This is a genomic window from Duncaniella muricolitica (genome assembly GCF_910574735.1).
GTDB classification, from domain to species: Bacteria; Bacteroidota; Bacteroidia; order Bacteroidales; family Muribaculaceae; genus Duncaniella; species Duncaniella muricolitica.
The window spans coordinates 1-42,089 of the sequence record NZ_CAJTCF010000033.1; the positions used below are offsets into that span (position 1 = coordinate 1).

A 42,089-nucleotide genomic window follows, 5' to 3' on the forward strand; every position below is an offset into this window, starting at 1 on the left:
CCGATTTTCGCTGTTTTTTTAGTGTATGCCCGGTTTTCAACTTCCTGAGAATCGAATATACGAACTAATCTCGAAAAATTCCAGATTATTCTAAAATATTCAATTCTCAGAGGCTTTAATCAGAGGAGTTCTGCAACACCCTCTGCGCAATCATTCATTCATTCCGTATGCATCTCGAGCCTTCCAGGCTCGGATGCATACGGCTACCAATCTCCCGATGTCCCTGTCGGGACATCCTGCCGACATCGGCTACATTGTTTTTAAATTATAACTCCCCCTGATTTTTTAAACCCACAAGAGTCCGTTTTAACTGTTTTAACCACAAGAAAACCTACTTCTGAAACAGCTTGTTCATAGCAAGGCGGAAGTCGGCGAGCATAGCAGAGGCGGGGGTAAGGATAGGGCGGAAAGGAGGAAGCGACTCGGGCGCGAACACGTTGAGCTTACGGTGGTGACACTTCAGATCAAGCCTGTCGGAGAGCACCAGCGGCTCACCGTCAAGATGAGCCGCGCCCTCGCGAGTACGCTCGATAGTAAGCGACGATGTGCGGAAAGTGTGAATCAGCATATTGTGCTCAATCATACCTATGAGCATGTCAAATCCCACAAGGGCAGTCGAAAGCGTATTGCCGGCATGGATTATGGTCACGTCGAGCAGACCGTCGTCGATGGTCGCGCTCGGAGCTATATAGGCATTGTTGCCATACTGCGAAGCATTGCACACAGCCACCAGAAACGCCTTTTCAGTGATGGTGCGGCCATTGGCTGTGATGGTGTAAAGCTCCGGTTCATAATGTGCATAAGTCTGAAACGTACTCTGGAGATAAGTCAGCATGCCGCGACGCTTCTTCTCGGCGAAAGCCGCACTCACAGCCGCATCAAATCCCACGCCGAATGTGCAGAAAAACTTCATGCCGTTGACCGTGGCATAGTCTATCGGATGAGGCTGATGGTCGTGTATCACCTTCACCCCCTCGCGCACGTCGATAGGTATGCCGAGATGCCTGGCCAGACCGTTGCCCGACCCACACGGTATGATGCCGAGAGCAGTCCGCGAGCCACACAGCGCGGCAGCCGTCTCATTGACCGTACCGTCACCTCCGGCAGCCAGCACGGCGTCATAGCCCATGTCGACCGCTTCGGCCGCCAGGCGCGTGGCGTCGCCGTGACATTGCGTATAGGTGGTCTCAAGTTCCCAGCCCAGAGGCGAGAGAGCGTCGGCCACATAGCGGTCAAGGCCCTGCTTGCTGCCTGTACCTGAAATCGGATTTATGATGAGACGTGCTTTCATTGTGTCGTAATAAGAAGCGGCGGAGTTACCACATCACCGCACGGCAAGATTATCAGATAGTGACCCTGCGTGTCAGGGAGCCGACTTTGAGTATATACACCCCGCGGGTGGTCATGCGCAACCGGTGGGTGCCGCCCGACAGCGATTCCTGACTGATAAGCTGGCCGAGTATCGTAAACACCTTGACAGTCACCGGACGCGAACTGCCTATATACACGTAGCCCTCCTTGACAGCCATCTCCACCGAAGCGTCGTCGTCCGACTTCTGGTCGGAGATGACCTCCATCTCTACGGGCGTGTCGACACTCTCCCAGCGCGGTGCCGCGCTCGAAGCCGTCATAGCCCACAGGACTACAGCAAGTATGGCAAACAACTGTCTCATTTCTGTCAGCCGGGTTGAAGGATCATAAGGTTACGAGATTATAAGGTTATATGGGCGAACGCCATTTTTATCAGTAATCACGATGATGACTTCCACTCCGAAACTTAACCCATAACTCTAAACTCTTTTAAACTCAAAAATATCGCTAAATTCACAGGGCATAACCGTAAGACTCGCTCACCGTTATGCCCTGCAAATTTAGCGATATTTTTTGCTATTTCAAAACCTTATCACCATCTCGGCACATATTTTATCGCCTTCACTCAGCCATCAACCGGCCTGTGACCGACTCTCCATCCTTATAGATAACAGTATAGATATAGTGGCCGTGACCGAAACGCGCGCCTGAAAGCTGATAGCAGCTTTCGCCGGCGGGAATCTTCCTGCGAAGCACCTGGCGACCGTTTATGTCGGTCACCGAGAAGAATGTAGCACCGTCGGCCGGTTTTGACAACTCGACATTAAACATCTGACCGGATGGAAGAGGATTGGGATAGGCCCTGGACAAAGTGGCCACCTTCATCGACTCTATGCCCGACTGCCCTGTACCAGTAAACGTATAGAGCTGAAACGTCTCATTCTCATCTTCATCTGATGGGATATACAGATAAGGTGTCCCCATAAAAAATCCATCAAGGAAGATATTCGCATCAGCTCCCATTTGCATTTCGGGAAGTTCACCCAAGATGTTGCCGTCTTCATCCACGACTTTCAGCCTGTCAGTCCTATCTGAATATGAGCCTTTGGAATAGCAGAGCAACACACACCACTTATCGTTTTTCGCAAAGAAATTTCGCGACACCACCACACTCTGCAAGTCAGCCGACTCAATCCATAGTTTGTAGAGCGAAATATCATCTGATCCGTCATCCTTATGTTCCGTCAGAACGTCATGAAGAGTGAACTGTTTTTCAACAGTAAATTTCTCTCCGAAAATAACCACCTCGACATCCTTGCCCGACTCATATGCGATAGCCGGCTGCATCACTGCTACATCCTCCTCATCCACCGTCATCGCCATATTCGGACAAGGGACGGGATAACTGACCGGAAGGACCGAGGTAGCGGTCAACTCGGCCCGGGCGACATTTACAGCCATGCAGGAGAGAACGGAAAATAATAAAACCAGTTTTTTCATAATTATTCACTATGTCGCATCCATTCCCGAATTGACCTGATAAAATATTAATAAAAAAAGCGTGGAATGATGTCCGAGTTTATCTTACAAGAGGCATCGCCAAACGCCTTACAACGGATAAACAGTCCACTCCCACGCCATATCGAATATCGAAGCCCCTTGTCGGGGAGTGGATATACGACAAGCATGAGCGTTCGTTGACTGCTTTTATCTTCGTTGTATTGAAATTGGCGATTTCCTTGTAAAAGACAAAGCACGAAACGCTTATAACAAAATGTCTGCGCATCTCTATACGCACCACAAAAGTAACCTATTTTGTCAACTTATCCAAATAACCTCATCCCAAAATCCCGACGCACACAGAAGTGTAAGAAAAGAGACATAAGAAACATAAGTTTCTAATCCTTATGTTTCTTATGTCCCTATATATCTTTTTAGCGACTGCTCAGGCCATTTCTAAAACTTTATCACCATCTCGGCGCAGATTTTATCGCCTTCGCCCGGGGCCACCACCGCACCGCTATGGTAGAAATACTTCTCGTAATCAAGCCTTATGTCACAGTGAAGAGCCTTGTAGGCATATGTCAGCGTAGCTCCCGCAGTCACACGGTTGCGGGCCCCATCGGTGGTCGTCAGCACTCCGGCGTCATTGCGCGAGGCGTTGCTGTGAGGAGTCATGCCGTCCCAGCGGGCCTGAAACGACGCGCGGTTAAACACTCCGGCCTTGACCGGCAGGGCATAGTCGGCCCATATCACCCACCCCTGCGCGGCACGATGGGCCGAATGGGTGTAATGTTTGTGCATATACTCTCCCTCCAGTGTCCAGCGGCCCGGAGTCCACGTCACCGACGCGCCCCACAGATTGGTGCGCACCGAGTCGGGCTCTATCGACTGGATGCCTGTGGCCAGCTTTACGTTGCCGACCGTATAGGCGGCTTTGGCCGCATAGCTCAGTTCCTTGACCCACATGTCATGGTCGGCTATCGAGGTGGGATTGAAGGCTCCGCCCTCCAGCTCCAGCTTCTGAGAGGCTGCGAGCGGAAGTGTGTATGACAGCTTGGCTCCGACAGCGCGCACGTTACACATCTGCTTGCCTATAAACGAGCGGTTGGAGAATATATAATTGGACGGCGCGCGGAAACAGTCGGTGCCGAACGGCATGCGGAACTGTCCGGCCTGAAACGCCAGCCCCCTGACAATGCCGATGCGTCCCCACGCGTCGAGTATCTTCATCTTGCCGCGGTCACACAGGTCGGTCTGCGCGAAATAGTCGATGGTCGGGGCTATCTTTCCGGCCAGCGACACACGGGCGTTTCTCACCTGAAAGCGCGACCCGTCGCCGTCAAGATCCATCTCATAACGGGTGCGCAGCGCGCCGTGAATCTCCGGCACATAACTGAAATCCTTATCCTTTCCCTCCTCATTGAGCGCGGCCCGACAGTAGGCCGGCATCATAGCTGCTAAAATCAGCAGCCCCGAGAGCACTCGCTTCGGGGCCATGACTGTGTATATACCTTTCATGATTGAAAATTGATGATTAGTCTCTTGTCTCGGCGGCTTACCATAAAACCGTAACGCACGACCGCTCCCGCACTCACACCGCAAGCACGATATTATTCTCGGCAGCCATGCGGCGCATATTGATTATGGCATAGCGCATGCGGCCGAGAGCCGTATTGATGCTCACGCGCGTGGCGTCGGCAATCTCCTTGAACGACATGTTTCTATAGTAACGCATCACCAGCACCTCGCGCTGCGGGTCGGGCAGAGCCATCACCAGGCGGCGCAGGTCTTCGTCAATCTGCACGCTCACCATCTCGTCCTCGACGGTGCCGTCGCAGAGGTCGCGGCGGTTGAGCAGGTCACACCCTTCGTCGTCGGTCGAAAAAGTGTTTTCCACCTTCTCCTGACGGAAATAGTCGATGATAAGGTTGTGGGCTATGCGGGTGAGCCAGCCTGAAAACTTGCCGTGCTCGGCATAGCGTCCCTGCCTGATGGTCATGATGGCCTTGACAAACGTCTCCTGGAAGATGTCGTCGGCAAGGTCCTTATTCTTTACGATATGAAGGATGTAGGTGTAGACCCTGTTTTTGTGACGTTCGAGCAGTATGTCAAACGCCTCGTTACTATCATTGGCATAAGCGGCGACCAATTCACGGTCGGAAAGCTTAGTCAGATCCTGCATTGTAGTTCTCGATTTTATGGTTAGAGTAGCAGTACAATCTATAGGCCGCGGTTTTTAAAAATAAAATAATGTTAAAAGTGTGTCTTTTTTGGAGACCGCATACAATAAAACGCAGTCTTATCCATGCAAAAGTACCAAAAAATCCAATCTCTCACAACAATCTTAGCATAATTTAACCACCAAATACGTTTTATATAATAATATAATTGAATAATTATTCGTTACTTTGCATTACTGTTGATAAACGCGTGCAACATGATCCTCATCACAGCCGGCCCATGGCGAATTTTTCTCCATGATCGAATATCTGAGTGCCAATCATCTTCTATAACCCAATTATGAAACCCTTACAAGTAATCGCAACTGCCATGCTCACATGCTCACTGGCGGGATGCCACTCCTCCGGGAAAATCAACTATCCGGCCGCTCCGCAGGACGGCACAGTCGACACTATCTTCGGGATGGAAGTTCGTGACATTTACCGTCCGCTCGAAAACGACACCGCCCCCGCGACTCTCGCCTGGGTCGAGGCTGAAAACAAGGTCACCGAGCAGTATCTCTCGCAGATACCTTTCCGCAAGGCCATAGCCGAGCGGCTCACCCACCTCAACAACTATGTGAAGCGCGGACTCCCGACCCGACAGAACGACGGTAAGTATTACTACTCGGAGAATGACGGTCTCAAAAACCAGTATGTAATCTACCGCACCGACAATCTTGCCTCGGGCGAACGTGAGGTGTTTCTCGACCCCAACACCCTCAGCGACGACGGCACCGTGGCCCTCGGAGGCATGACTCAGTCAAAGGATGGCAAATATACAGCCTATACCATCAACCGCAGCGGCAGTGACTGGGTGGAGATATACGTGATGGACACTGCAACCAAAGAACTGCTCCCCGACCACATAGAGTGGGCCAAGTTCACAAGTGCCGAATGGGACGGCGACGGCTTCTATTACAGCGCGTATCCGCGCCCCGAGGCCGGCAAGGAGTTCTCCAACGCCAACGAGAACCATCAGGTCTACTATCACAAGCTCGGCACCCCGCAGAGCGATGACACTCTCGTATTCTCCGACCCCGCCAATCCGCTCCACTTCCACAGCGCGGGCGTGGCCGACACCGACCCGGCGATGTTTGTCTACATTTCGGGCCAGGGCGTGGGCAACGCTGTCAAGATGCGCCGCGGAGGCTCGTGGGTCACTGTGTCGCCCGACCAGGAGTATGACTGCGACATCATCGACGTAATCAACGGCAAGATATATATCCTCACCACCTTCGGCGCGGCCAACAAGCGTGTCATGGTGGCCGACGTGGCCAACCCCTCGCGCGAGAACTGGCGCGAACTCATCCCCGAGTCTGACCGCGTACTCAAGTATGTGCGCCTCTCGGGCAAGGACATGTATGTGGCCTATCAGAAGGACGCCTCCGACCATGTGGCCGTCTACTCGCTCGACGGCAAGGAGCAGTCCGACATCAAGCTGCCCGGCGTAGGCTCGCTCGCCCTCTCGGCATCGCGCACACATCCTGAAGACGTGTATTACAGCCTCAGCTCCTTTGCATCGCCCGCGACCATATATGCCTATGACAACAAGACCGGCGAGAGCACCCAGGTGTTCCGCCCCGAGCTCGAGGGTGTCAACCTCGACGAGTATGTCACCGAGCAGGTGTTCTATCCCTCGGCCGACGGCACAAAGATACCGATGTTCCTGACCTACAAGAAAGGCACCGAGCGCGACGGCAAGAATCCCGTCTATCTCTACGGCTACGGAGGCTTCAACAGCGCGCTGCCCCCCTCGTTCTCGCCCAACCGCCTCTTCATGCTCGAGAACGGCGTGATATATGCCCAGACCAACCTGCGCGGCGGCTCGGAGTATGGCGAGCCCTGGCACGAGGCCGGCACCAAGATGAAGAAGCAAAACGTGTTTGACGACTTTATCGGCGCGGCCGAGTATCTCATCCGCGAGGGTTGGACCTCACCCGACTGGATCACCATCGAGGGTGCCAGCAACGGAGGTCTGCTCGTCGGCGCGACCGTCAACCAGCGTCCCGATCTCTTCAAGGTAGCCTTCCCGCGTGTGGGTGTGATGGACATGATGCGCTATCACCTCTTCACCATCGGATGGAACTGGGCCTCGGACTACGGCACATCGGCCGACTCGCCCGAAATGGCTAAATATCTGCTCGACTACTCGCCCCTCCACAACGTGCGCAATGACGGCACCCCCTATCCCGCCATCATGGTCACCACCGCCGACCATGACGACCGTGTGGTGCCCGCCCACTCGTTCAAGTATGCCGCAGCCCTCCAGGCCGCCGACACGGGCGACGCCCCCAAGCTCATACGCATCGACTCCAAGGCCGGACACGGTGCGGGCAAGCCCACAGCCAAGGTCATCGAGGAGTATGCCGACATTTATTCGTTCATGTTCCACAACCTCGGCCTGACGCCCAAGGAATAACGCTCTTTATTTGAATGTCGGATGAGGCTGCGTCTTGACCGGCGGCGCAGTCCTCATCCGGCTTCAGAATATAATATTGATGAAATTTCACACCTCTCATTTCCCTTCACGCTTACTCTTACTTCTGCCCCTGACTCTGCTTGTGCAGAGCTGCTTTTTCACAGGGGTGGAGTCCACTCCGCGCATCACAGGCAAGGATGTCAGGCGCGAAGTCGCGCCCGTCACCCCCGAGGACACCTATCTCGCCGACGTGACCGACTCTCCGCTGTCGGCATGGGAGCGGGGCAAGGAGTTTATGGTCACCGACCCGCGCATCTCGCGCATATTCGGGGCCACAGCTCCCTCTCAGCCGCTCACAGGCAAAATCATCCGCTATGACTCGGCCTCCGAGACCACCGGCATCACCGGCAGTCCAGTCACCGACATCACCTTCATCTCTCCCGGGGACGACCGACTCGTCTATCGCATTAACCGTCCTCTCCAACGCCTCATGTCCGAGACCTCGACCGAAATCCCGTTCACAATCCAGATGTCGGTCATCGCCGGGGCCGCTGACAGGCTCATCGGCAAAAAATTCTACATACTCACCTCATCATGGCGCGACGACACCGACAATCCCGTCGGCGGCGGCCGCAAATTTATCCCCGTGACTGTCGACTCCGTAGCCGCGGGCAACTCTCTGTTTCCTGTCAAAGTAGCCTTTACCGACCCCGAAGGACGCTCGGCAAGAATCTTCATCCACCCCGGAGCCAAGGGTGACGCCCCGCGCACATTCTCGCGGGTATTCTCATTCACCGACCCAAGGATACAATATCCCCACATCACGCCCGAACACTGGCAGCTCATTATCGACGGCCGCGTCACCGAAGGCATGACCCTCGAGGAGTGCCGTCTGTCACTCGGCACTCCTAAGGAAATCGAGCGAGGTGCCACCAACAGCTTCTACCGCGAGGCATGGCTGTATGAAAACGGCGTCTACCTCCTCTTTGAAGACGGGCTTCTCAAACGTTTCCGTCACTGACCGAAGCCACCTCTCGCTCCGGCCCTCAACTTTACCCCTCTCACGCTTGTTAACTATATACACTCCCATCACAGCTATTTATTTATGAAACATATATCTGTCAAAATCATAAACGACTCACCCTACGCCCTCCCCGCCTACGAGACCCACTCGGCCGCAGGCATGGATGTGCGCGCCAACATCTCCGAACCCCTCACCCTCGGCCCGCTCGAGCGTCGCCTCATACCCACAGGGCTGCGCATACAGCTCCCCCAAGGCTACGAATGTCAGATACGCCCCCGCTCCGGACTGGCTCTGAAACACGGCATATCGCTCGTCAACACCCCCGGCACTGTCGACGCCGACTATCGCGGAGAGATAGGCATCATAGTCATCAACCTATCCAACGACCCCTACACCATCACCCCCGGTGAACGCATCGCCCAGATGGTGATAAAAGAATATGTACGTGTCGACTGGGAGCCCGTGACACGCATCGACGAGACCGAGCGCGGCGACGGAGGCTTCGGCCACACGGGCACTGAATAAGCGTTAAAGTCCCCGCCCAATTAGCCCCATTGGCCCCATTAGGCCCATCACCCCCATCAGCCCGGTCAAGCCTGCAATCTTCTAATTATCCACTATCGTGAAGCGTTTACCACTGATATTACTCCCCCTGCTACTGCTCGCCGCAGCCTTCAGTGCCACAGGACGGGCACGCAAGCCCGCCACGCAATCGGGCGACAGCGACAAAGCCGACTATATGTATCTCGAAGCCCTGCGCGCCAAGTCGCAGGGCAACTATGACGCAGCCTACGCCCTGCTCTCAAGAGCCGCCGAGCTCAACCCCTCCGACAAAGAGACAGGCCTCGAGCTCTCCAATTTCATACTGCTGCTCGCCTCCGACCCCTCCGACACCACAAGTCTGGCCGAAGGCATAGCCCGACTGCGCGACTATTGGGACGCCAACCCCTCCGACTATTACACAGGAGTCAAATATGGCCTCCTGGCACAGCAAATGCTCGACCGCGGTGAAGCCATCAGAGTCTGGGACACTCTTCACGACATCTATCCCGACAAGGTCGAGATAGCCTTTCAGCTCGCCGACGCCCTCTCCCGCGGGGGCGACAACGCCGACCGCTCACGAGCCATAGCCATCTATGACTCCATCGAGGCGGTCGAAGGCCCGAGCCTCGCCCTGTCGAGCAACAAGATACAGCTCTATTTCAACGAAAACGACACCGCGGCCGTGCTCTCCGAGGCCGACCGTCTGCGACAGGCCTCGCCCGGCAACGCCGAGTTTCAGGTCTTCTCGGGCAAAGTCTACTCCATGTTCGGACGGGGCGACGAGGCTCTCCGCTTCTTCGACCGCGCCTGCGAGCTCGACCCATCCAGCGGCCTCGCCTACTACTCCAAGGCCGAATACTACAACTCCATCAACGACTCCGTCGGCTATGACCGCGAAGTCTTCAACGCCCTGCGTCAGAACAGCCTCGACGTCGACACCAAGCTCTCCATACTGCGGGGATACATACAGGAGATGTACACCGACTCGCTCCAGCAGCCCCGCATACGGCAGCTCTTCGACACACTCATCGTGCAGCACCCCCTCGAGCACGACATCCACGACTACTATGCCCGCTACCTCATAGTGGTGCGCGACTATGAAGCCGCAGCCGAGCAGGAGGAACAGACCCTCGGCCTCAACCCCGCCGACCCCGAAGGCTGGGAGATGCTCTCGTCGCTCTACCTCCAGACCGAAGACCTCGACAAAGCCGAGGACGCCATCACACGCTCGCTCCACTACTATCCCGACAACCCCCGCCAGCACCTCGTGCTCGGCTCCATCTACGGCATGCGCGGCGACAACGACAGTTGCATGGCCCAGCTCGACAAGGCCCTTAAGCTCACTCCGGCCGAGGATGTAGAACTCATCTCGCGCATCTACACCTCCATGGGCGACAACATGTATCAGCAGCAGCTCCCCGACAGCTCCTACGTCTACTACTCTAAAGCCATTACCTACGACCCCACCAATACCCTCGCCCTCAACAACTGCGCCTACCACATGGCATGCGAAGGCAAAGACCTCGACGAAGCCCTGCGCATGATCGAGACCGTCATGAAGAGCGAGACCGACAACCCCACCTCGCTCGACACCTATGCATGGGTCCTGTTCAAACGCAAGGACTACGCCAAAGCCCGCGAGGCCATCGACCGCACCCTTGAGCTGACAGGCGAGGACGACATGTCGGCCGACGTCCTCGAGCATGCCGGCGACATATACTTCATGGACGGAGAGCCCGACAAAGCCCTCGACTTCTGGAAAGAAGCCCTGAAACTAACCCCCGACAACGAACTGCTCCAACGCAAGGTCAGGAACAAATCCTATTACTTCAAGTGACACGACTTCACCCCCACCGCTCATGACAAGACTAATCACAAGGCTCCTCCTCATCACCATCCTCACAGCCCTCGCGGCATCATGCAGTTCCTCGCGTAAAAACACCCCCGCCACAGGCACCTACACCCCCGGCGAGACCTCATCATCGCCCGCCTCGCAGCAGCTCGCATGGACCGACCTCAGCCTGCCCGTCACCGTCAGCATCACCCGCCCCGCATCCCTGCGCGTAAGCGGCACAATGACCATGGTCAACGGCAAAGACATACACATCTCCATGCGCATGCTCGGATTTGAAGTCGGAGCTGCCTACATAACCTCCGACTCAGTCTACGCCTACGCCAAGCTCCAGCGCGTATACGTGGCCGAAAGCATCAGCCGTCTGCTCGGAGGCATCGACGCCGACATCAGCGACATCCAGTCGCTGCTCATAGGCGCGCCCCTCACACTGCCGTCGCCCGGAGCTGGCACCTCGGTCGACATCAACACCTCCGCCACCACAGGCCAGCCCCTCGACATCACCCTGACCACAGCCTCCGGACGCAAAGCCGTCATAACCTACACCCCACAGCAGGGCGCACCGCTCGCCTCACAGGTCGACATCTCCGCCACCACCTCAGGCCGACAGATCGCAGCATCGCTAAGCTACGACTGGGGCCGGGCCAAGGCCGACACCGGCGCGTCAAAAACCTTCTCGATCCCCTCCGGCTACCGACGCATCGACGCCGCCGCCCTGCTTAAATCTCTGAAATTATAGCGCGGACTCTCTCGCTATAATATACAAACCTACATCCACTTAAACCTCACGACCTTCCATCATCACTATGACGCTCCTTCGCCGCATATCCTACATTCTCTCCGCCATAATACTGACTGTGGCAATGAGCCTTGATGCCGAAGCCGCATCACAGAAACGCAAGACCACCCAACGACGTCGCCAGACCACCACAACCACCCGCTCGGCCGACAAAATAAAAAAAGAACAATCCACCACTCAGCGCAAAATCTCCGAGACATCCAAGCGCATAACCACCACCGACAAAGAGCTCAAACGACAGCTCAACTCGCTCAACTCTCTCAACGCTGACATCCGCCAGCAGGATGCCACCGTGCACCGGCTCCGCACCCACATCGACTCGCTCGGCACAGCCATAACATCCACCTCCGACTCCATCGCCATCCTCGAGAGCAACCTCAACGACCTACGCACAGCCTATGCCAAAGCTCTCCGCAGCCTCCAGCCCTCCGCAGGTGAAATGGACGCCATAGCATTCGTATTCTCCGCAGGCAGCTTCAGCGAAGCCTACAGCCGCGTGCGCTACCTCAACCGTTTCAGCGAATGGCGCAGACGCAAAGCAGCCGACATCGACCAAGCCATCGACCGCATATCCCAACGACGCCAACACCTCACCGGCCTGCGCCATCAGCAGGACAAAGCCTGCCGACAGGCCGAAGAAGCACGTCGCTCACTCTCTCTAAAACAAAACGAATCCGAAAAGCTCGTCACCAACCTGCGCCGACAAGGCACACAGCTCAAAGCCGAACTCGCCCGTCAGAAAAAACAGGCCCAAGCCCTCGACCGCGAGCTCGACCGCATCATCGCAGCCGAGCAGCAGCGCATAGCCCGCGAAGAAGCCGCCCGCAAAGCCAAAGAAGCCAAAAACACCAAAACCACCACCCGAACGACATCATCCGACACCCCCTCTGCACGCGCCATAGCATCATCCCGCGCCGAGACCCGCTCAGCAGCCACCACCTCAGCCACACAGCTCTCAGGCTCCTTCTCGGCCAACAAAGGACAGCTCCTCTTCCCAGTAAGCGGACGTTACAAAATCGTACGTCAGTTCGGCCGCCAGCCCCATCCCACACAGCGACACGTCGTCACCGACAACTCAGGCATCGACATCGAAGTCCCCACCGGCACCTCCGCCCGCGCCGTCTTTGATGGCACAGTCTCAGCCATCTTCCGGCAAGACGGTTTCAACACCATCGTCATGCTCCGCCACGGCAAATACCTCACCGTCTACGCCGGCCTCTCAGCCTGCAATGTCCGTCAGGGCCAGCACATCAAAGCCGGTCACCTCCTCGGCTCCATCCACTCCGACCCCGCCGACGACAACCGCACCATACTCCACTTCGAAGTCCGCGACGAACGACAAAAGCTCAATCCCATCCTCTGGGTAAAATAACCCCCGCCCCTCATCCCAAAGCCCGCCCTGCCTTTGTCCCCGCTCCCGAGCTTCAGCTCGCCACCCACGCAAGCGCGAAAGCCCCGCCCCTCATCCCAAAGCCCACCCTGCCCTTTGTCCCCGCTCGCGAGCTTCAGCTCGCCACCCGCGCAAGCGCGAAAGCATTCTCCCGCCATCACAAAAAAGCAAAAAAATCTCCGCCGCCCAATATTTTCCTCGAAAAAAATTTGCAAAACCCAAAAAACATCACTACCTTTGCAACGCAAAAGCCAAACGGCCCGACGCAAACAACCGGGGTATTAGCTCATCTGGCTAGAGCGCGACACTGGCAGTGTCGAGGTGAGCGGTTCGAGTCCGCTATACTCCACCACCCAAGCGAATCGAAAATTTCGATTCGCTTTTTTGTCATATCAGCCCCGCCTCATCTGATATACCTCTTCGCCGTCTCCTCGGCCAGCCATTTGATTTCCTCTCTCAGCCATTGCGGGTAGAGGATTTCCGCGTCAGGCCCAAGACCGAGGACTGCGTGGCGGAATTCATATTCCGGACGGAGAGTCAGTTCATAGTCCGAGTAAGCTCCGGTGCGTGACATCAGCCGTTGCGACTTATGAAGAGGGAGCGACTCAATATAGTCGCGCTGGCGGCCATAGACACGGAGCATTATCTTCTCGCAATCATACTCGTCATCGACATTGACCCCGACCACCTCATCGAAATACGCGTTGACGTCCAAATCACTGTCCGGCTCAAACACCTTATCGGTCAGACTCACCGACTCCATACGGTCAAGGGCAAACACCGTGAGCCCCCCGCGCCCCTCCCGACACGCAATCAGATACCACCTCCGTCCCGACTGCTTCAGCCCGTAAGGCATAACCTCGCGCTCCGATGACTCCACATGGTCAAATCGCCTGTAACCAATCGTCATCACACGCCCCTTGGCCATAGCCTCGATGATCGTTGACAGGAACTCCGTGCCGCCGGGAGTGTCCTCAAACATTATCCGCCCGGCAATATCCTCATTGCTCGTCAACAGATTATCGATCGAGAGACCGTTGAACAGCCACGACGTAAACGACGGACGATTGAGCGCGTCATCATTATCAATGTAATACCTGTTGCCGTCATATCGGTTACACAGTATGTCTATGCCGAATAAGTCAGCGATAGCCTGACGGTGGCGGTGAAAAGTACGTTCGGGAAACTCCTCCTCATGCTCAAGCCTCAACACCCGCTCCTCCATCCACTCACGGTTGATTTCCTCATAGGTCATGTGTCCGGCACGACGTATCGTGTCGATGAGCCAGACGTAGCGTCTGATAAGTCTTACAGAGGTAGCCATAAATGATTAGTTTTCCGCAAAGATAACCATTCGATATGACATTTCGCGGCAGAATAATAAAATATCACGCCCCTTTTGCCGTCACCGGCCGCGGCCTCCCGCATAAACGATAAAATTATGTAGCAGTTCGCAGCCGCATGTGGTGATGACACTTTCGGGGTGAAACTGCACGCCAAACGTCGGGAGCGATTCATGACGCATCGACATGATGTGACCCTCCTCATCGCGTGAAGTGACATGAAGACATGAGGGCAGCGAAGCCTCGTCGACCGTCCACGAATGATAACGCCCCACCGTGACGCCTCTCCCGTCACCACACCGCCCTATGAGCGGGTCGGCCGGGTCAATGTCGGTCAGCACCGACGGATGTCCGTGACGCGGATGAGCGAGCTGACACAACCGTGCCCCGTAATGCTGAGCTATAGCCTGGTGGCCCAGACATATGCCGAGCATAGGCACATGTGAAGCCTCAGCCACAAGCCTCATCAGTCCGCCGGCCTCACCGGGCACACCCGGCCCCGGCGAGAGTATTATAGCGTCATAACGGTCAAGCGTGCCGAAAGGAATGACATCATTGCGCACCACATCCCACTCAGGCCCGACACCGCCGGCGGCAGCACGCTCCCCCTGCAGAAGACCGACTATATTGTAGACAAACGAATCGTAATTATCGATAATCAGAATATTCATAATCACACACAGCCTCTTGACGGCTCCCTCCCGGCCACGCGCTGTCCGCAGGTCGGGGAGGGAGCCGAGTAAAACTCGTCGGCAAAATTAACTGTTTATTCCCATTTATTCGTACATTTGCGTCATGTTTCACCCTATCGACACCATCGACACCATCACGCCCGAAAGTCTGCGCGAGCTGATGAACAGCTACGGCTCCTCGCGCCGACCATTTGTGTGGGGCATTGACTACGGTTTACGGCGCGGATTTTTTCTCGACCGGCCCTACGAAGCGGGCCGCATACTCTGGCAGATGGGCAATGCCGGCAACTGCTCCGGCATGCATCATGTCACCGCCCCCCGGCTCTCCATCACAGCCCCGCCGACGGCCGACGAATATGCCGCGATGTTTGCCCGCGTCCGCGGCGGACTCATGCGCGGCGACTCCTTCCTGGCCAACCTCACTGCCCGCACACGCGTGGAGTGCGATGCCACCCTCAAGGATGTCTTTCTCGCCTCGCGCGCACCCTTCAGGCTGCTGCTCGGCGAAGAGTTTGTATGCTTCTCACCCGAACCGTTTGTCACCATCGACCACGACCTCATCTCCACCTACCCCATGAAGGGCACCATCGACACCTCGCTCCCCGACGCCGCCGAGACGTTGCGTGACAACCACAAGGAGCTGTGCGAACACTACACCATAGTCGATCTCATGCGCAACGACCTCAACCGCGTGGCCGGCGAGGTAGAGGTGAAACGATTCAGATATTTCCAGGAAATCATCACACGCAGCGGGTCGATACTCCAGACGAGCTCCGAGATCAGCGGACGTCTCCCTGCCCGGCTTGTCGGTCGGTATGGCGACATACTGCTCCCCCTGCTCCCCGCCGGAAGCATCACAGGCGCGCCCAAGCCGGCCACAGTGAGTCTAATCGACTCGGCCGAGACCTCGCCGCGGGGGTGGTATACAGGCGTCTTCGGCCACTTCGACGGACGACGCATGGAGTCGGCCGTGATGATACGCTGTCTGCAACGCGACACTGACGGACGGCTGTATTTCCACAGCGGCGGAGGCATCACCGTCAACAGCGACTGCACGGAGGAATACTCCGAACTTCTCACCAAAATCTATCTCTCATGATCCTCGACGACACCTCGCCACGCTTCATCGAGACCATACGCTATGCCGACGGACGGCTCCATCTGCTCGACCTCCACACCGACCGCATGCGCGCCACCCGCCGCGAAGTCTACGGCATCGAAGGCCCCGGACTCGACACATCGATGTTTCACATTCCCCCTCATCTCGCCGACCTCACAGTGAAATGCCGCGTGATATATGGCCGTGACATCGACGACATACAATATGAAGCCTACACCCCGCGCCCGCTGTCGCGGCTGCGCATGGTCAGCGACAACACCGTCGACTACCATCTGAAATATCTCGACCGCACACCCCTGGCCTATCCCGACATACCGCTCCGGCCCGACGAAGGGCTCGTCATAGTCAAAGACGGTCTCGTCACCGACAGCACCTATGCCAACCTGCTCCTGCTCGCTCCCGGCCGAGCCTACACCCCCTCCACCCCGTTGCTTCCCGGAGTGATGCGCCGCCATCTGCTCGACACAGGCCGCGCCGTGGCCATCCCCGTCACCCCCGCCGACCTCCTCCCCGGCAACCGGCTGGGCATAACCCGCATAGCCTACATCAATGCCCTCATGCCACCGGGCACCTTCACCCCGATAGCCGTGACACAGATCCATCCCCTCCACGACAAATAGTCATTGACACAGCCGGAATTTTTGTGTAACTTTGCGTGCGTAAACCTAAAAAATTCATCGGCATGAAGACGGGACTTGTACTTGAAGGCGGGGCCATGCGCGGGCTCTTTACCGCCGGCGTGATGGACGTGATGATGGAACACGGGCTGAGATATGACGGCATCGTGGGCGTATCGGCCGGCTCGAGTTTCGGCTGCAACTACAAGTCATGGCAGCCGGGACGCGTGTTGCGCTACAACATGCGCTTTCACGACGACCCGCGCTACATGGGGCTGCGCTCCCTCCTGACAAGCGGCAATCTTGTCGGAGCCGAATTTTCCTACCACACCCTCCCGCTCGAACTTGACATCTTTGACTCGGAGTCCTTCGAGAAAGACCCCACGGAGTTTCACGTAGTGTGTACCGACGTCGACACCGGCCTCCCCGTCTACTACATCATGGACCGTGTCAGCCACGACTCGCTCGAATGGCTCCGGGCCTCGGCCTCCATGCCGGTGGTCACACGTCCCGTACGAGTGGACGACGGACGGCGCATGCTCGACGGAGGCATCAGCGACTCCATACCCCTGCAATACTTCCAGAGTGTCGGCTACAGCCGCAACGTCGTAGTGCTCACCCAGCCGCGCGATTTCCGCAAGACACCCGCCCCGGGGTGGCTCTTCCGCCTGCTCATGCCCCGCACGCCCCGCATCGCCGAAGCCATGGCCCGACGCCACGAGATGTACAACGCCCAACTCGACTACGTGAGCCGTCAGGCCGAGCTTGGCAACACCTTTGTCATCGCCCCCGACGCCCCGCTGCCCATAGGCCGCATAGAGATGAAACCGGCCAAGATGCAGCTCGTCTACGACATGGGCCGCGCCACCTGCACCCGCCTCCTCCCCTCACTACTGTCGTTTCTCAAGGGGTGAAACAAAATCGCCCAAAACATTTTTTTGTCCGAAACTTTCCAAACTTTCGGGAAGTTAGTAACTTTGCAGTCAGAAGTTACGAAAAGAGTGTAATTTATTGGAAATGAGCGTAGGTTAATTGCTCATGATAGTAATAGGTTACGAATTAGTTAGTTATCTACTGCATTATCCTTCTGCGCGTTGCGTAACCTTCAAAGAACTCTTCGTATGCAAAAATAGAAATTAAACGGGAGATTTAGAAATAAATCTCCTGATTTTTTATCCTCACATATAAGTTTTTCCGTAAAAGCGGTTTTGTCCGTCGGCACACCATCGCCCAAAGAGATTTTGGACGAACGTATGCCGACTACCGCATAAGCGGAGAAAAGGGCTTTGCCTCACGCCTAAACAGAAGTTTAGACTGATGATGCAAGGCCCATTTCTTTTGCGCTTATGCCAGAGAGGTGCTTTTACGGATTTCTGACTGTTTTTCTTTTTCGCTGTCCATTTGAGCCGGAAGCGGAAAGCCGTGCAAGACCGCCCGCTCCATGAATGGAACAAGCCGTCACCCACGGCAGGCAAACCTGAAAGAATGATTTTATATGTCCGACCGGACACGTCCTGCCGGACATATAAAACCATACTTTCCACACGGTGGTTTGCCCGGTTCCACGCTTCCGGCTGTTTCCCTTTTTCTTTTGTGGACTTCTTTTTTACGGATTTCTCTTTTGAAGTTTTCCTGTCCAATCTGCCTCCACTTCCGTTTACCTCCATTTCCGCGCCTTTCAGTGAGCCGCATCAGGCAGTCATTTCCGTTCTGGGCGCAAAGGTAATTCCGGGATTGGACGGGAAAGCAAGGTCAAGCCTCCTGTTTTCTGCGGAAATCTCCAGCCCTGCGGGTAGTATTTCCGCGAAAAACCTTGCATTCCCTAATCCCTACCTTTTTAAGCACCCGAAACGAAAACGACCGATGCGACAGAAAGACGCATTAAAAAAAATGTCGGATAAACGAGAGGCAGATAAGATAGTTTGAAACTCAACTTCCTCAGCTCTTGAATCCGCATTAAAAACAAAAAATCAAAAACAAAACGGATATGGAAACAACAATGGCAACAAAATTCGTGGCTTGGGAAGTGCCGACATTGGAAACACTGAAAGGCAGTAAGGCTTACATCCTTCGTGAGAAACTGAACAACGGAGGACAGATGAACCGAGAGGAAAAGGATTGGCTCACCGAAAACGTGAACAGTAACACCTATTTCAAGAGCGCAGTCCCCTTGCAAGGCTGGAGGTTTGACTTCTCCGATGTTCTCCGCACGTTCCTCGTATGCCAATACGGACGTTGGACGGAATACAAGGCAACGGACAAGACCGGACTTCGCAGATACCTATACGGCAGGATAGACAACATTGTGGAACTTGAAAAATGATACGGCTATGACGGCAACGGCAAATTTCAGACAAGTAGCGCAATACATAGGACTTGCGATATGCGGTTTAATCGTGCGCACCGCCTTCGGGATATTGGACATCCTTTGGGGCATCATCACGGAGATAATAAACGGAGTGTTCCGAGTGGCGATAGGCGTAATCGTGGCTATCCTTTCCACAATCGCCTTCTTCGGCTTCATCCTTTGGTTATTCACCCTTTAACCCCTACCGAAATGGCAAAGAGAAGCAGCAAGACGGCAGCACAGCAGTGCAGATACTACGAGGTGGACAACATCTTCGTGTACATGGTGGAAACGTATATCAACGGAAACATATCCGTGTTCCGTGACCTCTACCACGAACTGAACAAGGACGCACGGAGGGATTTTACAGACTTCCTTTTGAGCGAGGTTGAGCCGACCTATTGGAGAGAGATACTGAAACAGACAATCTAAAATGACAGCGATATGAAAACGACAGACCATTTCAAGAGAACGATACAGATGTATTTGGAACAGCGGGCAGCGGAAGATGCGCTCTTTGCCAAGAACTACCGCAACCCAGCCAAGAACATAGACGATTGCGTGACCTACATTCTGAACTATGTGCAGAAAAGTGGTTGCAACGGCTTCACGGACGGAGAGATATACGGACAAGCCGTCCACTACTATGACGAGAACGAGATAGAGGTGGGCGAACCTATCCAATGCAAGGTAGCCGTGAACCATGTGGTGGAACTCACAGCGGAGGAAAAGGCGGAAGCACGGCAGAACGCTATCCGACAATACCAAGACGAGGAACTCCGCAAGTTGCAGAACCGCAACAAGCCGACAGCGAAGAAAGAAACCAAAGTTGAACCATCACTATTTGACTTCTGATTATGAAACCGAAAACACGCATACAGCAGGAAGTCGCACGTTTGAGCAAGCGACTACCGAGATTGACCGAAGAACAAAGGGCATACGCTTTCCGCCACTGCTTCAAGCATTACGCAGTCAAAAGGGCAGACGGCACGAACATCTGCACCGAATGCGGACATTCGTGGAAAAGCGACCACGACCTTGCGGATACCGTTTGCGGATGCACCTGCTCCCATTGCGGTATGGAGTTGGAAGCATTGCGCACCCGAAAGAGTGTTTTCAGCGATATGGAGTATTTCTCCATCGTCACCACCTGCAAGCGATACCAAGTGATACGCTTCTTTTCCGTCAAGTCACGATACAAGGCAGGGCAGCCAGCCGAGTATTCCATCTTTGAAGTGGTGCAGAGGTGGATTGCCCCCGACGGCAAGACAACGACCGTTGCCCGATTGCGTGGCATGTCCTTGTTCTACTACGACCTATGGAATGAATACAGCGACATGGAAGTACGCAAGAACGGAGAATTTCGGGCATACGACATAAATCCGGTATGCACCTACCCCCGACAGCGTTTCATACCCGAAGTGAAACGCAACGGCTTCAAGGGTGATTATCACAACATCCTGCCTTACGACCTTTTCAAAGCCATACTTTCCGACTGCCGAGCCGAAACGCTGTTGAAGGCAGGGCAATATCCCATGTTGCGTTACTATATATACCACTCTTTCAATATCGTAGAGTATTGGGCATCCGTGAAGATATGTATCCGAAATGGCTACACCATTGCTAACGGCTCTATGTGGCGTGACACCATAGACCTCCTGCGTCATTTCGGCAAGGACACGAACAGCCCGAAGTACGTTTGCCCTGCCGACCTCAAAGCCGAACACGACAAGTTGGTGGCGAAGCGTAACCGACAAAGGGAACGTGAGCGGACGGAACAGCAACGGCAAAAGGCGATTGAGGACGAGAAGAACTATCTAAAAGCCAAAGGTATCTTCTTCGGACTTGTGTTCTCCGACAACCTTATCCGTATCAAGGTCATAGAGAGCGTGGAGGAAATGATAGAGGAAGGACGTATGATGCACCATTGCGTGGGTGGCTACCACAATCGGGAAAATTCTCTTATCCTTTCAGCGACCATTGACGGCAGACGCATAGAAACGATAGAGGTATCACTGAAAACTTTGGAGGTGGTGCAGTGTCGTGGCTTATGCAACGAGAACACCGAATACCACGACCGCATTGTAAACCTTGTGAACAGCAACGTGAACCTTATCCGCCAACGGATGGAAGCGGCATAGTATAAACCTATAATACCCAATAGTATGGAAGTAAGAATTGAAAGCATGATTTGTCTGTGGGACGATAAAATCCCCGTGATGTTCCTTGAATTTGTGAACCTCCTCACTCTGGCAACGAGTGAGGAGCAGTTAAGACGAAGCGTCAAGGACTTTGCCGAGAAGCACGAACTTGACAGGTTCTTCCTTTACGGCTTCGGCTCACACCATTTCTACCTGCACCAACGCTACACGAGCGACCCCGAAATGGTGATGCGCAACCGAGTTTTGTCAGTACATTTTTAACAACTCTAAAATCAACGATTATGGCAACACGAATGACTATCAACGGAGTAAGCACCTGCACGGAAGCAGGTACGGAGAAATACGAAAAATTCCAAATGGGTGTCGGCAGACGCAAGCGGACACTTGTGCAGTACGACTACCGCCACCCCGCAGACGGAGAATTGTTCTCTTGTGTCAAACCTACGTTGGACGAGTGCCGAACCGCACGTGACAAGTGGCTGACCACGAAAAAGGGAAAGGAGGGAAACTTATGAACGCAGCAGGTTATCAAACGCTGATAGTGAAATTCAGCAAGCCTATCAAGGTGTTGGACGAAATGTTTGACGATGCTGAAGCATGGGGAGTAACAACCCTTTGCGAGTGGATAAATGCTTATGTTATGTATAGGGAATAATTATGTAAAGTTTACATTAATCTTACATATTGCTAACAACCAACTATAAGAATATCAAATATTTCAGAAGAAACTATTCACATAACATCTTCGCATAATACTTTTGTCTTTATCCATTTTTAAATCATGATTTATTATGCGAATAGGAAAATTAGATTTACTAAGAGAGCGTGTTATGTCTTTCTTGCAATCAAGAGGTTACAAACAAGGAAGTTTCAAAATGTACAATCGTACTTATAATGAATTGGCGCACTTCATGGAACAGAAGAAAATAGCGGAATATGATAATTCCGTAGGGTATCAGTTTCTTCAATATAGGTTCTTGAATAGGGATTACCAGACCCTAACAGTACGGGAAAAACTGCGTTACCGGCATATTGACGCTTTAAACCAGTTGTTGGAATCGAATGAGGTAAGAGCACGGACACTCAAAAAGCCGTATGAGTTCGGTGGGGAAAAAGGTTATCCCTTTCGTCTTTTCCTGAAAGATTTACAATCTACCGGAAGGCAGTCCGCTTCTATCCGTAGAAGTGAAATCAGATTATATGATTTGTATAAGTATTGGGTATCTGCCGATTTGGATGCCGCAACATTCGGGTTGCAAGAAGGAATCTTATATATACAAAAACTTGATAAGGAACTGACTACAGGTGGACGGGAAGAAGCTATTACGAAAGTACGTGCATTTTTGTTTTATATGTGCGAGCGTGGGTTATTACCGGACAACAATCCGGAACGTTGGAAGGAACTTTTTAAACACAGATTTCTCAAAAGCCCCAAAATACCGTCCGTTTATACGCCCCAAGAAGTAGAGGCGATTATCAATGCCATTGACCGTACGACATCAAGAGGGAAAAGGGATTATGCCATTATATTATTGGGAGCCCGATACGGTTTGCGCAATTCTGACATTAGAGGGCTGCGTTTCTGCAATTTGGATTGGGAGAATAACAGGTTATGTTTTGCACAGCAAAAAACGGGCAAGAGGGTTACATTGCCACTTTCGGAAGAAGTTGGCATGGCAATAATAGATTACATACAACATAGCCGTCCTAAGGTGGATTTACCTTATGTGTTCTTGTCATTTAAGACTCCCTATAACCCACTGGCTAAAAATGCTGTAGCAAATACCATAACAGAATGGATGCACAATGCCGGAGTTGATTTTGCAACAAGACGACATGGGAGCCATATCCTGCGCCATAGCCTTGCCACAAGCTTATTGAGTAACGAAGTGACATTACCTGTCATATCTGAAACATTGGGACACAGCAATTCCCAAGTTACAACGGCATATCTTCGTGTATCTGTTGACCTTTTGCGACAATGCGCATTGGATGTACCTTTTATTCCGACAACAATTTATGATAATCTATATGGAGAAAGCAAATAACTATGGCATATATTCCGAATTAATCCAGCAATATGCTGATTATAAGCGTTCAAAAGGATATAAGATGGTTGATATTGAAAGGAGACTACACCGTTTTGACATGCTCACTATTGAACGCAACGAAACAGAAATAGGCATTTCAAGAGATTTATTCAACGCTTGGAAAAACCTGAATCCGTTGGAATCAGAAAGAAATCGTGAAACACGCATGTTATACCTTCGTGGTTTTTCAAGTTATCTTAGACTTTTGGGATATGATTCCTATGTCCCGAAATTGCGTAAAACCAAGCGTTCGTTCATCCCTCATATATACACCAAAAGAGAGATGGCTGCAATTTTTAAGGAGTGTGACAAAATGGGAAGCACACAATGCGTTTACAATTCGATAAGAGGTGTAATTCCTTTAATTATCAGGATGCTATACGGAACGGGAATACGTATCGGAGAAGCGTTAAAACTTTGCCATAAGGACGTTAATCTCGCTTTGGGTACACTAACCCTGCATGAGTGTAAGAACGGACAAGACCGAATCGTGCCAATGTCTTTGTCTTTGACTGCAATTTGTAAGGACTATGTTGTTTATAAAGAACACTGTAATATGTCTGTTGAACCGGATGCGCCCTTCTTTTCTTCTGCTGACGGAAAGCGATGCAGAGGAACATCTATAAACAGATTGTTCAAGGCGGTGTTGCAACGGGCAGGAATATTTGCAGGGGCAAAGGGCAAAACGCCCAGACTTCATGACTTGCGCCATACTTTTTGCGTGGAATCTCTTGTTAAAATGTCAGAATCAGGAAAAGACCTATACAACTCATTGCCACTCCTTATGACTTATGTCGGACATAAATCTTTATACTCAACAAACCAGTATGTACGGATGACGCAGCAAATGTATCCTCAATTAATTGCAAAAGTTGATGATACCTATCGTTGTGTATTCCCTGATATTAATATTGAAACAGAAGAATAATTATGAAACCTACTGATTTTTCTAAATATCTGACCGATTTTTTTGGCACATATCTGCCAATAGAATGTGGCGTTTCCCAAAATACGATATTGACTTACAGTTACACATTCTCCCTGTTGATTGAGTTCCTGAAAGAGCAAGAATTTATAAATCCACAGCGTGTTACCCTTGCGGATATAACCAAAGAACGGATTATAAATTTCTTGCAATGGCTTGAAGAAGACAGGCATTGCTCTGTTTCCACGCGAAATGCACGTCTTGCAGCCATTCGGTCTTTTTATAGTTACCTGCAATATCGAGATGTAAAAGGAATGTTCCGTTATCATGAAATAATGTCAATAAGGAAAAAGAAAACTGCTGCTCCTGAAATGGCTTATCTTACGATAGATGGTATAAAGTTGATTTTAAGTCAACCTGATTTGAAAACACGATATGGTCGTCGGGATTTCGTTCTTCTTTCACTACTCTATGACAGTGGGGCAAGAGTTCAGGAACTAATTGACCTTACGCCACCTAATATAGAATTTAATGATACGGCGACTGTCAAATTATGCGGAAAGGGTAATAAGGCACGGATTGTACCTTTATCAAAACAACAAGCATCCAATCTCAAAAAATATATGTATGATGAGGGATTGATGAAAGAGGACAGGCATTGTGTTCCTATTTTTTGTAATTTCCACGGAGAGAAACTTTCCCGTGTTGCCGTCCTGAATATTGTAAAGAAATATGCAGAGATAGCTCGAAAAAAGTCCCCTGATTTAATCCCTGAAAATTTGGGATGCCATTCTTTCCGGCATTCCAAAGCCATGCACTTATTGGAGGCGGATATAAATTTGGTTTATATAAGGGATTTTTTAGGGCATGTTTCAACAACTACAACAGAAATATATGCTCGTGCAAGTGAAAAGAAGAAGCTGGAGGCATTGTCACGTGTAAATCCGGGAATAATAAAAGAGGGTAAAACGACATGGCAAAAAGACAAATCCTTGTTGGGTTATCTAAAGGATTTACGGACTAAGTATTAAAACTTATGTGAAGTTTGTTTGGGATATTATGTTATTTAACAGATGAAAATCAGTAACTTAATAAAAATAAACCAAACAAACTTTACATAATTATTCCCTATACATAACGTAGCTTATGCAAAGATTTACATAAGCTATGAGAGTTCACGTTTCACCGCCATTGACAGCCATACGGCTGTAATCACAAGCGAGTACAACATGGAGTGTCTGAAGGCGTGGCTGGAAAGACACACCCCCATAACCGAGAAAGCAGAATTTTAAGCGCGTTGGCGGTGTACGCACCGCCAACATATAAACCCTAAAAGACAGCGTATATGATAGCAAAGATAATTTTGGAGCAGATAGGCGGCAGACGCTTTGCCGCCATGACTGGAAGCAAGGACTTCATAGACATGGGCAACGGCTTGCGCATGAGCCTTGCGAGGAACAAGACAAGTGCCAACCGCCTTGACATCATCTATGACGGAGGGGCAGACCTCTACAATATGCGTTTCTACCGCAAGACGTTCAGCAAAAAGACATTCGAGTGCAAGACGAAGGACATCGAAACGCACGAAGGGATATATTGCGATATGCTGGAAGAAATGTTCACGATGGTAACGGGGCTTTACACCCGATTTTGAGGGGTGGGCGGCAAAAGCCGCCCTACTTTCTTTCGGTGAGCATGATGGCGGACAAAGAAAGTAGCAAAGAAACCTTGTCCAATCTGCGATAAAATTCTTATTTGAATATGTAAAATTAGCCAGAAAAGGCTAATTTTGCATAGTTATTTTTTTTGTATATCAATATGAATATAGAAGATTTACAACTAATTGTAGATACAATATATCAGCACAATCCATCTGCATATAAACGAGGAGGAGATGTTGAGTTGCTGAATTTTCATATAAAAGCGATGCAACATCTGAAAGAGGTCAATAAAATACATTATAAAGAATATAATTTGACTGATTTAGAAGCATTAAGTATCGTCATCCTTGAAGGCTTTGGTAGTTCTCGGTTCATACAAGAACCGCTGTATAATAGGCGTAAATTGAATGCCTTAACAGAAGTTTTAATCCAAAACTTAGATAGTGCATTAGGAAAAACTCCTAAAAATACTCACCCAGTGTTATATGCCAATGACGGTTTTATGCGTGGTAATAATATGATTGGAGATATTTTTACCGTAAATGGCTTTTTTACGACATCAATAGATGATTTTGATAATGCCCATTCTATAAAATGGATAATTGAGCCTTTACCGGAAGGTCAAACAAAAGCTCATGAAATATATAAAATATATAATCATGGAGAGGATTGTCCGTATCCTGAATACCAAGTGGAATTTGAAAGAGGAACAAAATTTGAGATAACTGACATAAAGAAAGGCAAAGAATATGATGTAGTTCATATAAAAGAACTGCCATCTTAAACTATCTGATAGCAGCAATATAGTATAAAAAATCCGATGAAGTTGGCGGCTTCATCGGATTTTCGTTTATTGTTACGGAATGTACAGCAGCGCAAATTCTGCCTTTCTCCGTTTGAGCAGCATGGCGTGCCGTTTACCTTTGTAGTTGCAGAAAGCGATATATTCCCGATAAATGTTCCGGTCGCCCGCCTCCAACTTTCGGATCAGCGTGCTTTTGGGTATCTTCCCGCTCCCCAAAAGCCGGTATGGACCGACATTGTAGGCGAGTGTGGCAAGTAGCAGACTGTCACGCCCAAACTTGCGGAACATGGCGCAGAACTTCCGCAAGTCTTTCCGCAGAAGCGCGTCCGCCTGCCGCTTCGTCATGGTGCGTGCCGAATACCTTTCCCCCGGCTGCACCTGATGCCCCCAGCCCACATATGGGTGGTGCTTTTCCGAGTGCCAGCCCTCAAAATATTTCGTGCAGCGCACAGCCCTCTCGAAAAGTGGCAGTCGGTAGATTGCCACCTGCCCGTCCGTCCCCTTCTGACGGCTGTCCCGTGCGGACACGGAGCAGACCGCCAGCAGCGAACAGAGGATAGCCATGAATACACGCATCATCTTGGCAGAGGTTTGAAATTGCCCATAGGGATGACGGTCTGAATGTCGTCCTTACCGTTCCGATTATTGAAGTCAAATTCCAATTCATAGGAATTTTTGAAATTGTCCTCCACCACCACGATGAAGTTGTGCGCCTCGTCGCCCTCTGCCGTGTAGTACAGCCGGAACTTCTCGTTTTCGAGCAGGTAGCGGTCGTTGGGCAGAAACGTAATGCCGTTGTCCATTTTCAATGTACCTTCTCCTTCGAACTGGAAATACCGGATCGTATAGAGAGTGTTGGCGAAGTCGCCCGTCTTTTTCAGCTCACAGCGGATTTCCACCGTCTGCCCCTTCGTCACCTTGTTCGGCACGGGCATGGTTTCCACCGTGAAGGGATAGGATTGCTGGATGTCCATGTCGTCGTCACACGATACGAGCGTGAGCGACATGGCGGCGAACAGGCAGAGTGCCAACGCCTTGAAGATTGATTTTCTCTTGTTCTTATTGTTCAGTATGTTCATATTCTTTTGATTTTTAAGTTATTGTTCATTCCTTTTTTCGTTGTCAGTTGCAGATACTCGTTCAAGTCCTTGCAACCGTCATAGAGGGCGGAACGGTCACAGACACGTCCGCCGTAGCGTTTGCCAAGAATGCCAAGCGTCCTCCGTCCGGCTTCGTCACGGTCGAGGAAACAGTTGATGCGTCCGTAAGCGTCCAGATGCTTCATCGCCTTTTCCACGTTGGAAACGGAGTTCAGCACAAGGCAGTCGCCCGTTTCCAATCCGAGCGTGGCAGCGGAAAGAAAGTCCATGAATCCCTCAAACACACTGCATACGTCAGCGGTGGTATTCTCCGTCTTTACCGAAGACACGTCTTTGGGCGGCACGCACCCTTTGAAGAAACGGCTGCGGATTTCAAAGCCGCCCGCCACGTTCGGGAAGCCTACAGCGAAATACTGCTTGCCACGCACTCCGTAATTCAGTCGGCAGCAGTAACGTGATGCGACAGCGTAAGGGATGCCCCGTTCTGCCAGATAGTCCGTCAGCGGGGAGCGGAGCAGCGGGACGGCTTCCACTCCCTCGAAGACCGGTTCGGACGGCTTCGGCAGGAACTGCGGCTTTTCCATAGCGGCAAAGGGCACGCGGGCGGTTTCCGCTATGAATTTCACTTGTTCCATGAAGTCGCCGCTTCCGATAAACTCCCCGGCAAGCGTGAAGATGTCGCCGCCCTTGCCCAAGCCGAAGTCGTACCAGAGCTGTTTCGCCACGTTCACGCGGAAAGAGGGCGTGCGCTCACTGCGGTACGGCGCACGATACCACAGCTCGTTTCCGCTCCTTCTGACAGGCTCATGTCCCAGCCGTGCGAGGAAGTCCGCCAACGGAATCCGCCTTATCATGTCGATGTCCGTATGCTCCATGCGGTGCGTCAGTTAATGATTATCTTGATGCCCGCCCCGAATTGGCAATGGAACTTTCTCGTGTCGCCACCCCACAGGCAACGCTCCCGGAGGTTGGCGAGCAGGGCGATACGGTCAGCCACGTAGAACTCCACGTCCAGCGTCAGCGCACCGCCGTAGATGAAGGCGTCACGGTCATGGAGCGTGGAGCCGTCATGCAGCACCTTCTCGCCCCAATTCACCGATTCATACCCGGCGAGAGCCGAAGCACCCGCATAGACGAAGACGATTTTACGCGCGTCGGATAGTATCTTGAAGTAGTAGCCGCCCTCTGCCGTGAACTGAGCCACGGGTATCTTTGCGTCCTTGTACGGGTTGTTCTTCAGCAGGTACTCGCCGCCGAACACCCATTTGTTACCTTTCTTCGTATAGGTGGAGAGAGCCGCCCCGAAACTATACCCGCCGTCATTGCCGCCGGGTTTGAAGCCGTCCGCCAGATTCGCCCTTAACTCGATGCCCTGCATCTTCGGCAGGCACCGCTGGGCGTTCGCCCGCCCTGTGAACAGGGCAAGCGAAGCGATAATCATAAAAAGGTACTTCTTCATAGTCAGCGCACTTGAAGTTCGTTGATGGTATTGGCACGCACCAAGTCCTCGTTCTCAATCACGAAGGACTGGTGGCGACCGCCGTTCTTCTCGTTCAGCTCCACCACGAGGCACTTGCCGTCGGGGATGGTGAACTTTGCCATCGTGAAGACCGTGCGCTCGCTCTTCCTGCCCGGCACGAGCGTGGCGTAGTTCTGCGCGCGGAGCGGCAGGACGATCTGCTCCTGCACGGCGGTACGCTTCGCTACCTTCTTGTCCACGATTTTCCACGTTATGTAGTCCACGTCGAAAGGAATGTTGCTCTGGTTCTTTATCTCCGTGTGGAAATACAGAAGCCCGTTGTGCGTGTAGATGCCTTTCAGCAGGTACTGGATGCCGAAACGCTTGCAGCCGATGTGCTTCACCTCGCGCTTGTTCTGCCTGTGGATGGACTTCATGATAAGGCGTACCAGCATCGGGCTTTCGCTGCCCAGTTCCTTCAGATAGATTTCCTGCGCATTATTCGGGCGGTTCACCCTCTCGCCGTCATGGATGAAGTCGCACATCTCCACATTGAGCAGCAACGGTTCGGAGGCATATTTCACGTTGAAAGTATAGAAATTCCCGTCCTCCGTTATCACGGACATATTGGTTTCGTTCGGGAAGTCCCTCACGGTAGCCTTCACGCGGATGACGTTCTCCGCTCCGTCGGCTTTGCCCGCAATCAGGTCGGGCGAACCTAAATCGACGTAACGAACCTCCGAGGGGAAAATGACGTGGACGGTCTTGTCGTAGGTCACTTCCAAACCGTGCGGCGGGACCATGCGGTCAAAGCCCAGCTTTCTTGTCAGACCGTGGTACAGGTCGCCGTCCGCCTCCTTCTGCGGATAGACCTCCTTTGTCAAGGTCGGTTGCTCTGTCGTCGGCTGTTCTACACTGCCGTTGTCCGTTCCAACGGTCACGTTCTCCTGCGCGTTGGCAGTAGCGATGCCCATAGCGAGGGCAAACATGATGATTACTTTTCTCATTTTACTTTGGATTTTAGTGGTAAATTAAACATTGGTTATTGTTACTTTTTCTGTATTCTGTTTTCAGTCTTTCTCCTGATAGAGCATGACCCTGTATCCGGCTTTCAGATGCACTTTCACCGTGCGCATCTTCTTGGCGATATACTGGCTCGTGCCTTGTATCAGCCCCTTGCCCAAGTCGGAGGCGAGCTGCGCCCCTGCGTTGGTGGAGATATTGATGCTGCTGCCCAGCGAGCCGCCCATGTTTGCGGCAACCTCACGGACGGCGTTCATTTCCATCGAGTTGGGGATGAAGATGCCGGGTTGCCCGTCCGTGTCATACACCGCCAGTTCCACCGGGATGATCGTACCTGCGTACTCCAGCGACGTGATTTCAATATCGAGCCGTTCGCCCTGAATCTTTGCCGTGCCGACCACCACCGCATTACGGGGGATGATTTTGTCCGCTACCGCCATTGGCTCCAGCAGCCGGAATTTGACAGCTTGCCCGTCCGTCACACTCTGCGCCCCATAGACGCACGCCGATATGGTGTTTTTGCCCGATACGGTTGTGACGCCCACCGCCGTGTTGAAATTGCGGTTGCGCTCCTGCGAGAAGGAGGCGACAAACTCGGCGTTACTCATCGGTTGTCCAAGCGAGGATACCACTTGATGCACTACCTGCCTGACAGGTGCAGCCGTGTTCTTTCCGGCTCTCTGTACGGGGTAAGGCTCAGCCGCCTGCACCGGTTCCGGCTTGCCGCCGTTCTGACCGCCCATGTATTTCGCCGCCAGCTCATAGGACTTTTCCATAAGTGCCACCTGCTCATCCATAGCGGACGCCTTGCCTTTCTCGCTTTCAAGTTCCGATTCCAGCGATGCGATACGCTCCAGCAGTTCGTCCATCTCCGCGTTGTCGTTCTCCGGCTGCTCGTAGAAGTTACCGAGCGTGGCATTGAGGTCGCGGTAGGCGGCTGCGGAGGATTGGATGGTTTTCGGAGCAGGTTTCACCGCTTCTTGCGTGCCGCCGGGATTGGCAAGGTCGAAGTCGCTGCCGCCGTCCGTTTCCGTCACCTCGCTGTCGAACATATCGCCCAGCTGCTGCATGGCGCGGCTGCGGTCCGCCTGCCGTTCCTCCATCGCCCCCTGTTCGTAGGCTTTCGCCTTGTCGCCGATAATCCGGCGGTTCGCCTTGTCCGCGTCGGGCATTTCGATGTTATAGCCGCCCGTTCCCGGCTCCTGCTCCTTGCCGGAGGACGGTGCGAATATCAGCCACATCGCACCGAGGAATACCAGCACCATAGCGGGCAGCACTATCATCTTCTGACGTTTCAGCCGTTGGGCTTCGGTCAGCGGCTTGCGCACCTTCTTCGGTTTCCCGTTGTCGGGAGCCGCCTTGTTCTCGTTTTTAGGTTCATTCTTCGTCTGTTCCATACATATTATTATAATAAGGTGTAAAATTGTCGCTCACTTCAGGCTTCAAGGACAGTTCCACCTGTCCGGCATGGTCTGTCACCATACGGCTGCCGTCATTCCTGCCAATGTCATGGACGGCTTTGCCGAAGGTGTAGAGGGCAAGCGCGGCGAAGGCAGCGAGCATTGCCAGCACGATGCGCCTGCGTGTCTTCGGCGGCAAGCCGTCCAGATACCCTTTGAGCCTTGCCACCAGCATTTTCTTTTTGTCGTGGAGTTTCCAATAGACCCTCCACAGCGATTTTCCGATTCCTTTCATGCCTGTTAGCGTTTGATGGTTTGTAAATCCTTGTTCTCGATGATGGTGAACCCCTCGATGGTGAAGCCGTTGGGGTTGTCGTCCGAACGGGATGAGTTCAAGAGGCGGCACGTTGTCACGAGGCTGCGCTCGGTGACGTTGCTCTGCCGGATGATCTTCTGTGTGGCGTAGGTAGTCGCGCGGTAGGGATAGCCGTTGAAGTCACACACCACGCTGTCCACCTTCAGCACTTGGTTGATGTTCCCGGCGATGATACGGTTGTAGTACCCCTTCTCGGCGAAGTCCGAATAGTAGTTGTACACGCTCTTGTCCGCTAATAGCAGGGCACGCTTCACGTTATGCTCTATCGCGCTCTTTTCGGGCGAGAGCGTGAAGAAAAGCTCGTGGAAGCGGCGCACATGCTCCCTTGCCTCTGCCGGACGGTTCTGCGACAGGTCCTGCGAGAGAGCCAGCATCAGCGACTTGCCGTTGTCCAGCACGTAGATCTTCTCCCGCTGCCGCTCCGCGAAGCGGTAGGAACTCCACACGCTCCATACCGTTATCACGGCGCACAGCGAGAGGAAGACGATACCGAACAGGCGTATCTGCCTGAACGATGATTCGATGTTTTTGAGTGACTTGAATTCCATTGTTGTTTATTCATTTTTAATTGTCAGTTGATTATTTCAGCAGCTTCCCGGCACGTCCGACCATGTTGCCTGCGGCTGCACCCGCCACGCTGCCCGCCATGCTTCCGGCTCGTCCTGCCGTCTGGTTCACGTTGCGACCGTAGCTTCCCATGCCACCGGCTTGGATGATCCAGCCCGCAACGGTGGGTATCGTGAAGTAGCCGATGATGCCGATTATCATGAACACGATATACACCCCGTCGCTCGAATCCAGCGAGAAGCTGGGGTCGGTCTGCATCCGCTCGATGTCGCTCTGGAGCATCAACACCTGAATCTTGGCGAGTATCGTGCTGAATATGTCCGACACGGGAAGCCACAGATAGACCTGTATGTAGCGGCAGAACCACTGCGTGAGCGTGCTTTGGAAGCCGTCCCACACCGAGATGGCGAAGGCTACCGGACCGAGTATCGCCAGCACCACGAGGAAGAAGGTGCGGATGGTGTCTATCACGAGGGCGGCGGCTTGGAACATCAGTTCCAGTATCTCGCGGAAGAAGTCGCGGATGCCTTTCTTTATTTCATACATCTTCCGGTCGAGGTACATTTTCGCCATCGTCACCATGTCGGCGGGCGACCAGCCCAGTTCCTCCAGCTGCTTGTCGTACTCCTCGTTTGACACGAGGTAGGCGGTTTCGGGGTTGCGCACCATCGCCTCGTATTCCAGCCTGTCCTTCTGCTCACGGTACCGGTTCATGTCCAGCGTCTGCGTTTCCAGCAGTTTCGCCGTGCCCTGCACGACGGGCGAGAGGACGCTGTTCACCGTGCCAAGCACCACCGTGGGGAAGAATATGATACACAGACCGATGGCGAACGGGCGGAGCATGGGGAACACGTCTATCGGTTCGGCTCTCGCCAGTGATTGCCATACACGATATGCCACGTAGAACAGCGCGCCCAGCCCGGCTATCCCTTTCGCCACGCCCGCCATGTCACCGCACAGGGGCATCATCTGCCCGTAGAGCGAGCGCAGGATCTGATGAAGGTTGTCGAACTCCATAGGCTACCAGTATCTTTCGTTCATACTGCCGTACAGCCCCATGATGCGGTCGAGGTCGTTCCTCTTCTTTGCCCGCAGGTAGCTCACGCCGATGTTCTTGTTGGTGTAATAGCTCACGAGGTTGCGGTAACGCTTCATCTTGGAGTGGCAGCGTTCCACCACGTCCATACGCTCCTTGTCGGTCATGGAGAGCGTGGTGATGTTCACCACGTTCTTCAACTCCGTCAGCACGTCGTTACTCTCCTCCAAGAGCTTCGTGTAGCCGAAGGCGATGGCTCCGAGTTCCTCCACCGTGAAGCTGTCGTCGCGCAGCATCTTCTGGAAGCTGGTGACGTAGATGTCGGTGATGTCGCCCACCATCAGGATGGTCTGCTGCACCTTGCGTGCGTCCTTGACCAGATTGTTCACCGATTTGAGGGCGTCGTAATACTTCTTGCCCTGCTCATAGATTTTCACCGTTTCCTGAAAGTTCTTCACCATATTCTGGGCGGTGGTCGAGGTATGCACCACGTTCTTCGAGGTGTTCACGATGCTCTGCGCGATGTTGGACGGGTCTATCACCGCCCACTGTGCGCTTGCCCTGCCGGCTGCAAACAGGCACAGGCAGATAATAAGTGTCATTCTTGTTCTCATGTTACTTTGGATTTTAGTGGGTTTCATTATTTATTGTCCGCTTGCCGGATGGTCCGGTTTCGGGGTCACACGCACGTAGTCCCCGTTCGGCGAGAAGGTCAGGACGTCCGTCGCCTCGTTGTAGGACACGTCGATGCGGAAGCCGGTGTTCATGAAAAGGTTGCCGTTCTCCTCCTGCAAGAGGTAGGTTTCCGGCTTCAGCCTGCGGCGGATGCCGCTCCGCTTGAACACCGTCACCTTGTAGGCTTCACCCTCCTTGTAGATAAGCACGTCGGGCTTCCCCTCCACGCTCTCCCAGTTCCCGCAAAGCAGGTCGCGGCGGTTGTCCACGGTTTCGCAGGATTGCAGCACCATGACCGCCAGCCCGATCAGACACTTGCTGACTTGCAGCATTTTCGTTCTTGATATACTCATACGCATTTTCTGTTTTTAGTTGATGAATCTGTTTTACTTATTGCCTATTCCTTGTTTCTCCGTCTTTCGGCAAGCTGCCGGATGGCGGCTTCGATGTCGCCGCCCAGCTTTTCCGCCAGACGGTACACCTCCACCTTCTCCGTTTCTTCGGTGGTGTACGCCAGATATTCCTCCGCGCTCACTTCGGTGGCATAGACAGCCGACTGCGTGCCGCCCAGCCCGATCCAGACTTCCTTGTAGAGCCTTGACGGGTTGTTCGCCATGTTGATGGAGAGTATCTGCGACTTCTCCTTCTCCGTCAGACCTAAAAGGGACTGTATGGCATCAAACTTGTTCATATATTTCCTTTGGTCGAGGAGTATCTTGCAGTCGGAGTTGTTGATGATGCTCTCCTTGACCACGGGCGAGGAAATGATGTCGTCCACCTCCTGCGTCACCACGATCGCCTCGCCGAAATACTTGCGCACGGTCTTGTACATATAGCGCAGGTACTCAGCCATGTTCGCCGAAGAGAGAGCCTTCCAAGCCTCTTCCACTATCAGTTGCTTGCGCACGCCTTTCAGACGGCGCATCTTGTTAATGAAGGCTTCCATGATGATTATGGTCACCACCGGGAAAAGCTCGCGATTTTCCTTAATACTGTCAATCTCGAAGACGATGAACCGCTTGCCGAGCAGGTCGATGTTCTCCGTGGAGTTGAGCAGGAAGTCGTAGCGTCCGCCCCGGTAATACTGCCGCATGGTGGTAAGCATGTTGTCGATGTTGAAGTCGGACTTCTCCACCTTGATGTCACGCTGTGCCAGCTCGCGGCGGTAGTCGTCGCGCATGTACTCGTAGAAGGTGTTGAACGAGGGGACGATGCTCCGGTCAGCCCTGATGCGTTCGATGTAGGCGTTCACCGCGCTGCCCAGCTCGCCGCTCTCGGTCTTCGTCACCTTGTCGTCCTCCGACTTCCAGAGCGTCAGCAGCAGCGTCTTGATGCTGTCCTTCTTCTCCACGTCGTACACGTAGTCGTCGGTGTAGAACGGGTTGAACGAAATCGGTTTCTCCTCCGTATAGGTGAAATACACGCCGTCCGCGCCGTTTGTCTTGCGCCGTATCATTTCGCACAAGCCCTGATAGGAGTTTCCCGTGTCCACCAGCACCACGTGCGCGCCCTGTTCCCAATACTGCCTCACGAGGTGGTTCATGAAGAACGACTTGCCCGAACCGCTCGGTCCCAGCACGAACTTGTTGCGGTTGGTGGTGATGCCGCGCTTCATCGGCAGGTCGCTGATGTCGAGGTGCAGGGGCTTCCCCGTGAGCCTGTCCACCATCTTGATGCCGAAGGGCGAGAGCGAGCTGCGGTAGTTGGTTTCCTCCGTAAAGAGGCATACCGCCTGCTCGATGAACGTATGGAAACTTTCCTCGGCAGGAAAGTCCGCCGCGTTGCCGGGCATCGCCGCCCAGTAGAGCGTCGGGCAGTCGATGGTGTTGTGGCGCGGCACGCACTCCATGCTTGCCAGCTGGCTGCCCACGTCGTTCTTGATATGCTTCAGTTCCTCCGCGTCGTCGCTCCACGCCATGACGTTGAAGTGCGCCCGCACCGAGGTCAGCCCGTAGGAATGGGCTTCGTTCAGGTACCGGTCCGTCCACTCGCGGTTGATGCTGTTGCTCCTCGAATAGCGGGAGAGCGACTGCATGTTCCTTGCGGACTTCTCGAACTTCTGCAAGTTTTCCTCGCTGTTGTCTATTAGCACATACTGGTTGTAGATGTGGTTGCAGGAGAGCAGCAGCCCCACCGGGGAGGCAAAGGAGAGGCGGCAGTCGCTTCTGTCCGTGGAGAGTTTCTCGTAGCGGATGTCGGTAGCCACCTTTCCGGGCATGTCCTCCGCGTCGGAGAGGGTGTGCAGGCACAGGCGGTTGTCGCCGATGCGCATTTCCCTTGCCGAGAGGTCGATGTCCTGCAAGGTCGCATTCCCTTCGGGCATAAGCGAGAAGTAACGCTCTATCAGCCCGGCGGACTTCTCCGTGCCGACAATCTCGTCGGTGGAGAGCCGGCGCAGCCTGACAAAGCCGCTGTCGTTCATGATGCGCTCGAACTGTTCGGCGGCCTCCATAAACTTCCCGGCGGTTTCCTTGTCCAGCTCCTTCGGGATGATATGCCCCCGGCACAGCGTGCTGAAGTTGCTCTGCATCCGGTTGCGCTCCTTCGTCGTCTTGGTCAGGTAGAGGTAGCAGGTGTGCTTCAGGTACGGACGCTCGTTGAAGTGACGCTCGTTGGAGCGGCTCAGGAAGCTCATGTCCTCCTTTTGCAGTTCCGGCTTGTAGCGTTCCTTGATGAACCAGTCCTGCTTGTGGACTACGCAGAAGTCCGGCAGCACCTTGATAGCCTTGCACCAGCAGCCGTGTATCGCCTCGTACTCCGCGCCCGTCACGGTGTAAAGCTCCGGCAGCTCCACCTCGAAAGCCACCGTGATGTCGGCGTCTTTGGAGATGATGCAGCCATGCTCCACCGCCAATAGCGGGAACCTGTTTTCCAGTGTCGTCATTTTGGATGTATTTCTCATGTCGTTTCTTCCTTTCGTTGCCGTTTGAATAATCGGGTGATCCGCCGCCGGTTGATAAGGTATCGGGGATGGTTCCGTGCCGCTCCCAGCTTCATAAGCCCGTGTTCGCCGTACCGTGCGTTCAGCGCGAAGGTCTGCCATACGAGGACGGAGGACGATGCCGCGCCAAAGCCGATACATACCCACTGGTCGATGCCGACCATGTAGAGGATGACGAACAGGATGAAGAGTGCCAGCAGACCTCCGCAGAAAATGAAGAGGTATTGTGCCTTCAGACCCTTGAACTCGACCGGACGGCCGATACCCTTGTTTATCGGGTATTCAGCCATACATTGTTTATTAAAGGAAGAATGAACGCAGGATAGTCGCGGCGACAATCAGGAAAATGCACGCTCCGAACCAGCTTGCGGCGGTCTTCGAGGTGTCGGGGTCGCCGGACGAGAATTTTCCGTACACTTTTACGCCTCCGATAAGACCGATTACAGCACCGACGGCGTAAATCAGTTTTACTCCCGGATCGAAATAGGAACTCACCATAGAGGTGGCTTCGTTGATGCCCGCCATGCCGTTTCCCTGCGCGAAGGCGGAGGCGGTTGCGGCAACCAGAAGTGCCGCAGAGATGATGAACTTTTGTCTGATGTTCTTGTTCATAAACTGTTCTTGTTTTGTGCCGTCCAAAGGGTGGATGGTCCTTTTTCGGGCGGTTGATACTTGATTACTTTACTTTGGTTTAGTGGATTCTCCCTTTGTTTCCACGGACTTGGGAGGGTCCGTTGCGGACGGGCCGTACCTTGTACCGCCGTGCCGCGTGGTGTGATGTTGTCTTACGTTTTCATTTTTTCTATCGTCTTTCGTTACACATACTTCCGGATGTCGAACTCCTCGATATTGTCGGGGACGGTAAATTCCTTGTCCGGTTTCTTCAGCCGGATTTCAATAAGCCCCTTGATGCGGATGCTCAGTTCTGTCGAGCCTGCCATCAGTTTCTCGTACAGTTCCGTCCCTTCCATGTCGGTGAAGACCTTTGCTGCCCGGTCCTGTTCCGCCGTTGTCGCCTGCGGATTCTTGGCGGTCTTGACGGCATCGTCTATCTCGTCGAAGCTGTTGCCTGAAGCCCGTGGCAGATCCGGACCATTCTCTTCCGGTTCGTCCTCTCCGAACTCCAGTTCCGAAGGCTGCATGCTCGTGAAGGTTTCGTCGAGCTTCTCTTCCGGGACTTGTGCCGGACAGTACACGGCTTCCGCGTTTCCGTCGTCAAAAGTAGCGTCTTCTTCCGCCAGCCCAATGCCTTTTTCCGAAGTGGCAGCTTCTTGCGCCGGTATGGCAGCGGTTGTCCGGGTCGATGCCATCCTGAAACGGCTCTTGCCGATGATGTCCGGTTTTTCTGCGGGTGGTGTTTCCCGTACTGTTTCCTGCTTTACCGTCGTGCCGCCCAATGACCTCCACAGTCCGGCAATGCCTCTAAGGAAGCGGACGAGCTTCGTTTCCATGATGCGGTCGTAGAGCAGCAGGAACAGGAACCACAGGTTACAGCCCACCGATACAGTCAGGAGAATCATCGTCATGCTCATAGCTCTACTTTGGGGACTGAGTCCAACATACGGTTGATTTCGGCACGGTGTGTCTGGAAATGTTCGTTAAGCACATTGTCCAGATAGTCGGCGATGGTCAGATTTCCTTTACCTAATAAATAGGTGATTTCGGTTATCACGCTGTGGTTTGCCAAACTGATGTACACTTGCTTTCCCTCTCTCGCCTTGATGCCTGATTTTTTCAGGAAGGCGCGATAGTCATTCTTTTTTCTTTTCATGTCTGTTTCTTTTTGACGGTTAAAATACTGAATTGTAATTCCGGGCGTAAAGGCTCTTTATCGCCTCCTCGCACTGGTTGAAGTGGTGCGTAAGCACATGGTCGATGTAGGCGGACAGCGACAGCCGGTCATGCCCGATCACACGGGTGATGCGCATGATGCGGTCGTGGTACTCCGGGCGCACATACGCCATCTTCCCCTCCCGCGCCTTCACTTCGGGTTCACGGATGAAAAGCCGTTCATAGTCCTTTTCGCCGCATTTGCCGCCTACCGGCACGGGCGACAGGATTTCCACACTCGCCTGCACTTGGGCAAGCATACTTCCGCCGTCATGATGCGGATTTCTGTTTTTCTGGTTCTTTTCCTGATTCATATCCATATTCATATTAAGTCTTCACGTTGTTTCCTGTACAGTTCGTTTATTTTCTCCTTGTGCTGTTCCAGATGCTGGCGCAGCACGGTGTCCACGTAGCCGCCTACCGAGATTTCCCGCCCGGCGATGTCGTTAACGATTTTAAGAATCTTGCTGTGTACGTCGCGGCTGATATAGACGCACTGGCGTGTCTTTATCTCGTTGCGGCGCAGGAACAGTCCGGTGTAGTCATCCTCCTGCCGTTTGCGGCGTCCGCTGTCTTTCAGCGGTTTCTCCTTTGCCGGTGACGGTGCGGACGGCTGTTCCGATTCGGGAACGCTTTCTTTTTCGGGGGCCGGCGCGGGCGGCTCCTGCGCGCGGTACAGGGTTCCGTCCTGCTTGCGCCTGCCGATAGAGGCTATCAACAGTTCCTCGTCGATGCCTTCGGTGTTCACTTTCCTGCTGCCCATGTTCATCGCGGTTTGATGATGCTGACAATCTCTTCCGAGAACTCACGGATGCCGCTCCCTTTCAGCAGGGACGTGTCCATCGGGAAGATGGTCGAGCGGAAAACGCCCTTGCGTTCTTCCGAGAGGTCGCGCCGGAATTTCTTGCTGTCGGGCAGGCGTGTGGACAAGACCGACAGTCCCATTTCGGCAATCACATCTTCATACAGGTCGTACAGCCCGTTCTTCTCCCTGCCGTCCACCATCGTCCAGAACAGGTGAAGACCTTTTGTTTTCGCCTGTCCCGTCGTCATTAGGTTGTCACGGAACATCGCGGCGAATTGCAGGGTGCTTTCCACGACGAAGCGGTCGGCACTCATGGGCGTGAAGATGTAGTCCATCTGGGAGAGCGTCTTGACAACGCCGTCGCTACGGAGCGTGCCCGGCATGTCGAAGAACACGATGTCGGGTTTCACCTCCTCGCTGACGAGCATCCTGTCGGCATCGTCGAGGGCGTCCTGTGAGTTACTCTTGATGACCGGGTAGGCGTTCTTCCTGACCTTGCGGAAGTGGTCGCACGCGAGTGCCTTGAAACAGAGGCTCTCGTCGATAAGTTTCGTTTCACGTTCACGCAGACCGTGGATGCTGTGTTGCGGGTCGTCGCAGTCTATGACGGCGACATTGTAGCCCTTCACGTTGTGGAGGTAGTTGGCGGCAAGAGCCGTGACGGTGGATTTGCCGATGCCTCCCTTTTGTGTTGCGAATGCAACGAAGATTTCATTACTCATGGTTCTATTGCTTTTAATGGTTGATGAATTGTTTTCCTGTTCCTGTACGGAAGCGGTGACGTATATATCCGCGTCCGCGAATCATTATCCGGGCGGTCCGTCACGTATCCGTTTCAACGGTGAAGCCGGGATTCGGATAACCGGTGAATGACGGCATTGCGTCATGAAGTCATTGAATCCGTGAATCACCGCGTTGTTGTAAAACCGGGTATCCGGCAGTGCGGATATTCGGTTTTGCAAATGTCCGCCTAAGCGGTTTGCCGGGTATCTGAAAGTTCCTTTTTCCATATCTTCAAATCGTTCGTTTCTTGAATCATGCTGCAAATAAACAAGTATATTCCGGAACTTGTATCACTTCTCCGGCAAGTGGCAGCATGTTGCGCCGATTGGCAGTCATTGACCGGGTCAAGCCTCTGTCCGATACCGCTTTAAGGGCGTAACTTTGCACCCGAACGGCAGGGTTCGCCGCAGGTGGCGCAGCCCGGAGTTTGAAAGGCATTCCCCCAATCCGTCCCCGACGGATTTTTATGTTCTCCTGAACATAGCAAGGTATATTTTCAGCCGCTCAAAACATTTTGAGCAGCCACGAAAACGCCTTGCCCTTGCAGGGGGCGGGCTTACCCTCCGAAGTCGGGAAGCCTCTCAAACCTGCGGTGTCTGTGACCCATAGCGGCGGCTTATGCCGCCAATCCGCTAAATCCAAAGTAATATGAGTGAAAAAAGAAGAAACAAAGGCGGGAGAAATCCCAAACTCGATCCGGCGGTGTTCCGCTACACCGTCCGTTTCAGCGAGGAGGAACACAACCGTTTCCTCTCCATGTTCGAGAAGTCGGGCGTTTACGCCAAGTCGGTTTTCCTGAAGGCGCACTTCTTCGGGCAGCCGTTCAAGGTGCTGAAAGTGGACAAGACGCTGGTGGATTACTACACCAGACTGTCCGATTTTCACGCGCAGTTCCGCGCAATAGGTACAAATTACAACCAAGTCGTGAAGGAACTGAGGTTGCATTTTTCCGAGAAAAAGGCGATGGCGTTGCTCTACAAGCTGGAGCAACAGACCGTCGAACTCGTGAAACTGAGCCGCCGGATTGTGGAACTTTCAAGGGAAATGGAGGCGAAATGGTCGCAAAAATCAGTGTAGGCAGCTCGTTGTACGGCGCGATTGCCTACAACGGGGAGAGTGCGTCCGTAATGGTCGCATAACAAATACCTCTTTGGCAAGAGGTTAGATAAGTGTTCCAAATAACATATTGGGGTAAAATCACCCCAACAAACAGTTGTTAACAACCAAATAACAAAGTTTAACTATGTTATATTATCTATTCCCATCCGA

48 protein-coding genes, 1 tRNA gene and 3 pseudogenes are annotated in these 42,089 nt (G+C 53.1%); 26 read left to right on the forward strand and 26 right to left on the reverse strand.

Annotated features, from left to right (window positions below; translation table 11 throughout):
* Positions 1–331 precede the first annotated feature (331 nt).
* The 5 genes from QGT73_RS08625 to QGT73_RS08645 form a co-directional block, all read right to left on the reverse strand.
* A complete protein-coding gene (locus QGT73_RS08625; protein WP_280122203.1) occupies positions 332–1,291 on the reverse strand; it encodes a diacylglycerol/lipid kinase family protein in 960 nt (319 codons plus the stop codon).
* A gap of 52 nt (positions 1,292–1,343) precedes the next feature.
* Complete coding sequence (locus tag QGT73_RS08630) at positions 1,344–1,673, reverse strand: T9SS type A sorting domain-containing protein (protein WP_280122204.1); 330 nt, start codon at positions 1,671–1,673, stop codon at positions 1,344–1,346.
* Positions 1,674–1,932: 259 nt separating this feature from the next.
* A complete protein-coding gene (locus QGT73_RS08635) occupies positions 1,933–2,811 on the reverse strand; it encodes a T9SS type A sorting domain-containing protein (protein ID WP_280122205.1) in 879 nt (292 codons plus the stop codon).
* A gap of 456 nt (positions 2,812–3,267) precedes the next feature.
* Positions 3,268–4,332: a porin gene (locus QGT73_RS08640; protein ID WP_280122206.1), complete on the reverse strand. Its 1,065-nt coding sequence runs from the start codon at positions 4,330–4,332 to the stop codon at positions 3,268–3,270.
* A 73-nt stretch (positions 4,333–4,405) separates the two neighbouring features.
* Positions 4,406–4,996, reverse strand: a complete 591-nt coding sequence (locus tag QGT73_RS08645; RefSeq protein ID WP_280122207.1) for an RNA polymerase sigma factor — start codon at positions 4,994–4,996, stop codon at positions 4,406–4,408.
* A gap of 338 nt (positions 4,997–5,334) precedes the next feature.
* On the opposite strand from QGT73_RS08645, the gene QGT73_RS08650 reads away from it, so the two are divergent.
* The 7 genes from QGT73_RS08650 to QGT73_RS08680 all read left to right on the forward strand — a co-directional run bounded on the left by QGT73_RS08650 (position 5,335) and on the right by QGT73_RS08680 (position 13,415).
* Entirely contained in the window at positions 5,335–7,455 is a 2,121-nt protein-coding gene (locus QGT73_RS08650; protein WP_280122208.1) for a prolyl oligopeptidase family serine peptidase, read from the forward strand.
* 79 nt (positions 7,456–7,534) lie between these two features.
* On the forward strand, positions 7,535–8,476 hold the full coding sequence (locus QGT73_RS08655) for a hypothetical protein (protein ID WP_280122209.1): 942 nt from the start codon (positions 7,535–7,537) through the stop codon (positions 8,474–8,476).
* Positions 8,477–8,569: 93 nt separating this feature from the next.
* Complete coding sequence (gene dut, locus QGT73_RS08660; protein ID WP_280122226.1) at positions 8,570–9,004, forward strand: dUTP diphosphatase; 435 nt, start codon at positions 8,570–8,572, stop codon at positions 9,002–9,004.
* Positions 9,005–9,101: 97 nt separating this feature from the next.
* Complete coding sequence (locus tag QGT73_RS08665; protein ID WP_280122210.1) at positions 9,102–10,859, forward strand: tetratricopeptide repeat protein; 1,758 nt, start codon at positions 9,102–9,104, stop codon at positions 10,857–10,859.
* 22 nt (positions 10,860–10,881) lie between these two features.
* Positions 10,882–11,613 carry a lipoprotein insertase outer membrane protein LolB1 gene (lolB1, locus tag QGT73_RS08670; RefSeq protein WP_280122211.1) on the forward strand — a complete coding sequence of 244 codons (732 nt, stop codon included), beginning with the start codon at positions 10,882–10,884 and terminating at the stop codon, positions 11,611–11,613.
* A 67-nt stretch (positions 11,614–11,680) separates the two neighbouring features.
* Positions 11,681–13,045: a murein hydrolase activator EnvC family protein gene (locus tag QGT73_RS08675; protein WP_123616780.1), complete on the forward strand. Its 1,365-nt coding sequence runs from the start codon at positions 11,681–11,683 to the stop codon at positions 13,043–13,045.
* A 293-nt stretch (positions 13,046–13,338) separates the two neighbouring features.
* Positions 13,339–13,415 (forward strand) — tRNA-Ala (locus QGT73_RS08680).
* Between the two features lie 51 nt (positions 13,416–13,466).
* Here the strand turns inward: QGT73_RS08680 and QGT73_RS08685 are convergent.
* Together QGT73_RS08685 and QGT73_RS08690 are read right to left on the reverse strand one after the other, a co-directional pair.
* A complete protein-coding gene (locus QGT73_RS08685) occupies positions 13,467–14,387 on the reverse strand; it encodes a helix-turn-helix transcriptional regulator (protein WP_280122212.1) in 921 nt (306 codons plus the stop codon).
* 81 nt (positions 14,388–14,468) lie between these two features.
* Positions 14,469–15,077 carry an anthranilate synthase component II gene (locus QGT73_RS08690; protein ID WP_280122213.1) on the reverse strand — a complete coding sequence of 203 codons (609 nt, stop codon included), beginning with the start codon at positions 15,075–15,077 and terminating at the stop codon, positions 14,469–14,471.
* Positions 15,078–15,201: 124 nt separating this feature from the next.
* Between QGT73_RS08690 and QGT73_RS08695 the strand changes: the two genes are divergently transcribed.
* The 18 genes and pseudogenes from QGT73_RS08695 (at position 15,202) to QGT73_RS08770 (ending at position 26,804) form a co-directional block, all read left to right on the forward strand.
* A complete protein-coding gene (locus QGT73_RS08695) occupies positions 15,202–16,197 on the forward strand; it encodes an aminodeoxychorismate synthase component I (RefSeq protein WP_280122214.1) in 996 nt (331 codons plus the stop codon).
* A complete protein-coding gene (locus tag QGT73_RS08700) occupies positions 16,194–16,838 on the forward strand; it encodes an aminotransferase class IV (RefSeq protein ID WP_280122215.1) in 645 nt (214 codons plus the stop codon). The genes QGT73_RS08695 and QGT73_RS08700 overlap by 4 nt, the downstream gene beginning before the upstream one ends.
* A gap of 62 nt (positions 16,839–16,900) precedes the next feature.
* Positions 16,901–17,749 carry a patatin-like phospholipase family protein gene (locus QGT73_RS08705; RefSeq protein ID WP_280122216.1) on the forward strand — a complete coding sequence of 283 codons (849 nt, stop codon included), beginning with the start codon at positions 16,901–16,903 and terminating at the stop codon, positions 17,747–17,749.
* A 508-nt stretch (positions 17,750–18,257) separates the two neighbouring features.
* Positions 18,258–18,761 (forward strand): hypothetical protein, encoded by a 504-nt coding sequence (locus QGT73_RS08710; protein WP_228449166.1) that lies wholly within the window; start codon positions 18,258–18,260, stop codon positions 18,759–18,761.
* A gap of 61 nt (positions 18,762–18,822) precedes the next feature.
* Positions 18,823–19,158 carry a hypothetical protein gene (locus QGT73_RS08715; protein ID WP_025069034.1) on the forward strand — a complete coding sequence of 112 codons (336 nt, stop codon included), beginning with the start codon at positions 18,823–18,825 and terminating at the stop codon, positions 19,156–19,158.
* Between the two features lie 7 nt (positions 19,159–19,165).
* Positions 19,166–19,381 carry a hypothetical protein gene (locus QGT73_RS08720; RefSeq protein ID WP_025069035.1) on the forward strand — a complete coding sequence of 72 codons (216 nt, stop codon included), beginning with the start codon at positions 19,166–19,168 and terminating at the stop codon, positions 19,379–19,381.
* A gap of 11 nt (positions 19,382–19,392) precedes the next feature.
* Positions 19,393–19,614 carry a hypothetical protein gene (locus tag QGT73_RS08725; protein ID WP_018667431.1) on the forward strand — a complete coding sequence of 74 codons (222 nt, stop codon included), beginning with the start codon at positions 19,393–19,395 and terminating at the stop codon, positions 19,612–19,614.
* A 12-nt stretch (positions 19,615–19,626) separates the two neighbouring features.
* Entirely contained in the window at positions 19,627–20,037 is a 411-nt protein-coding gene (locus QGT73_RS08730; RefSeq protein WP_008782568.1) for a PcfK-like family protein, read from the forward strand.
* Between the two features lie 2 nt (positions 20,038–20,039).
* Complete coding sequence (locus QGT73_RS08735) at positions 20,040–21,323, forward strand: PcfJ domain-containing protein (protein WP_068960791.1); 1,284 nt, start codon at positions 20,040–20,042, stop codon at positions 21,321–21,323.
* 24 nt (positions 21,324–21,347) lie between these two features.
* Entirely contained in the window at positions 21,348–21,605 is a 258-nt protein-coding gene (locus tag QGT73_RS08740) for a hypothetical protein (protein ID WP_068960792.1), read from the forward strand.
* A 20-nt stretch (positions 21,606–21,625) separates the two neighbouring features.
* Complete coding sequence (locus QGT73_RS08745; RefSeq protein WP_068960793.1) at positions 21,626–21,859, forward strand: DUF3873 domain-containing protein; 234 nt, start codon at positions 21,626–21,628, stop codon at positions 21,857–21,859.
* Positions 21,856–21,981 (forward strand): annotated as a pseudogene (locus QGT73_RS17510) (DUF6956 domain-containing protein); the annotation flags it as partial. The gene QGT73_RS08745 and the pseudogene QGT73_RS17510, both read left to right, overlap by 4 nt.
* Before the next feature lie 154 nt (positions 21,982–22,135).
* Complete coding sequence (locus QGT73_RS08750; protein ID WP_005841879.1) at positions 22,136–23,392, forward strand: site-specific integrase; 1,257 nt, start codon at positions 22,136–22,138, stop codon at positions 23,390–23,392.
* A complete protein-coding gene (locus QGT73_RS08755) occupies positions 23,376–24,362 on the forward strand; it encodes a tyrosine-type recombinase/integrase (RefSeq protein WP_005924223.1) in 987 nt (328 codons plus the stop codon). The genes QGT73_RS08750 and QGT73_RS08755 overlap by 17 nt, the downstream gene beginning before the upstream one ends.
* Positions 24,363–24,364: 2 nt before the next feature.
* Positions 24,365–25,390 carry a tyrosine-type recombinase/integrase gene (locus QGT73_RS08760; protein ID WP_005841877.1) on the forward strand — a complete coding sequence of 342 codons (1,026 nt, stop codon included), beginning with the start codon at positions 24,365–24,367 and terminating at the stop codon, positions 25,388–25,390.
* Between the two features lie 135 nt (positions 25,391–25,525).
* Positions 25,526–25,651: pseudogene (locus QGT73_RS17515) on the forward strand (DUF6956 domain-containing protein); the annotation flags it as partial.
* A gap of 53 nt (positions 25,652–25,704) precedes the next feature.
* Entirely contained in the window at positions 25,705–26,013 is a 309-nt protein-coding gene (locus tag QGT73_RS08765) for a hypothetical protein (RefSeq protein WP_068960795.1), read from the forward strand.
* 164 nt (positions 26,014–26,177) lie between these two features.
* On the forward strand, positions 26,178–26,804 hold the full coding sequence (locus QGT73_RS08770) for a hypothetical protein (protein WP_280122217.1): 627 nt from the start codon (positions 26,178–26,180) through the stop codon (positions 26,802–26,804).
* A 72-nt stretch (positions 26,805–26,876) separates the two neighbouring features.
* Here QGT73_RS08770 and QGT73_RS08775 read toward each other — a convergent pair whose 3' ends face one another.
* From QGT73_RS08775 to QGT73_RS08865, 19 genes and pseudogenes are all read right to left on the reverse strand, one after another.
* The gene (locus QGT73_RS08775; RefSeq protein ID WP_234131101.1) at positions 26,877–27,404 is read right to left on the reverse strand and encodes a glycoside hydrolase family protein; all 528 of its coding nucleotides are present in this window, start codon (positions 27,402–27,404) and stop codon (positions 26,877–26,879) included.
* Entirely contained in the window at positions 27,401–27,904 is a 504-nt protein-coding gene (locus QGT73_RS08780) for a DUF3872 domain-containing protein (RefSeq protein ID WP_280122218.1), read from the reverse strand. Before QGT73_RS08780 ends, QGT73_RS08775 begins: the two co-directional genes overlap by 4 nt.
* Positions 27,901–28,800, reverse strand: a complete 900-nt coding sequence (locus tag QGT73_RS08785) for a toprim domain-containing protein (RefSeq protein WP_280122219.1) — start codon at positions 28,798–28,800, stop codon at positions 27,901–27,903. Before QGT73_RS08785 ends, QGT73_RS08780 begins: the two co-directional genes overlap by 4 nt.
* Positions 28,801–28,808: 8 nt before the next feature.
* Entirely contained in the window at positions 28,809–29,384 is a 576-nt protein-coding gene (locus tag QGT73_RS08790; RefSeq protein WP_162222827.1) for a conjugal transfer protein TraO, read from the reverse strand.
* A 2-nt stretch (positions 29,385–29,386) separates the two neighbouring features.
* Positions 29,387–30,391 carry a conjugative transposon protein TraN gene (gene traN, locus QGT73_RS08795; protein ID WP_280122220.1) on the reverse strand — a complete coding sequence of 335 codons (1,005 nt, stop codon included), beginning with the start codon at positions 30,389–30,391 and terminating at the stop codon, positions 29,387–29,389.
* A gap of 63 nt (positions 30,392–30,454) precedes the next feature.
* Positions 30,455–31,804: a conjugative transposon protein TraM gene (gene traM, locus QGT73_RS08800; RefSeq protein WP_280122221.1), complete on the reverse strand. Its 1,350-nt coding sequence runs from the start codon at positions 31,802–31,804 to the stop codon at positions 30,455–30,457.
* A complete protein-coding gene (locus QGT73_RS08805) occupies positions 31,785–32,102 on the reverse strand; it encodes a TraL conjugative transposon family protein (protein ID WP_119958566.1) in 318 nt (105 codons plus the stop codon). Before QGT73_RS08805 ends, traM begins: the two co-directional genes overlap by 20 nt.
* Before the next feature lie 5 nt (positions 32,103–32,107).
* Positions 32,108–32,731: a conjugative transposon protein TraK gene (traK, locus tag QGT73_RS08810; RefSeq protein WP_007656465.1), complete on the reverse strand. Its 624-nt coding sequence runs from the start codon at positions 32,729–32,731 to the stop codon at positions 32,108–32,110.
* Positions 32,732–32,762: 31 nt separating this feature from the next.
* The gene (traJ, locus tag QGT73_RS08815) at positions 32,763–33,767 is read right to left on the reverse strand and encodes a conjugative transposon protein TraJ (protein WP_280122222.1); all 1,005 of its coding nucleotides are present in this window, start codon (positions 33,765–33,767) and stop codon (positions 32,763–32,765) included.
* Between the two features lie 3 nt (positions 33,768–33,770).
* On the reverse strand, positions 33,771–34,400 hold the full coding sequence (locus tag QGT73_RS08820; protein ID WP_057098481.1) for a DUF4141 domain-containing protein: 630 nt from the start codon (positions 34,398–34,400) through the stop codon (positions 33,771–33,773).
* Between the two features lie 30 nt (positions 34,401–34,430).
* On the reverse strand, positions 34,431–34,814 hold the full coding sequence (locus tag QGT73_RS08825) for a DUF3876 domain-containing protein (protein WP_280122223.1): 384 nt from the start codon (positions 34,812–34,814) through the stop codon (positions 34,431–34,433).
* A 44-nt stretch (positions 34,815–34,858) separates the two neighbouring features.
* Positions 34,859–37,363, reverse strand: coding sequence for a TraG family conjugative transposon ATPase (locus tag QGT73_RS08830; RefSeq protein WP_280122224.1), 2,505 nt, complete (start codon positions 37,361–37,363; stop codon positions 34,859–34,861).
* Positions 37,360–37,692, reverse strand: coding sequence for a DUF4133 domain-containing protein (locus tag QGT73_RS08835; RefSeq protein WP_018667411.1), 333 nt, complete (start codon positions 37,690–37,692; stop codon positions 37,360–37,362). The genes QGT73_RS08830 and QGT73_RS08835 overlap by 4 nt, the downstream gene beginning before the upstream one ends.
* A gap of 10 nt (positions 37,693–37,702) precedes the next feature.
* The gene (locus QGT73_RS08840) at positions 37,703–38,014 is read right to left on the reverse strand and encodes a DUF4134 domain-containing protein (protein WP_008782546.1); all 312 of its coding nucleotides are present in this window, start codon (positions 38,012–38,014) and stop codon (positions 37,703–37,705) included.
* Between the two features lie 203 nt (positions 38,015–38,217).
* Positions 38,218–38,934, reverse strand: a complete 717-nt coding sequence (locus tag QGT73_RS08845; protein ID WP_280122225.1) for a conjugal transfer protein TraD — start codon at positions 38,932–38,934, stop codon at positions 38,218–38,220.
* Entirely contained in the window at positions 38,931–39,206 is a 276-nt protein-coding gene (locus tag QGT73_RS08850) for a DUF3408 domain-containing protein (RefSeq protein ID WP_224263059.1), read from the reverse strand. Before QGT73_RS08850 ends, QGT73_RS08845 begins: the two co-directional genes overlap by 4 nt.
* A complete protein-coding gene (locus QGT73_RS08855) occupies positions 39,193–39,546 on the reverse strand; it encodes a DUF3408 domain-containing protein (protein WP_121766882.1) in 354 nt (117 codons plus the stop codon). Before QGT73_RS08855 ends, QGT73_RS08850 begins: the two co-directional genes overlap by 14 nt.
* 8 nt (positions 39,547–39,554) lie before the next feature.
* On the reverse strand, positions 39,555–39,995 hold the full coding sequence (locus QGT73_RS08860) for a DUF3408 domain-containing protein (RefSeq protein ID WP_280122227.1): 441 nt from the start codon (positions 39,993–39,995) through the stop codon (positions 39,555–39,557).
* A gap of 2 nt (positions 39,996–39,997) precedes the next feature.
* Positions 39,998–41,047: pseudogene (locus tag QGT73_RS08865) on the reverse strand (ParA family protein).
* Between the two features lie 421 nt (positions 41,048–41,468).
* Here QGT73_RS08865 and mobA point away from each other — a divergent pair.
* Positions 41,469–41,897: a conjugal transfer protein MobA gene (gene mobA, locus QGT73_RS08870; RefSeq protein ID WP_172206406.1), complete on the forward strand. Its 429-nt coding sequence runs from the start codon at positions 41,469–41,471 to the stop codon at positions 41,895–41,897.
* Positions 41,898–42,089: the final 192 nt, after the last annotated feature.

What these genes read in the sequence shown, in the direction of transcription:
- QGT73_RS08625 (WP_280122203.1), bottom strand. Translation starts at nt 1,291, where the DNA reads ATGAAAGCACGTCTCATCATAAATCCGATTTCAGGTACAGGCAGCAAG.
- QGT73_RS08630 (WP_280122204.1), bottom strand. Translation starts at nt 1,673, where the DNA reads ATGAGACAGTTGTTTGCCATACTTGCTGTAGTCCTGTGGGCTATGACG.
- QGT73_RS08635 (WP_280122205.1), bottom strand. Translation starts at nt 2,811, where the DNA reads ATGAAAAAACTGGTTTTATTATTTTCCGTTCTCTCCTGCATGGCTGTA.
- QGT73_RS08640 (WP_280122206.1), bottom strand. Translation starts at nt 4,332, where the DNA reads ATGAAAGGTATATACACAGTCATGGCCCCGAAGCGAGTGCTCTCGGGG.
- QGT73_RS08645 (WP_280122207.1), bottom strand. Translation starts at nt 4,996, where the DNA reads ATGCAGGATCTGACTAAGCTTTCCGACCGTGAATTGGTCGCCGCTTAT.
- QGT73_RS08650 (WP_280122208.1), top strand. Translation starts at nt 5,335, where the DNA reads ATGAAACCCTTACAAGTAATCGCAACTGCCATGCTCACATGCTCACTG.
- QGT73_RS08655 (WP_280122209.1), top strand. Translation starts at nt 7,535, where the DNA reads ATGAAATTTCACACCTCTCATTTCCCTTCACGCTTACTCTTACTTCTG.
- lolB1 (WP_280122211.1), top strand. Translation starts at nt 10,882, where the DNA reads ATGACAAGACTAATCACAAGGCTCCTCCTCATCACCATCCTCACAGCC.
- QGT73_RS08675 (WP_123616780.1), top strand. Translation starts at nt 11,681, where the DNA reads ATGACGCTCCTTCGCCGCATATCCTACATTCTCTCCGCCATAATACTG.
- QGT73_RS08685 (WP_280122212.1), bottom strand. Translation starts at nt 14,387, where the DNA reads ATGGCTACCTCTGTAAGACTTATCAGACGCTACGTCTGGCTCATCGAC.
- QGT73_RS08690 (WP_280122213.1), bottom strand. Translation starts at nt 15,077, where the DNA reads ATGAATATTCTGATTATCGATAATTACGATTCGTTTGTCTACAATATA.
- QGT73_RS08695 (WP_280122214.1), top strand. Translation starts at nt 15,202, where the DNA reads ATGTTTCACCCTATCGACACCATCGACACCATCACGCCCGAAAGTCTG.
- QGT73_RS08700 (WP_280122215.1), top strand. Translation starts at nt 16,194, where the DNA reads ATGATCCTCGACGACACCTCGCCACGCTTCATCGAGACCATACGCTAT.
- QGT73_RS08705 (WP_280122216.1), top strand. Translation starts at nt 16,901, where the DNA reads ATGAAGACGGGACTTGTACTTGAAGGCGGGGCCATGCGCGGGCTCTTT.
- QGT73_RS08715 (WP_025069034.1), top strand. Translation starts at nt 18,823, where the DNA reads ATGGAAACAACAATGGCAACAAAATTCGTGGCTTGGGAAGTGCCGACA.
- QGT73_RS08720 (WP_025069035.1), top strand. Translation starts at nt 19,166, where the DNA reads ATGACGGCAACGGCAAATTTCAGACAAGTAGCGCAATACATAGGACTT.
- QGT73_RS08725 (WP_018667431.1), top strand. Translation starts at nt 19,393, where the DNA reads ATGGCAAAGAGAAGCAGCAAGACGGCAGCACAGCAGTGCAGATACTAC.
- QGT73_RS08730 (WP_008782568.1), top strand. Translation starts at nt 19,627, where the DNA reads ATGAAAACGACAGACCATTTCAAGAGAACGATACAGATGTATTTGGAA.
- QGT73_RS08735 (WP_068960791.1), top strand. Translation starts at nt 20,040, where the DNA reads ATGAAACCGAAAACACGCATACAGCAGGAAGTCGCACGTTTGAGCAAG.
- QGT73_RS08740 (WP_068960792.1), top strand. Translation starts at nt 21,348, where the DNA reads ATGGAAGTAAGAATTGAAAGCATGATTTGTCTGTGGGACGATAAAATC.
- QGT73_RS08745 (WP_068960793.1), top strand. Translation starts at nt 21,626, where the DNA reads ATGGCAACACGAATGACTATCAACGGAGTAAGCACCTGCACGGAAGCA.
- QGT73_RS08750 (WP_005841879.1), top strand. Translation starts at nt 22,136, where the DNA reads ATGCGAATAGGAAAATTAGATTTACTAAGAGAGCGTGTTATGTCTTTC.
- QGT73_RS08755 (WP_005924223.1), top strand. Translation starts at nt 23,376, where the DNA reads ATGGAGAAAGCAAATAACTATGGCATATATTCCGAATTAATCCAGCAA.
- QGT73_RS08760 (WP_005841877.1), top strand. Translation starts at nt 24,365, where the DNA reads ATGAAACCTACTGATTTTTCTAAATATCTGACCGATTTTTTTGGCACA.
- QGT73_RS08765 (WP_068960795.1), top strand. Translation starts at nt 25,705, where the DNA reads ATGATAGCAAAGATAATTTTGGAGCAGATAGGCGGCAGACGCTTTGCC.
- QGT73_RS08770 (WP_280122217.1), top strand. Translation starts at nt 26,178, where the DNA reads ATGAATATAGAAGATTTACAACTAATTGTAGATACAATATATCAGCAC.
- QGT73_RS08775 (WP_234131101.1), bottom strand. Translation starts at nt 27,404, where the DNA reads ATGATGCGTGTATTCATGGCTATCCTCTGTTCGCTGCTGGCGGTCTGC.
- QGT73_RS08780 (WP_280122218.1), bottom strand. Translation starts at nt 27,904, where the DNA reads ATGAACATACTGAACAATAAGAACAAGAGAAAATCAATCTTCAAGGCG.
- QGT73_RS08785 (WP_280122219.1), bottom strand. Translation starts at nt 28,800, where the DNA reads ATGGAGCATACGGACATCGACATGATAAGGCGGATTCCGTTGGCGGAC.
- QGT73_RS08790 (WP_162222827.1), bottom strand. Translation starts at nt 29,384, where the DNA reads ATGAAGAAGTACCTTTTTATGATTATCGCTTCGCTTGCCCTGTTCACA.
- traN (WP_280122220.1), bottom strand. Translation starts at nt 30,391, where the DNA reads ATGAGAAAAGTAATCATCATGTTTGCCCTCGCTATGGGCATCGCTACT.
- traM (WP_280122221.1), bottom strand. Translation starts at nt 31,804, where the DNA reads ATGGAACAGACGAAGAATGAACCTAAAAACGAGAACAAGGCGGCTCCC.
- QGT73_RS08805 (WP_119958566.1), bottom strand. Translation starts at nt 32,102, where the DNA reads ATGAAAGGAATCGGAAAATCGCTGTGGAGGGTCTATTGGAAACTCCAC.
- traK (WP_007656465.1), bottom strand. Translation starts at nt 32,731, where the DNA reads ATGGAATTCAAGTCACTCAAAAACATCGAATCATCGTTCAGGCAGATA.
- traJ (WP_280122222.1), bottom strand. Translation starts at nt 33,767, where the DNA reads ATGGAGTTCGACAACCTTCATCAGATCCTGCGCTCGCTCTACGGGCAG.
- QGT73_RS08820 (WP_057098481.1), bottom strand. Translation starts at nt 34,400, where the DNA reads ATGAGAACAAGAATGACACTTATTATCTGCCTGTGCCTGTTTGCAGCC.
- QGT73_RS08825 (WP_280122223.1), bottom strand. Translation starts at nt 34,814, where the DNA reads ATGAGTATATCAAGAACGAAAATGCTGCAAGTCAGCAAGTGTCTGATC.
- QGT73_RS08830 (WP_280122224.1), bottom strand. Translation starts at nt 37,363, where the DNA reads ATGAGAAATACATCCAAAATGACGACACTGGAAAACAGGTTCCCGCTA.
- QGT73_RS08835 (WP_018667411.1), bottom strand. Translation starts at nt 37,692, where the DNA reads ATGGCTGAATACCCGATAAACAAGGGTATCGGCCGTCCGGTCGAGTTC.
- QGT73_RS08840 (WP_008782546.1), bottom strand. Translation starts at nt 38,014, where the DNA reads ATGAACAAGAACATCAGACAAAAGTTCATCATCTCTGCGGCACTTCTG.
- QGT73_RS08845 (WP_280122225.1), bottom strand. Translation starts at nt 38,934, where the DNA reads ATGAGCATGACGATGATTCTCCTGACTGTATCGGTGGGCTGTAACCTG.
- QGT73_RS08855 (WP_121766882.1), bottom strand. Translation starts at nt 39,546, where the DNA reads ATGAATCAGGAAAAGAACCAGAAAAACAGAAATCCGCATCATGACGGC.
- QGT73_RS08860 (WP_280122227.1), bottom strand. Translation starts at nt 39,995, where the DNA reads ATGGGCAGCAGGAAAGTGAACACCGAAGGCATCGACGAGGAACTGTTG.
- mobA (WP_172206406.1), top strand. Translation starts at nt 41,469, where the DNA reads ATGAGTGAAAAAAGAAGAAACAAAGGCGGGAGAAATCCCAAACTCGAT.